Source organism: Pseudoalteromonas sp. HM-SA03, assembly GCF_002289345.1.
Taxonomy (GTDB): Bacteria; Pseudomonadota; Gammaproteobacteria; order Enterobacterales; family Alteromonadaceae; genus Pseudoalteromonas.
Window position 1 is genome coordinate 14,178 of sequence record NZ_NSDG01000048.1, and the last position, 57,671, is coordinate 71,848.

Consider the following 57,671-nt stretch of genomic DNA (forward strand, 5'->3'; position numbering starts at 1 on the left):
GTGTGTTGCATCCTGCTTTCGTGTAATCATTCGAGACGGCTTGCTGTGGCCTGTGCTATGCATGCTCTCTATGGCACTTAACGGCACATGTAGTGTTTTATCTACAGGCGTTCCCGTGGCTGCCAAAATGCCAGAAATAACCAGCGGATTGTCATCATGATGATGGAAGCTGGTATTGCCCATGCCATGAGAAATGACGATTTTTTGTCCCAGCTGATAACCCAGCTTTTTTGCGACCATAGCTCCAAGTACCACTTCTTGGCCATTGTGAAATGGTCGACCAGCGGCAAAGGTGAGGTGCTGCTTTTTAGCATATTGATAATGGCTGAAGTAACTTGCATCTGTGCCCAGCACAGCAAAGCCTTTGTGGCTATCGCCTAAACTAATGGGAATGCTCCAAGCAACGCCGCGTTGTGCCTTGATGTACTCGTAACTTTGCCATTGTACGGCATTATTGGCGTGACCAATTCTAAATACGCTTGAAAGCAAAAGCTGAATATCACCTGTACGTGCGCCGACAATTAGGTCTGTGCCAGAAATGGTGTTCGCAAAGCTGGATTTTGCGTCTTGGCGTACACGCTCAACCGACAGCAGTAACATGACACTAATTGCAATGGTCACTAGAGTTAGGGCAACGCTGGCTTTTCGGTTTAGCGTACTTTTCCACGCAAGTTTGATTAGCATAGCGGTGCTCCTTGTTGTAAATCAGGTAAGCTTATTTGCCTATCAAATAACGGCGCTAAGCTTTTGTCGTGACTGACAAAGAGAATAGATGCACTGTAAACTGCGGCTTGGCTAAAGAGTAATTTAATAAATCCATCACGGCTGTCGGCATCTAGGGCTGAGGTTGGCTCATCGGCAATAATGATTTCGGGCCTGCCAATAAATGCGCGAGCGGCGGCTACGCGCTGCTGTTGGCCAATACTTAACTCCGCAACACTACGGTGTTGTGTGTGCTCGTCTATACCAAGATCACAGAGCAGAAATTTGGCTTCTTGCTCAAGCGATTTATTCTGCGAGGAAATAGTTTGCCTGCGCTTTTTGGAAAATTCGCAGCCAAGGGTAACGTTTTCAATAGGCGATAAGTAAGGCAACAAATTAAAGTTCTGAAAAATAGTACCTATATGATCGGCTCTACACTTATCTCGTTGGCCACGGCTCAGTGCGCTCACGTTTGTGCCTGCAATTTCAATTTCTCCGTGCTGGCAATCTAAGGTGCCTGCAATCAATCCAAGCAAAGTCGATTTACCGCTGCCGCTTGGACCATGTAAAAACACGTGTTCACCTCGGGCGATATGTAGCTTAGGTATGGTTAGCACCGGGGTGCTCGACTTAGGCCATGTAAACTGTAATTGAGATATCGTAAGCATAACGCCTCAACGCTGGCAAATAATGTTGTGATGGTATAACAAGAATGACTAAAGCAAAACCAAGTTAAGCTCAACAACAAGCGTGTAAGTTAAATTGTGATTTTTGTTCAGCTCGACTATTATAGCGGCCCTAACCCCCTCATTATTTTGTGCCCTTTAGCAAGGCGCATCCTGTCATCGGAGTAACAATGAGTAGCTACAAAGTTTTAGACGTTAATGACGATCTTCCAATTCGCACTAAAGGTGCGGTTCACAGTGGTAAAGTACGTTCAGTTTATTGGTTAACCGACGCCGACAGTGCGCGTTTAATTGAAGAAAAAGGCTATCAAGTCCCAGTGGGTACAGAGCTGGCAATTATGGTCATTTCAGACCGTATTTCAGCGTTTGACTGTATCTGGCAAGGTGAAAATGGTCTTAACGGTGTACCGGGTAAGGGCATTGCGCTTAACAGCGTTGCTGCACATTGGTTTTCACTTTTTGATAAAGCTGGCCTTGCAGGTAATCACATTGTTGATATTCCACATCCTTATGTTTGGATTGTGCGTAAAGCCAGTACGGTAAGAGTTGAAGCAATTGCGCGTCAATATATTACTGGCAGCATGTGGCGCGATTACGCAAAGGGCGTAAGGGAGTTTTGTGGCTTGCAATTACCAGAAGGTTTAGAGGCCAATCAAAAACTAGATAATGTTTTGATCACACCTTCAACCAAAGGGATCATCAAAGGTTTAGCAGACGTACCAGCAGTGGATGACGTAAACATCTCTCGTAAAAACATCGAAGATAACCTTGCGGCGTTCAACTTTAAATCTGCGTCAGATGTGGATAAGTACGAGCAGTTGCTAACCGAGGGCTTTACCCTGATCAGTAAAGAGCTTGAGAAGCTTGATCAGATCTTTGTTGATACTAAATTTGAGTTTGGTTACGTTGAAGATACCGACGGCCAAGCGCGCCTAATTTATATTGATGAAGTGGGGACGCCTGACTCGTCACGTATTTGGGATGGCCCTGCTTATCGCGATGGTAAGATCGTTGAAAACTCAAAAGAAGGTTTCCGCCAGCTATTGATAAACAACGTACCAGATAGCGATGTGCTGCTGAATAAAGACCGCATGCCTGAGCGAGAAGCGCTTGCTCGCGATTATCTTTTGCCAGAAGCGGTGATGATGTCGGTAAGCGAAACGTACGTTGGGATCGCAAGTAAAATCGTTGGTCGTGAGCTAACGATCCCTGCGGATCCTCGCCAAGAAGTTATTGATATTCTTGATAAGCAGTACGGTTTAATAGATTAATTCTTTTTCAATTGCCCTGATAGACAAGTTTATTAGGGCAATTTCCTCAATTCACTTGCTTTTCATTGCAAGGTCTCTTTTACTTAACCTAATTGTTGCAAAAAATAGAGTTAGATATGCGAACGTCTGTTCTGCTCCTACTAAGTTTTTGCTTTTTATTTCTTTTAGACTCAAACTGTGCAAAGGCTGGGCAATTAACAGTGCTAGATGGCAACGGCAAGCCCTTACAGTATGCCGTTGTTGAATTGACGGATGAGCCTGCCGAGTCAACAGTAAAAGCAGTGGCTGTTATGGATCAAATCAATAAACAATTTGTTCCTTTCATCCTCACCATCCAAAAAGGACAATTGGTTAATTTTCCTAATAGCGATGATATCCGTCATCACGTTTACTCGTTTTCTGTGGTAAAACCTTTTGAGCTAAAGCTATACGCTGGCATGCCAAATCAACCGCTTAAGTTTGAAAACGCTGGTGTTGTGGTGTTAGGTTGTAACATTCACGACTCTATGGTGGGTTATATTTACATTGCAGATGACAAGCAAGTATTGGTATCTGATGCGGATGGAGTAGTCACTCTGCCAGACTCTGCGAAACAAGTAACGGTATGGCACCCTTATCAAGATATTGGCATAGATAGTCGGCAAACCGTGCAAATAGTAAGCACAACGGCGCCAATATCCGTCACAATAAAAACAACTTATCCAGCGCCGCGTAATACCTTTGGCGAGCGCTTTGGACAACATGAATGAATAACAGTTTTAAAAATAAAATAATTAGTCTCTGTATCTTACTTATCCTAGTCACGGCGGGGATGAGCTTGGCAAGCTTTTGGTGGTCCACAAGTAAATTCAATGAAGCGCAAGCGCAAAGAAAAATTCAAGTGGCGCAAAATGTTTATCAACAGTATTTAAAAGCGCGAGAGCAGTTATTGGTTACTGCTGCGACTGTACTGACCGCTGACTTTGGCTTTAAACAGGCGGTCGCGACGAGAGACGCACAAACCATCAGTAGTGTGTTGTTTAATCACTCCCGTCGTATTGATGCCGACTTAATGCTGTTGCTGGATGTGAAAGGCGACCTGATCTCCGCTAACAGAGAAGGACTCGACTTCCCGAGCGACACCAGAACTTGGATGCAAGCGTTGCAAAGCCACACCGACCACTCAGCTTTTGTGGTGCTTAGTGAGCAGTTGTATCAAGTGATTATTTTGCCTGTGCGAGCACCTAGGACGATTGCATACTCAATTATTGGCTTTGAAGTGGGGCCTGCGGTGGCGTTAGAGCTTAAAGAGCTGACGGGAATGGAGACGAGCTTTGTTGGTGCCGCTGATAACCTAAAAGCAAGCTCGTTGACTGCTCTTACACTCGGTGGTGATTTATTTACCTTCCTAGCGGCGCAAAAAACGACCCGTTGGCTTAGCCAGTATCCGGTATATGAAAGTGCAGAGGTGAACTTACCTTCTCTTGATAGTAACCCGGTGAGTTTGGTACTCAGTGCGGATTTAACTACTCAGTATCAAGAATTCGATAAAATGGTGTTGACCATTATTTTACTCTCTCTCGGTACTATCCTTATTGGCTTTATCACCAGTGGTATTGTTGCCAAAAACCTTACCGCACCGCTTAGTAAGCTTACTGAGTTGGCAAAACGCTTTGCCAAAGGGGATTACTCCGCCAAACTCGAAGAGGCTCGACCGACCCAAGAAATTTGCCAGCTTGTTGATGCTTTTAATGATATGGGTGAAGACATTCAAGAGCGTGAGGAGCAGATCCGCTTTCAAGCTAGTCATGACCATTTAACAGGGTTTTTTAATCGTAATGCGGCTTTGGATAAGTTGCATTACATGCTCAGTGGCGGCGCTGAATATTATTTTATTGCCATAGACATAAAGGGGTTACGCCATATCAACGACAAACTCGGCCCTCGGGTAGGAGATGATTGTATTAAAGCCGTAGCGAACCGGATAGCGGAGATTAATACAGCCGAAGGCAGATTGAATGTTAGGCTTGGCGGCGATGAGTTTTTAGTTGCACATCAAGCGAGTACGTGTGCCGATCCGCAAAGTGCTGTGCTCGGTATTGTTGAATGCGCTGAGATGCTAAATCAAGGTCTGAGCAAGCCCTACACTGTGCAGGGGTTAGATATTTCGCTTCACTTTAGTATCGGTGTAGTGCATTACCCCAAACAAGCGCATACTCCCGAGGATGTTGTTCGCCGGGCTTTGATAGCCGTTGATACTGCAGCGCACGATGGTCATGATGTTTACTACTACCAATCTGGTGAAGATGAAGCCCATCTAGAGCGCCTGCAAATTATTGATGAACTAAAACACGCTATTGCCAACGACGATGGTCAGCTTTTTATAACCTACCAACCAAAGCTAAATATGAAAACCAATCGTATTGATAAGGTTGAGTCTCTTATTCGTTGGCAACGTAAAAATGGCGAATGGGTGTCGCCCGAATTATTTATCGATCTTGCCGAGCAATCAGGTTTGATTGTTGAGTTAACTCAGTGGGTAGTAAAGACTGTGGTGTCTCAAGTTGCTAATTGGGTACGCCAAGGTGAACGCATCAAGGCGGCCATTAATGTATCGGCACAAGACATCGCAGATAAAAACTTCTTGTCTCATCTTAAGACGCTACTAGACACCTATAACGTCAAACCTGAGTTGATCACCATAGAGCTTACTGAGCGAGACATGATTGAGAATGAGGAAAAAGGCATTGCGGTTCTCCAAGCGCTCAAGCAGCTTGGCGTGCAGGTCTCGCTTGATGATTATGGTGTCGGTCAAACCTCCCTTGGTCGATTAAAAATGTTACCAATTGATGAGCTGAAACTCGACAAGGTATTTATTTTAAAGCTCGCTCAATCGGAAAAAGACCAGTTTATTGTGCGCTCTACTATCACGCTTGGTCACCAACTTGGGTTTAGCGTGGTTGCGGAAGGGGTTGAAGACGAAGCATCACTTGAGCTACTTGAGTCAATGCAGTGTGATTATGCACAAGGCTACTATCTAAGTAAGCCGCTCAAAGCCGCTGACTTTGACCAGTGGCTCGGGAGATATAATGAAGTGGGCTAGTGTTTTTGCCGTGTGCTTATTTGTATGCGGCTCAACTTATGCCGCAACAGGAAAGTTACTAGCGACGCCCGGGGTGTCACAGGTTGAAGGAAGTGCCGGTGGTGGTATTGTGCCGTGGGCGCAGCTTGCCGGATACGCTTCGGAAGATGAATGGTCGGCAAGCGGTTTTTGTAGCCGAGCTAGCCTGAAAGACTACCAGCTCGATGTGTGTGGTGTTCAAGCCAACTTATTCGATCGCGTAGAGTTAAGTTTCGCTCGACAAAACTTCGATGTGGATGCGCTTAATCTTGATATTGAGCAAGATATTGTTGGTGCTAAGGTGCGGCTATATGGCGATATCGTCTACAGTAAATATCCACAATTGAGCTTTGGTATTCAGCATAAGTCTTTGGATGATGCTACGGTTGCCAATTTACTTGGCGCTGAAGATGACTCAGGAACGGATTATTACTTAGCTGCAAGCAAACTGCATTTGGGCGCTGTAGGTGGTTATAACTGGTTCTGGAATATTACGATGAGACATTCTCGGGCTAATCAACTTGGCTTACTAGGTTATGGTGGGGCTAACGATAGTACGCCTTGGCAACTAGAAGCCAGTAGTGCTGTGTTTTTATCTCGGCATTGGGCTGTCGGTGCTGAATATCGCCAAAAATCCAACAACCTTGGACTTGGTGAATCAGATTGGAAAGATATATTTGTCGCTTGGATCCCGAATAAGTCAGTAAGTGTGACGGCGGCATGGCTAGACCTTGGAAAAATCGCAGGGCAAACTTCTCAAACGGGTTGGTATCTATCTGTTACGGGGTACTTTTAAATGAAATGGCTATCACTAACCGCAATTTTGCTTTTCCTCGTAGCGTGTAGTGCTTCAACTCCAAAAACCTCTCTGTATGTGCAAATAGGGGGCAACATCGGCGCTGAAAAGCTAGTAGACGCGTTTATTAAACAGATTGGCAACGATGACGTTATTTTACCGTATTTTAGAGAGTCCAACGTTAGGCACTTTCGTGAAGGGTTTATCACTCATCTGTGCGATACCTTAGATGGCCCTTGTGATTATGAAGGTGATAGCATGGTGCAGATCCACACTGGTATGGCTATTAGTGAGTCTGACTTTAATCGGGTGGTTGATCTTTTGATCAACGCAATGAGTGAGGTTGGGATTGCTCACTCTGTACAAAATCAAGTTCTGGCCCGCCTAGCACCGATGCGAAGTGAAGTGATCAAGTTGTAGGCGCAGTAGCAAAGTCTGGTAGAAAGATTTGTTTCTATGTTGTTAGTAAATCTGTCCTTACAGGTTTATTGTGTTGTTTTTTGTATTAAATATCTCAACTTAATTGAGTAAAGAAAAAGCTGAATTTTGATGTTTAACTCTGTAGTCTAGTAGCCAAATTGTCGTAAACTTCGTCACGGTTTTAGCAACAAATAAATGTCACTATGAGTTACAACTCAAACCGTGCTGATTAAAAAGAGAGCCAAGTTGAAAAAAGTTATCACATTTGGAACCTTTGATGTATTCCACGTTGGTCATGTCAATATTTTAGAGCGTGCGAAAGCGCTAGGTGATTATCTCATTGTGGGGATCTCATCGGATGAACTTAACTTTTCGAAAAAAGGTAGAAATCCAATATACTCAATAGCAGATCGTCTAAAAATCATTAGCTCATTGCGATTTGTAGATGAGGTGTTTGTGGAAGAATCTCTGGAGCTAAAAGCACAATATATCAAAGACTTTGATGCCGATGTTTTGGTGATGGGTGATGACTGGAAAGACAAGTTCGATATGTATAAAGATATCTGTGATGTGGTTTATTTAGAGCGTACCCCATCAATTTCAACAACAGAAATAATAGAGGTCGTGCGCAGACCCGAAGGAAAATAATAGCATGAAGCATGTGGTAGATAGGGAATGGCTCTTTGCAAACCTTGGCAAAGTGAAAGTATTGGATGCTGGCATTGTGAAACCGGGCCAGTCAGGGCCTTATAACGCGCCTGCAATCATTCAAGGCGCGCTGCGTTTTGACATTAGTGGCGCGCTGGCTAACCCCCATGCTAAATCACCCAATATGTGCTGCGGTCCAGCTCAGTTTCAAGCAGAAATGCGACAGCTTGGTATCAACCAACATGATGTGTTAGTCGCTTACGATGATAAGGGCATGTTTAGCGCTGCCAGAGCTTGGTATATGCTCAAAATGATGGGTCATAAACAAGTGTATGTACTGGATGGTGGATTACCTGCTTGGTGTGAAAAACAATTCCCTTTGAGTCAAGCATACGCGCAAGTCCAACAAGCTGGAAATTTTGTCGCGGTATATGATGAAACAGCATTTGTTGATAAAGCAGCAGTGCTTAGTAATATTGACGCCGAACTGAGTTGTTTATTCGATGCTAGAGGTGCAAAGCGCTTTACTGGTGAAGAACAAGAGCCTCGTGCAGAGATGCGCAGCGGCCATGTGCCTAAAAGTAAAAACCTACCATATACGAGTTTGCTAAACGCCGATGGTTGCTTTAAACCACTCACCGAGCTTGAAGTGTTGTATAGCGACTTATCAAAGGATAAAGCTCAGCCTTTGATATTCTCTTGTGGCTCAGGTGTTACAGCTTGTATTTTAGCGCTGGTAGCTGACGAGCTAGGTTATAAACAGTTGACGGTATATGACGGCTCGTGGAGTGAGTGGGGCGCTGATCCCGATGTGCCTGTTGAGACAAATTAATCCACTATTTAATGTGAAAAAGGTGCCAATGGCACCTTTTTCATTTGCGAAGCGAGCTATTTTCTCGCTTCAAAATAGATCACTTATGATAAGCAAGGCACGCTTCAACTTCGTGCTTTGAGCCTAAGATAACACCAACGCGTTGATGTATTTCCTCAGGTTGAATATCCAAAATGCGTTCACGACCAGTGTGGGCAATACCGCCAGCTTGCTCGACAAGCATCGCCATTGGGTTGGCTTCGTAAAGTAGGCGAAGTTTAAATGGCTTGTTTGGATCTTTGCGATCTTCTGGGTAAGTGAATAGTCCGCCACGGCATAATACGCGGTGAACATCGCCAACCATTGCCGCTATCCAGCGCATATTGAAGTTTTTACCACGCGGTCCGGTTTCACCTTCAAGTAGATCGGCAATGTAGTTTTGCATTGCTGGGGTCCAGTGGCGTTGGTTGGAAGCGTTAATAGCAAACTCTTTGGTGTCTTCTGGAATGGCTGCAAAGTCTTGTGTGAGTAGGAAGCTACCGTGTGTTTTGTCCAGCGTAAACAAGCGAGTTCCTTTGCCTGTTGATAGCGCTAACATGGTTGATGGGCCATATAACACATAGCCCGCTGCTACTTGTTTATGACCTGGCTGCATAAAGATCGCAGGATCGCTAGGATCTGAACCTTCAGGGGCTTCCATAATAGAGAAAATAGTACCAACTAGTGAATTAATGTCGGTATTGGATGAACCATCCAACGGATCGAACGCGACAATATAGTTCGCTTTTGGATTGCCGGCGACGGTGTAATCTTCTTCTTCAGAAGCGATGGCTTTGACATAGCCAGATTCAAGCAAAATATCTTTCAATAGTTGATTTGAAAGTACATCGAGCTTCTTTTGCGTTTCACCTTGAATGTTCTCATCTAAGGTTGAACCTAATACACCTGAAAGTGCACCTTGGCCAACACGGAACGATATTTCTTTACATGCCGCGAGAATGGTTCGGATTAGAGAAACCAACTCACGAGAACAACCATCTTCAATTAACACCGGAGGGAGTCTACGCATTTTTTAAATCCTGATCACCTTGTGTTTATGGCAATAAATAGTGTGAGAGGTGCCATAAACAGCGCTGTAATTCGTCTTGAAAGGCTGTAAATTGTATACGATTTCATATACAACTGGGGTTAAGCCTCAAAACCATAAATAACAAAGAGCAGCCATGAGAAAAATAACGTGCTTCACTCAAACTGTATCCGCTTTGCTACTGTGTATGATAACCCAAGCACACGCAGCAATTAAGTCTATTGATGAATTTACTGCCAGTTTTAATCATCATCCCGGTTTTTACGCCTTCTATAGCGATGATTCGAGCGGCAAACTGTACTTAGACATCGACAAACTAGACGCCCCTTTCTTGTTACAGCATAGTTTACCTTATGGTGTGGGTTCGAATGATATCGGTTTAGACCGCGGTCAGTTAGGCGGTACGCACTTAGTTCAGTTTGAACGTTTTGGTGATAAGGTAATGCTGCGTGCTATCAACACGTATTATCGCGCAAGTGCGAATAGTATGGCCGAAAAGCAAAGCGTTAAAGAGGCTTTTGCTTCAAGCATTTTACACGGGTTCAACGTGGTTGCAGAAGATAAAGACAGTGTGTTGATTGACTACACGCCTTATCTACTCAGCGATGTGCATGGTGTTGCTCGCACGTTGGCAAATCGTAATCAAGGTAGTTTTAGCTTAGATTCAAGCCGCAGCGCTGTGTTTATGGCGCGCTCAAAGGCATTTGTTAAAAACACAGAACTTGAAGCCGTGTTGACATTCAAAGGTACAGAGCCTGGTGAATATGTACGCCAAGTGAGTGCAGATCCTTATGCGCTTACGGTGCATCAGCATCATTCTTTAATTGAATTACCTGACGATAACTACCAGCCTCGTGCGTTTCATCCGCAATCGGGTTATTGGAGTATAGAGCATAAGGATTACTCTGCACCGCTTGGACAGTCAATGTTTGTGCGTTATATCCCGCGCCACCGCTTGCAGAAAAAAGACCCTACGGCACAAGTCTCAGAGGCCGTAGAGCCAATCATTTACTACCTTGACCCTGGCGTACCTGAGCCGGTCAAAACTGCATTACTTGATGGTGCTAAATGGTGGGATCAAGCATTTGAGGCTGCTGGCTACAAAAATGCGTTTCAAGTCAAAGTACTCCCTGAAAATGCCGATCCTATGGATATTCGCTATAACGTGATCCAGTGGGTGCATCGCGCTACGCGTGGGTGGTCATACGGCGCGTCGGTAATAGACCCGCGTACTGGTGAAATTTTAAAAGGTCACGTGACGCTAGGTTCGTTGCGTGTCCGTCAAGACATTCTTATTGCCGAAGCACTTTCTGCGCCGTTTGTTGAGGGTAATGAGGTGACTGAGCGACTTCATGCTATGGCGCTAGACCGTATTCGTCAGTTGAGTGCACATGAAATTGGCCACACCTTGGGCATTGCACACAACTTCTCAGCGTCGGTAAAGGATCGCGCGTCAGTCATGGACTATCCTCATCCGCTGGTGGGATTTGAAAATGGCCAACTGGATATCACTAAAGGCTACGCAAAAGGCATGGGCGCATGGGATACACAAGTGATTAAATATGGTTATAGTGATTTCGCTGGCGCTGATGAAGCCACTGAGCTTGCAGCTATTCTCGCTGAAAATAAGGCGCAAGGGCTTGAGTTTATCTCTGATTCAGACGCCAGAGCACAGGGCGGAGCGCATCCAACGGCGCACCTTTGGGATAACGGAGCGGATCCTGCTGCCGAATTACTGCGTGTGCTGGATGTTCGCAAGCAGGCGTTGAATAACTTTGGTATTCACAGTATTCAAAAAGGAGTTGCTCTGTCGCAGCTAGAGGAGAAGCTGGTCCCACTGTATCTTTTCCACCGTTACCAAGTTGAAGCCGCAGTAAAACTGATTGGTGGCGTGGACTACGACTATGAAGTTCGCGGTGACGAGGTGATAAAAGGCGCGAAAGTCGTGGCTAAAGAGGTACAGCAAAATGCAGCCAATGCGCTTTTGAGTACGCTCTCACCTGCGGCGTTGACTATTCCTGACTCTATTTTGGCGTTAATACCTCCCAAGGCTTACGGTGAGTACAAAACTCGCGAAAGTATTAAAGGGAGAACTGGGCTAACCCTAGATGCGATGGCATTACCAGAAGTCGCCGCACAGCATAGCCTTGACTTGCTGCTTAATCCACAGCGATTAAACCGTCTTGCACAGCAGCACGCACGTAATACTCAATACTTTGGTACACAGGCACTGTTAGCTGCTTTGTATCAGCAGGTATTTGCCCAATCAGGCAGTAAAGGCATGGCTCAAAAGCTACAGCAACGAGTGCAATACCTAAGTGCAACTCAGCTTGTAAAACTGAGTCACAACGATAAAGTCGCACCTGAAGTGCAGGCGCAGTTAAAGTTTTATTTAGCAAAAGTAGCGAAAGACTTTAATCAGTCGTCGGTATTTAGCGATGTTGCTTTTGAGCAAGCGTTTAAACATATGCTTGCACAGCAAATCAATCGCTACCTAGATTCAGGAAAGTGGCCTGAAAGTTTTAAGGCGCTTGAAATGCCGCCAGGCTCACCAATCTAGCCTTGAAAGCGAGACTAAAAAGGGCGCTCAAGTGAGCGCCCTTTTTAGTTATAATTAAGCAAAGCAACTTTCTCTTATTAGCTGTTTAATAATATCCTGACTTGGCTGGATTTTTTCCATTGCTAAAAACTCGTTGGGTTGGTGTGCTTGATTAATTGAACCTGGCCCCATAACGATAGTTTCGCAGCCTAGCTGCTGTAGAAAGGGGGCTTCGGTACAATAGTTTACCGCAATTGCTTGTTGTCCCGACAGGCGCTCAGCCATTTTCACTAAAGCAGAATCCGTCGAGCCAGTAAAAGCCGGAATAGGTTCGTGCATATCTATAACCGAGACACTATTTGGATAATGTGTATTGATGGGGGCCACCGCTGCTGTGAGCATGGCTTGTAGTTCTTTGATGCTCAGACCTGGCAAAGGGCGCATATCAATATGTAGTTCACAACAGCCACAAATACGGTTGGCATTGTCGCCGCCATGAATGTGTCCAAGGTTTAAAGTTGGGTAAGGAATAGCAAAGTGTGGAGTTGAATATTTATTCTTTAATTCTTCTCTTAACTTTAATAAATTTGCAATCACCTGATGCATGATTTCAATAGCATTTAAGCCACGCTCTGGATCTGAGCTATGGCCTGAACGACCAACGATGCGGATGGCGGTCGTCATATGGCCTTTGTGGGTAAATACCGGCACCATATCGGTGGGTTCACCAATAACGCAGCGCGCCGGCTTCAAGCTTGGATGTTTAGCAATTTCCTGAGCGCCAGCCATGGTGGTTTCTTCATCGGCGGTGGCTAAAATCATGATAGGAGCACTTTGCTGTAATTCATCAAGCTCTGAGATTGCATTCAATACGAAAGCAAAAAAACCTTTCATATCAATACTTCCAAGACCATATAATTTATTATCTTGCTCGCTTAATTTAAAAGGATCAAATTGCCAGCGGCTATCGTCGAATGGCACGGTATCCGTGTGGCCGGCCAACATTAATCCACCATCGCCATTACCTCGTCTTGCAATTAGATTATATTTTCCTTTTGCATGTTCAAGCTCTGTTACTTCGACAGTAAATCCTAACGTTTCGCACCACTGTGCGAGTAGGTGGATCACATTCTGATTACTCATGTTGAGACTTTCTTCTAATGCACTGATAGATGGCGCGGCGATCAGTTGCTGATACATTTCCATAAAAGCGGGCAATTTCATAAAAATTCCTAAAATACTTATTCAAAGTTCTTGCATAAAAATATAAAGATGTTTAGAGTGAATATCAATTCACTTTTTTAGCATAAATATATTTTGGAACAGCAATGCGACGATTTGACTTCAACAATTAGCAGAACCAACCCTAATCAAACTTTTTTAATCTTGAGAACACTATGTTGAAAGTATCTATAATCGGAGCGAGCGGCTACAGTGGCGCTGAGCTTGCTAAGCTGGTTGCCAAGCATCCTGCCTTCACACTTGCACATTGCTTTGTATCTGAGCAAAGCTTAGACAAACACAAATTCATCAGCGATTTATATCCAGAATATTCGGGCTTGCTAGATATTGAGCTGCAACCCTTAAATGAGCAAGCTTTTTCGTTGATAGAGCAATCATCGGATTATGTGTGTTTATGCACGGATCACAAGGTTAGCGTAGAGCTTGCACCGATATTTTTACAGATGGGGAAACGGGTTTTTGACCTATCTGGAGGTTACCGTTTATCTAGCAATGAAGACTACGAAAATTACTACGGCTTTTCTCACCCACATCAAGACTGGTTAGCGCAAGCGCAATACGGATTAGCTGAATGGTATGGCGATGCTATTAAAACGGCGAAGTTGGTGGCGGTCGCGGGCTGCTATCCGACTGCGGCACTCAATGCACTTAAGCCATTACAACAAGCTGATCTGATAATAGAGCAGCCAGTTATCATCAATGCTGTTTCAGGTGTTACTGGCGCAGGTAGAAAAGCGAATGTCGCCACACACTTTTGCGAAGTATCTCTTGCACCGTACGGTTTGTTTACGCACAGACATAGTCCAGAAATAGAAAAGTACCTTGAGCACCCAGTGTTGTTTACGCCGCATTTAGGGAATTTTAAGCGTGGTATCTTGGAAACGATCTACGTCACTCTGAAAGAAAATGTCACACCAAATCAAGTCGATGCCGCTTACCAAGTGCTTGCCGATGAGCCGCTGGTCCGATTAAAGGGGAGTCAACTCCCATCAATCAAAGCCGTTGAAAATCAGCCTTTTGTTGATATTGGTTGGCAGCAAAAGGGCAATCAACTGATCGTGGTTGTCGCGATTGATAACTTGCTTAAAGGGGCTGCAGGCCAAGCATTACAATGTATGAACTTGGCGGCGGGACTTGAGCATTATCAAGGTTTAGGAGTATCAGCATGAGCAAACAAACTTGGGTGATAAAACTAGGTGGCGCGGTGTTGAATCAAGAGGGTGCAGCGCAAGCATTGTTTTCAGCTATCAAGCAAATTCAACAGGATGCACCACACAAGCAGTTTGTGATTGTTCATGGTGGTGGGGCACTGGTTGATAAGTGGCTGACCGATGCTGGTTTTGCTACTGCAAAACATCAAGGACTGCGGATCAGTCCACAGGAGCAAATGCCCTATATTGTTGGTGCACTTGCAGGCTGTGCTAACAAGCAACTGATGGCGGACGCCATTACCGCCACGCTCAAGCCCGTTGGACTGTGCTTATATGATGCAGGGTTTACCACAACTCAAAAGCTTAAAGCGCTTGGCCGTGTAGGTAGCTGTGAAGCGAGTGAAGGCGGCATGCTTGAGGCTGTGTTGGAGTTTGACCGGTTGCCTGTTGTTAGTTCAGTTGGTATTGGCGCTGATGGTCATTTATACAACGTGAATGCGGATGAAGCAGCAGCAGCTATCGCCAGTAAGCTTGGTGCAGAACTTATTTTTATGACTGACGTTGAGGCGGTACTTGATGGCGATAAACAGCCATTAAATCAACTTAACGCGGAGCAGATTTCAACGTTAATTGCACAAAAGGTCATTGTGGGCGGGATGGAGGTCAAAGTTAAGACCAGTCTTCACGCTGCCCAACACTTACGACGAGGGGTGTACATCTCTAGCTGGCAAAAGCCAGAAAATTTAATTGCGTTGCTCAATGGTGAGCACGTAGGTACACAAATTCTGCCGTAGGAAAACACCATGACTAAGCATTTTTTAACTGGTTTGGAATTAGACCAAACCAAAGTTTTGAACTTATTAACGCTTGCAAAAAATATTAAAAATCAACCGCAAGAGTATAACCAGGCTTTAGCAGGCAAGTCGATTGTCACGTTATTCGAAAAGCCGAGCTTAAGAACGCGGCTGTCGTTCGATATTGGCATTCATAAATTAGGCGGCCATGCTGTGTATTTAGATCAGCAAAACGGTGCAATGGGGGCGCGTGAATCCGTAAAAGATTTTGCGCTTAATATTTCTACTTGGGCCGATGGCCTTGTGGCTCGCGTAAATCATCATAGTACGCTTGAAACGCTTGCTGAGTTTTCGTCGGTGCCAGTTGTGAATAGCCTATGTGATTTATACCACCCTTGCCAAGCGTTGGCTGATTTTCTCACCTTATTTGAAACTTACGACGATGTCAGTCAGATCAAAATCGCTTATCTCGGTGAAGGTAACAACGTAACACATTCATTAATGTTGCTTGCGGCAACGTTAGGTACTGACTTTGTGGCGGTTTGTCCTAAAGGTCATTCTCCAGATGCACAGATTGTAAAGCAAGCTGAACAAATTGCAGCGGTAAATGGCGCCTCAGTTCTGGTTAGTGATCGGGTAGAAGCGGCGGCTGGTGCCAATGTGCTCTACGCTGATACTTGGGTTTCGATGGGGAATAAAACGCCAATTGAACAGGTGAAAGACACATTTATGCCATATCAAATCAATCAACAATTAGTTGAAGCGTGTGGCGCACAAACCATTTTGCACTGCCAGCCAGCACATCGTGAGTTTGAAATTACTTCCGAAGTGATGGACGGGCCAAAGTCAAAAATTATTCAACAAGCTGAAAACCGCATGCATGCCCAAAACGCATTGCTGGTATCGCTGTTAAACAAAGATTACGTTTGAGGTTAAAAAACATGAGCAAGATTAAAAAAGTGGTACTGGCTTACTCTGGTGGATTAGACACATCAGCGATTGTGCCATGGTTAAAAGAGAACTACGGTTGTGAAGTTGTTGCCTTTGTTGCCGATGTAGGTCAGGGTGAAGAAGAACTGGTTGGGGTTGAAGAAAAGGCAATCGCATCAGGTGCCTCTGAGTGCTATGTCGTCGACTTAAAAGAAGAAATGGTTAGCGACTATATTTATCCAACTCTTAAAACTGGCGCTATCTATGAAGGGACATATTTATTGGGTACTTCGATGGCGCGTCCTATTATTGCTAAAGCACAAGTAGAAATCGCCCGTAAAGTCGGCGCGGATGCGCTTTCTCATGGTTGTACAGGCAAGGGGAATGATCAGGTGCGTTTTGAATCTTGCTTCTCTGCGCTTGCGCCTGATCTTAAAGTGATTGCACCATGGCGTGAATGGTCACTATCAAGTCGTGAATCGCTGCTTGATTATTTGGCCGAGCGTAATATCCCTTGTGCAGCCTCTGCTACTAAAATTTACAGTCGTGATGCTAATGCTTGGCATATTTCTCACGAAGGTGGAGAATTAGAAGATCCATGGAATGAGCCAAGCGATCAGGTTTGGACCATGACTAACTCTCCAGAAGCCGCACCGGATCAGCCTGAATATGTGTCGGTATTAATCGAAAAGGGTGAAATCACCGGTGTTAACGGTGAGCGTTACAGCCCGTATCAGTGTCTAGTTAAGTTAAACGAGATTGCAGCGCCGCACGGTGTTGGTCGTGTTGATATTGTTGAAAACCGCCTTGTCGGCATGAAATCTCGTGGCTGCTATGAAACGCCGGGAGGCACTGTGATGATGGCTGCGTTACAAGCGATTGATGAGCTGATCTTAGACAAGTCTTGTCGTAAATGGAAAACCGCGCTTAGCGAAGAGTTTGCACATTTAGTCTATGACGGTCGCTGGTTTACTCCACTGAAAGATTCAATTCTAGCTGCTGCAGAGTCTTTCGCACAGCAGGCAACTGGCGAGGTGGTACTTAAGCTTTACAAGGGCCATGTATACGCAGTGCAAAAGCAATCAATCAATAGCTTATACAGCGAAGATTTTGCCACATTTGGTGAAGATGACGTATATGACCAATCTCATGCGGAGGGATTCATTCGTCTATTCTCACTATCTAGCCGGATAGCGGCGTTAAACAAGCAAAAGCAGTCTTAAGGTAGGAGAGCGAAATGGCATTATGGGGCGGCCGTTTTTCATCAGGTCCTGATGAGGCATTTAAGCAATTTAATGATTCTCTGCCATTTGATTATCAATTGGCAGAGCAAGATATTGTTGGCTCTATCGCTTGGGCGGGTGCGCTAAAGCAAGTCGATGTATTAACTGAAAGCGAACATCAGCAGATTATCTCAGCGCTGAAACAGCTTTTGGATGAAGTGATTGCGGATCCGCGTAGTGTAGCAACCGCAGGACATGAGGATATTCATTCTTATGTTGAAGCTAAACTTATCGGCAAAGTGGGTGACTTAGGTAAAAAGCTGCACACAGGTCGAAGCCGTAACGACCAAGTAGCCACTGACTTTAGATTGTGGAGCCGGAAAACGGCGCAGCAACTGCTTGTGGCACTAGGGTCACTAAAGCAAGCCTTAGTGACACTTGCAGAGCAGGAGCTTGGTACTATTTTGCCAGGGTATACCCATTTACAGCGTGCTCAGCCAGTACTCTTTAGTCATTGGTGTATGGCTTACGTTGAGATGATTGAGCGTGATGAGTCGCGCTTGAATGATGCGCTTGAAAGGTTAAATGTATGTCCACTTGGCTCTGGTGCACTAGCGGGGACTGCTTATCCTATCGACCGTGAAGTGTTGGCCGTTAACCTTGGCTTTAGAGAAGCCTCTCGTAATAGTTTAGATGCGGTCTCTGATCGTGACTTTGTGGTTGAGCTGCTCAGTTGCGCGTCTATTTCTATGATGCATTTATCTCGTTTTGCTGAAGATTTGATCTTTTACAATTCTGGTGAGTCTGGCTTTATTGATCTGGCCGATAGCGTGACGTCCGGCTCATCCTTGATGCCACAGAAAAAAAATCCTGATGCCTTAGAGCTGATCCGCGGCAAAACAGGCCGAGTTTTTGGGGCCTTTAGCGGTATGATGATGACACTTAAAGCTTTGCCTTTGGCGTACAACAAAGACATGCAAGAAGACAAAGAAGGCCTGTTTGATGCTATGCCAACTTGGCTTGCTTGTATTCATATGGCTGAAGCATGCGTTAAAGGCATTAAGGTTAATGGTGATAAAACGCTAGCGGCTGCAAAAGGCGGTCACGCTAATGCGACTGAACTTGCTGATTATCTTGTTGCTAAGGGGATCCCGTTTAGGGAAGGCCACCACATCGTCGGTGAATTAGTGCAGTTGGCAATTAGTAAGGGGCAAAATCTTGAGGATCTGAGCTTAGAAGAATTCCAGCAGGTCAGCGAGGTAATTGCAGAAGATGTCTACCCTGTACTCGAAATTGACGCTTGTATTGCCGCCCGCAAAGCATTAGGCGGCACCTCATTGCCACAAGTAGCCAGTGCTATTAAAACGGCAAAAAAAAAGCAAAAAATCCTAGTGCGTGATGCCAATTTAGACGATGTTGAAGCTATTGCTGGGCTGATTCAATATTGGGCTAAAGTCGGTGAGAACCTACCACGAGCGAAGAGTGATATGATCCATAGTATCAATGAGTTTGCGGTGACAGAGGTCGATGGCAAAGTGACAGGGTGTGCATCTTTGTATATTTACGACACTGGGCTTGCTGAAATTCGCTCTTTGGGTGTAAATCCCGAGAGCGAAATAAAGGGGCAAGGGCAACTTTTAGTCGAGCATTTGCTGGTAAAAGCCAAAAAATTGGCTCTCAATCGTATTATTGTACTAACTAGAGTGCCTGGCTTCTTTATGAAACAAGGTTTTAATAACTGTACCAAAGATAGTTTGCCTGAAAAAGTGATGAAAGACTGCGAGCTGTGCTTGCGTAAAGATAACTGTGATGAAATTGCGATGGATTTCATTATAAAACAAACATCTAGCTTAAGTATTCCGTGTAAATTTGTGGCTTAACACCAAGCTTTTATAGAATCAGAAAGAGCGATTATTAGCGCTCTTTCTGTATATAAATCAACCTGTTGAATTTGTCAAAGTAAATGTTGGCATACCCTGTGCTTAATTTACCCCGATAATTTTTAGGTAGTTCATTTTTGGGAACCTGGTCCCAAGTGTAAATTTTGAGGGAAATTACATGATAAAAACAATTCTAGCGAGAAAAAATCAAGCTAAAACAACTGGTCAAACAAAGTCGCTTTCTGATAAGGTACTTCTAACTGAGTCTGTATTAGGTAAAGTATCAGGTGCTCGAGGTGGCGGTGGCATTCTTATTAAAGACCCGCAAATCAACTAGTAAATTCAAACTAGCGAGTTCCGATCAAGTCATCTATGTATTTTGATCTTACAAAAATTGGTATATTTTTTGACTCGATAGTGGTGGTCGGTCTGGTGACCGGCTTCCTTCTCAATCTCCTCTTCTATGTATTAAAAATAAAAAGCAACTTATCTCTCGTCGTGACCAGTGGTGTGGTTGCCTTGTCCTATTTGATTAGTAATGTATATCTAGATTTAGTCCAAGCGGATTACACCTTGTATCTGATGTGGTTTTTTTATGACTTACTGACGATTGCGCTATTGATAGGCATAAACTACAAACTCAAAGGACCTTGGTGTAATGCGTTACATTATGTGTTTTTATTCTTAACGATAAATTCTCTGCTTTATTTAGGGCTTTACATAGATTTAGCGATATTTGACACTCGTGAAGAGTGGTGGTTCTGGAGTGTATATTCTGCTGCGGTACTTATTTGCGATTCTATTATTGTGATAAGCCTGATCATTGATAAAGACTGGCTCAGTCTAATAAAGCTGTTGCGAAAAGCGGGTCTTAAAGTTGAGCGTGCCAATAACAATTGATAGTTGATGTGTGAACCAATTTGACTTGAGGAAACGTATAGCGATGGCTTTTGAGGTTTATCAACTCTTACATAATGAAAAGAGCGGCGATGGCCGCTCGTTAAAACTGATATTCCACACTCAACGTAAGTGCTGCGTGGCTTTCGTCTTCTTCCTGAGACTTATCTTGCCATGCTTTTACGCCTATTTTAGCAAGCGCGCCAAACACGCCTTGTTGATAACCGAGCTCGAGCTGGTTTCGCTCAACGTCTAGTGTGTTAAATTCAACTCGCTTTAGCTTGGCATAAGCACCAATGCCATCTGTGCTGAAGTAATCTAACGCGAAAGTGAGGTTTTTAGCGTCCAACCCCGAGCTTGCTCCAAGCCAGAGGTCGCGTTCACTGTAGTGCGCTGAATCCACTGTATTGTCTCTTGGGCAAAGTGCGAGTTTTAGCTCATCTTTACAATCAATGCTTGTATCTGAGTATTCAATAAAGCTTTTAAGACGATAGTCTTTCCCACCCCAGTAGCTTTCAATACCTAGGGTGTACATTGGATTGCTTGGTAATACACCACTGTCGTTATTGCCTGCAAACTCACCGTATAAAGCGAGCGGTTGATTAGCTATCCGAGTGGAGTATTTGAAGTCAACGCTGGTGAGGCGTTGCGTTTGCTTTTCGCTTTCAAGGTTTTGTTGTTGATAAACAAAGTCGCTGGATGTTGTACTAAAACCAAGCTCTAGGCCTTGGATTGGAAATGCTGCTGCTCTAAAGCCCCAAAAATCACCATTCTTTTTACTGGCTATATTCGGGCGTTGTTTTGCCATAATGGCCGTCACTTGCCAAGGACCAACGAAAGAGAAAAAGCTCGGTCCAATATAGTTATTATTGGCACGACTTAAACGAACTGCCTTCATTGGCGCTGCGTTGTTTGAAAGCATCAGCGCGTTTTCGTTGCTCGGTCCCCACCAGTAGCTTAGTCGCTCAGCGCTGAGAGACCAATTACCAAACAACACTGCAAGGTGACTGCCGTGGTGATTAACATATTTTCCATCTTGGCCTTCATCTGCGTAGTTAACCGCAACTTTAGCGCTAACAGCACTACCGGTAACAACGCCATAAGTACGCAAGCCTGAACGTTCATTTTGACGTTCACCAAAGCCTGTGGAGCGCGCTTCAGCACCGTTAAAGTGTGCTTTTACGCTACTGTATTTTGCTCTTTTTGCTTGTTTTAGCGCATGGCGTAAATGTGCCAATGCAAAGCTTGCGGTTTCAGAGAGGTTTTTGTCATCAATAGCGGCAAGATCATTAACAATGCCGCTCCACAGCAAAGGATATTGATTAACCGGGCGATTTATCACGCCTTCTGCAACCAGTAAATCTATGCTGTGTTTGAGCTCACTTTGCGACACCTCTATCCAAGGTGAAGCGTGCGCGTAAGTACCAACCAATACGGCTAGGGATAATAGGCACTTTTTCATCCGTGTAGTTTTTCCTCTAAAGCTTTGGCAACCAGCGGGTGAACAAATTCACTGACATTGCCTTTATGAAGTGCAACTTCTTTTACTAAAGTTGACGATATAAATGAATTCTTTTCAGATGGCGTTAAAAATACGCTTTCCAAATCGGGATGTAAACGGCGATTCATATTAGCCAGTTGGAACTCATAGTCAAAATCAGACACCGCGCGAATGCCGCGGATCAGTACGTTGGCTTTTTGCTCTTTCGCTAAATCAACTAACAATCCTGAAAACCCAATCACCTTTACATTTTTATGTGACTTTAAAATTTCTTCAGCCAAAGCAACACGTTGCTCTAGTGAGAAACAAGGCTGTTTATTTGGGTTATGGGCAATTGCCAAAATCACGGTATCAAACATTTTTGCTGCACGTTTGATTAAGTCTTCATGTCCATTAGTGAGGGGATCAAATGTGCCAGGGTAGAGGGCGATGACTTTCATAAGCGTAACTATGTTGAATTTTTTTGTATGGTAACAAGGTTTTTTTGAAAAAACACTGGTCAGCTTTGTCGGATCTAAGCTTATCTAGAGTTAAAATTAGTGCTATTTTTTCACATGGAGCGCGAAATAGCGTAATAACTCTAGCAATAGCGCGACCACATAATCAACAAAGATAGAGAATCGTAATGAATACCAAGGAAAAAATAATACGTACCAGCATCGCGTTATTTAATTTGCATGGAGAGCGCGCGATTACGACAAATCATATCGCGTCCAGTTTGGGGATTAGCCCTGGCAACTTGTACTATCATTTTAAAAATAAAGAAGACATCATTCGGCAAATATTCGCCCTTTATAGCGAGCATTTAAATACGCATTTTAAGCCACTGGGGCAGCACAACGAACCGCTTGAGCAGCTAACTCAATATTTAGACTCCTTGTTCGATCTGATGTGGCGTTATCACTTTTTCTACGACAACCTGACAGACATCTTGGCTCGTGATGATGAATTGAAGAAAAACTACATTACTTTTCAGTTACGCTTACTCGAGCAAGTAAAAGCTGTAGTAATTGGTCTAAGAGATACGGGCGTGATCACCATAGATGATGAAGATGCAAAAGAGCTCGCGCATATGTTGAAAATGACTGTTAGTTTCTGGACTCCCTACGTTAAAGCTAGAAGAATGACAGGCGTACTTGAGCAGCAGGATATATACAATGGCATTGTTAAAGTACTGATGATTTTTAAACCTTACGCGACGCCCATGAGCGCACCGAAAGTGGCACAACTTCAGCAGCATTATCAAGCACTAGCAGAGGCGAGCTTACCGAGTATTGCTTAGCCTTAAATAATTAAGCTGGCCTTTTGCCTTGGTGAGCACGGCAAAAGGCTTTGTAGAGCACAAAGGGAAAAGGTTTGTTTATTTCCTAATCGGCTCTGAGTTTGATATACTCGCGCGCCCGAACTGTCCTCGGTCAGTGTGCGCCACGATAAAGTCCGCTTAGGTCAAATCAGTGCGTCATCGCAACCGATAATCGATCTGTAGTAGAGTGACTTTTATGCTTAAATTTATCGTCAAATTACATCCCGAAATTGCTATTAAGAGCAAATCCGTCCGTAAGCGTTTTACCAAAGTATTAGAGAAAAACATCAAAATGCTGTTGGTTCGCGTTGACGAAAACGTAAAAGTTAAAAATAACTGGGACAATATTTCAGTGACGAGCGAGCTTAGTGACGAGAAAACCCGTCTTGGTCTAATCGACCACCTTAAGCGCACGCCAGGTATTGTGCAGTTTATTGAAGTACAAGAAACACAGTTCGACACGCTTGATGATATCTACCAACAAACGATTGCTTTGGTTGAGCCATTGATCAAGGGCAAAACATTTTGTGTACGCGTAAAGCGCCAAGGTAAGCATGAGTTTACCTCAAGTGACGTGGAGCGTTATGTTGGTGGCGGTTTAAACCAAAATGTCGAGGGTGCCAGCGTAAGACTGAAAAAACCTGATGTGACGGTTAAAATCGAAGTCAAAGACAATAAAGCCTACATCGTTCGTCACCAGCACTTTGGTCTAGGTGGCTTCCCACTACCAACGCAAGAAGACGTGCTGTCTTTGGTTTCTGGCGGATTCGACTCGGGTGTTGCGACTTATCAAATGATGCGAAAAGGCGCGCGTACGCACTTTTTGTTCTTTAACTTAGGTGGCGCAGCCCACGAAATTGGCGTTAAGCAAGTAAGCCACTACTTGTGGAAACAATTTAGCTCTACCCACAAAGTTAAATTTATTACGATTGACTTTGAGCCGGTTGTTGCAGAAATTCTTGAGAATATTGAAAGTGGACAAATGGGTGTGGTACTAAAGCGCATGATGATGCGTGCAGGTGCTGTGGTCGCAGAGCGTTTGGGGATCCCTGCACTGGTAACTGGTGAAAGTATTGGTCAGGTATCGAGCCAAACCTTGGCTAACCTTAACGTGATTGACCGTGTTACAGAGATGCTGATCTTACGACCGCTTATTCAACACGATAAAGAAGAGATTATTCGTATTGCCAGAGCGATTGGCACCAATGAAATGGCAGAAGCAATGCCTGAATATTGTGGTGTGATCTCTCAAAAACCAACGGTAAAAGCACAACTTCACAAGATATTAGCCGAAGAAGAAAAGTTTGACTTTGATGTTTTGAATACCGTTGTAGCTAACGCGACGGTAAAAGATATTCGCGACATTGAAGCTGAAGCAAAAGAAGAAGTGAAAGAAGCGGAGTCGGTAAGTGAATTACCTAACAACGCGGTGGTACTAGATATTCGTTCTCCAGAAGAGGAAGATGCCAACCCTCTAGAGCTAGATGGTGCACAAGTGATCCACTTACCTTTCTTTAGATTAGCCACTAAGTTTGGTGACTTACCACAGGACAAAGAATACTACTTGTACTGTTCAAAAGGTGTAATGAGCCAGTTACAAGCACTTATTCTGCATGAAAATGGCTATGCTAACGTCAAGGTGTACCGTCCTTAAAATAAAGCGTGTTAACAAGCGTTGGGTGAAACTTTAGGGTTTACCCAACGTGCGCTTTTTGTGAGGAGGTAAGAGGTTGCTTGCTATCGCTTATTTATACGACTAAATATAGTCGATATAAAGACCAGTTAAGAGACTGATTTTATGACCACTAGAATATTAGCAGATGTTGCTGCCAGTATTACCGAACTAAAAGCAAACCCTATGAAAGTTGCAACAAGTGCTGACGGAGAGCCTGTCGCTGTGCTTAATCGAAATGAACCTGCTTTTTATTGTGTGCCTGCAGAAGCATACGAGATAATGATGGACAGACTCGAGGATCTTGAGCTACTCGCTATAGCTAAAGAGCGTGAATCTGAAGAAAGTATCTCATTAAATATTAATGATTTATAAACTCGATTTATAAAGAGTGCACTCAAAAAATGGAGTAAATTAGGCTCTACCCTGCAATCGCAGTTCAAGAATAAGTTAATTGAACGCCTCAAGGATCCCCATCTGCCAGCGTCGAAGCTATCTGGTGCTGACAACATGTACAAAATAAAACTACGCCAATCAGGTTACCGCCTAGTCTACAAAGTTGAAGACGACATTATCGTTGTAATACCAGTTGTATTAAGTAAATGATCTATTTTGAAGCGGGGAAATAGCTTTAGTAGCACCGCTCTCGCGTCCTGCTACCGCTAAGGTACCTATATCCATATAGGCAAGGCAAAAATTTTGCTATTTAGTTGTTCTAAATGAGAAATTTTTAACGAAGCTAATATGCTATTTCACNNNTTTCAAATTGATTGGAGAATTAATTCAATTGGTATAACTGTGCTAGCAGTGGGAAAGCGTGAACGTAGTGATGTTTATCATAAGGCTATGAAGCGAATAAAAGATGATTGAGTTTCTAAAGGAATCGCTGTGTAAATAGTTTTGTGGGGGGGCGGTTTACCCGCCGAGAAGTTAAGCCTATTGTCGCGCTAGCTGCCAGCGCTTATTCACTTCCTCAAGTAACTGTTGATTAAACGGTACATCGATATTTTGTTTTGCTGCTAGCTTGCAAATATAGCCGCACATGGCGTCAATTTCTGTGCGCCTGTTATTCGCGATATCCTGATTCATTGAAGAGCGATTGTTTGCGGTTTGCGCCATTACAGTGTAAGCAAGCGTGACTAGCTCGCTAAGCGCTAAGGTTACGCCTGTACTTGCGGCCACAAGCTGTACTTCATTCATTAAATTAAGGATTTGGGCTGCGTATTTGGGCTGTCTTAACTGACCATTTGCGACTTGTTCCAATGCACTTAGCGGGTTAATGGCAATATTAACCGCCAGTTTTTTCCAAAGTGTTGGCATGATGTCAAACGTGGTTTGGGCATTGTCAAATGTGCTAAACAGTTGCGAGAATACACTCTGGTAGTGGCATTCGGCTGGTGAATTTAACGGTCCAAACCAAGTTGCACCTTGTCCTGTATGGTGCACAGTGTCTGCGACTTTATAACCTGCGATGGATGTGCTTAAAAAATAGGCTGGTTGTGTTTTTTCAAGCGCTGTTAACTCACAAGACCAATCTACCATGCCATTATGACTAAGGATTAGTGTTGCATTTTTTGAAAGTGCAGGGCGAAGCGCTTGGAGTGCTTCGATGACCTGATATGCTTTAACGGGAATGATTAGCGTATCTATACTGCTGGCTGGAAGTTCTGCAAGTGTTTTGATGCTGCATGGGATGGTTTGTTGCATACTTGCTGTTTGGTAGCGATAAGTCGCCGCGCGTTTGTTTCGAGTGATCAGCGTAATGTGATGAGATTGACTAAGGTGTTGGGCGAGCAGTAGTCCTATCGCCCCTTCGCCTAAAATATGTATATTAGCCATGTTTTCTGTTGCGCCAACTTGCCCAAATATAAAATAGAACGAAATAACTGACCGCACCGGCTAAATCAGCTAAGAAATCAGCGGTAGATGCTTGGCGATACGGCAGTGTATGTTGCATCCACTCAATTCCTGCACCATACAAGGACAGTAGCACTATGTGTGTCCATACTTTCACTTTAAAAGCATGGTGAGAGATAAACGCAAGCACAAAAAATACACCAAAATGCGCCACTTTATCGACATTTGGGAACAGCTTTGGAGATAAGCTAATTTCCTTTGCGAATAGCACCGTACATATAATTAAAGAGATAATCAAAAGAGCTTTATAAACGCGCCTTGTCACAATACATCCTACTTCTGTATGACTAAGCGAGCAGTATACCATCGAAAACTGTCCATTGGGTGAACATCCTAATCTGCTGTTTAAAAACTTAAAGTAACTCAAATTAGACATAAACTGCTATAATCGAGCCAAAATGACTTTAGGAGAGAAGCATGCCTTCATTTGATATTGTATCTGAAATTGATATGACAGAAGCAAAAAATACCGTAGACAACGCGGTTCGTGAGCTTGACACGCGTTTTGATTTTCGTGGCGTAGATGCGTCAATCGAGCTAAGCGGTGAAATGATCAACCTTAAAGCGGAAGCAGAACAACAAGTTATGCAATTGTTCGATATGCTAGTGGGTAAAGCGGCAAAGCGTGGCCTTGATGTGGCAAGCTTCGAGTTAAAAGACATTGAGCGTTCTGGTAAATATGTATCGCGTAAGGTTGCGTTAAAGCAGGGCATCGACAAAGAGATGGCGAAAAAGCTGGTTAAGCTTATTAAAGACTCAAAAGTTAAAGTTCAAGCATCAATTCAAGGCGATACGGTGCGTGTAACAGGTAAAAAGCGTGACGATTTGCAAGAAACGATGCAACTAGTTCGTACCGGTGAGCTTGGTCAGCCATTTCAATTCAAAAACTTCCGCGACTAATTACGCTTTACTTCATTCCAAAAGTGCATAGATTGCACTTTTGGATTTCTAGACGTCCATTGACAATCATTCCGAAACCCAAGACAATAGCCTCGCATTTTCAAGGTGCTGTACACAACCTAGTGTGGTTGCTAAGTGTATAGATAATCGGGAAACTGGTGCGAACACAAGGGAACATCTAATTGCGTTTATCAATGATAAATTGAGTAAGACAGTTTATTACACGTGATTAGTTTGGATCGGTTCTATGTCAGTGCTGCCCCCGCAACGGTAGAGTGAACTGTGAATCTGCAGATTTACTGAGCCCGGAGACCGGCCTTGAAACAGTCACTTTGTGTTCTTGTACGGTGGGTACAAGTTAGGGGAAACCATGTTAAATAAAACTGTTCTAAGCGCGGCGATAGCGACGGCGCTCTCTTTTTCTGCATTTGCTGATCAAAATGTTGAACATATCACTGTAACTGCCAATAAATTTGAACAACCTCTAGAAAGCGCGTTGTCTGCCATTACGGTTATAGATCGTACTGAAATTGAAAAAACCAATGTTCAAGATATCGTATCACTACTCGATAATATCGCTGGTATTCAAGCGGTTAGAAACGGTGGTTTTGGTCAAAGTGTGAGTTTATTCCTACGCGGTAATGACGCTAAGCATACGCTAGTGTTAATCGATGGGGTTCGAGTGACGGATGCAAATTCCGGTGATAATTCGCTCACTAATTTACCGCTTAATAGCATCGAAAGAATTGAGATCATTCGTGGTGCCAAAGCTGCGATTTATGGTTCAGATGCGATTGCTGGCGTGATTAATATTATTAGTCGCGAAGGGAATAACAATACTATCGCGCTTACGACAGGGAGTAACAATTACTCCAAGACCGAAGCGACGGTGAATTACAAAAAAGACAAGTTTAGTATTGCAGCTAATGCGGGTTACACTCATACCGATGGCTATGATGTGATTGAGAAAGACCCTGAGGCTGCTATCACAAAAAACCATGACCGTGATGGATATTATAACGGTAATGTCGGTTTAAATGTGCAGTATGGTGATGAAGAAAGCGGCATTTTTAGCTTGCGTTCACAGTACAGTGAAGGAGAGGGGGAGTATGACTCTTTTGGTAGTGATGCTTACCGTTTTCATAACTACACTAATAAGTTGGCGTGGAAAAGACGTACTGACAAGTTTAGCCAAAGTGCGTCATACAGCTTAGGCAAGGAACAAAATGTTCAAATCGGTAATAGTGCTGACGATAATGCTTATGTCACTAAACGCAGCCAATTTGAATATCAATCGCAATATAGTTTAACTGAAGCTTTGATCTTCACAGGTAACTTTACCTTTCTAAATGAAGATGTTGGTGATTCTACCGCCTCTTTTTCAGAGTCTGAGCGTGATAACTTATCTTTAGCGCTTGGTGGGTTTTACAACGATGAAAATTGGCTGGCAGAGGTCGTACTGAGAACGGATGATTATGATTTTCATGGTCGTGCAAACACCTACACGATTGCCGTAGGCAAGCAAATCATGGATGGCCTGAGTGTTAAGTTGAATCATGGTACTGCCTTTAGAGCACCTTCTTTATCACAGGCATTTGTGATTGATAGCCCTTACTATTTACCTAACCCAGATATTAAGCCGGAAGAAGCTACGAATAACGAAATTATTGTCACATGGAGCGGTGAGAACTTCCGCGTGGAAGCTGCGGTATATGATAACCGTATTACCGATAAAATCGTTTATCAGCAAAATGATAAATGGAAATACGTCCCTTACAATATTCAACGTGCTGACTTTGAAGGTGCTGACCTTTCAATTGAAATTGAAGATAACTTTGGTATCGAACATACGGTAAATGTGAGCTATGTGAGTGCTAAAGATGCTGAAACCGACAAGCAATTGCAGCGCAGAGCGAGACGTACCTTAACTTATTCAGTCAGCAAAGAGTGGGAAAATGTCGACGCAACACTGACCTTAGTCCATAGAGGTAATCGCGACGATAAAGTATGGGGAGCTGAAGGTGCATATACAGTGACTTTACCGTCATATACGCTGTTTAACTTAGCTGCTAACTATACGTTTTTCGACGGATTCAAGTTAAATGGCCGAATTGAAAACTTAACCGACAAGCGTTATTTCAATGCCACAGCGGGCGAAGCAAAAGACGGCTCTTTACTGGGCTATAAGCCACTAGGTAGACAAGCCTACGTTGGTGTGAGCTACAGCTTCTAATACGTTAAGTGCTTTTTAATACCCAGAGTGATCCATCTAGAGTAATGGATCACTTTTCTTCTTTATCATTTAGTTACATTACATTGTAATGGTGTTCTGTCTTATATGTGGTTGATAATAAAATTTATTTGTATTATTACTACTTTAAAGAAAAGAACATTAAGTCACTATTATTTGGGTTACGCACGCTAGAGATTGTCACGTCAGCGCAAGTCTCAATACCTGAAAACCAGCTTGAACCTCAATTTTCAACACAATCAATGGCGGGCGATTTCGCTTGGTTTAACGCGCCATCGTAAACCTGTAGTCGGCTTGAAGCATGATGTACGATCGTCACTCTGGCAACGAATACTAACGTCTATATCTGTGCCTGTGATAGATACCTTGACTTCGGGGATTTTTGACAAGCTTTATACTGAATTTAAGTAGTAAGCCGAATGCAATTTATTGCACTCGGTAAACAAGTTTAGTGTTTTAAATTTGCCGCAAAATAGCTTTCAAATTTTGCAATTTTAGGGGCAATCATCACGCTGCAATAGCCTTGATTTGGGTTTTCAGTGTAATAATCTTGGTGATAGTGCTCAGCAGGATAAAACTCAGGCGCAGGGCTAACCTCAGTCACTATTTTTTCACTCAACTGGCTTTGAAGCTGCACAATACAGTCTTGAGTTTGCTGCTGTTGCTGCTGGTCATGATAAAACACCACACTGCGATACTGAGTACCAATGTCGTTACCTTGGCGATTCAACTGCGTTGGGTCATGTAGGGTAAAAAACATATTAAGCAAAGTATCAAAACTGACAATATCGGCATCAAATTGCAGTTGGACTACCTCAGCATGGCCACTGTCTCCCCGACATATCATTTGATAGGTGGGATTATCTGTGTGGCCACCTGCGTAACCTGATTGCACTGACTCAACGCCATTGACGCGGCGAAATGCCGCATCAATACACCAAAAGCAACCACCACCAAAAGTTGCGGTTTGTAAATTTGCCATTATACCTCCTGCTCAGGATGTTGTTTCGACTGCTCCTCAAGACGTTTTGTTGTCTCTTCTGGAGATTGCGTCTTCTTAGCTAGTAAAGTATAGGCGGTTGGGATAACAAACAAGGTTAAAATGGTGGCAACACTGACACCGGCAAAAATCACGACACCGATCACCATGCGGCTTTCGAACCCAGGGCCTGTTGCAAACACAAGTGGGATAGAGCTCATCACGGTTGTTAGCGAGGTCATAATAATAGGTCTTAATCGCTGCGCAGCAGCATCAACAATGGCTTGTTCGAAGGCAATGCCTTTGTCACGCAATTGGTTAGCAAATTCCACGATTAAGATACCATTTTTGGCGCTAAGGCCAATCAACATGACAATACCAATTTGGCTATAAATGTTTAGCGTGCTGTCGGTGATAAATAATCCATACATCGCACCGACTAAGCCCAGCGGTACGGTGAGCATGATAACCAGTGGATGGACAAAGCTTTCAAACTGTGCGGCTAATACTAAGAAAGTAACGGTGAGCGCCAGAATAAACACATAGGTCATCGCTGATGCGCCTTCATAAAACAGCTGTGACTCGCCTTTGTAGTCGATGGCACCGTCGATATCATTCTCTTCGGCGGCAACTTTATTTAAAAAGTCGAGCGCTTGTTCTAGTGTGTAGTCGCCTGCGAGGTTTGCCGTGATAGTGATTGCGCGCATACGGTTGTAGCGGTTTAATCGAGAAGCTGTGGCTTCTTCTTTTATGGTGATTAAACTGTCTAACGGCACGAGCTCATTGCTACGAGACTTCACATAAATATCAGAAATATTATCTGGAGCAGAAAAGTCGGCTTTGGTGCCTTTTAAGATCACATCGTATTCTTCACCGCGGTCAATAAAGGTGGTAACACGGCGTTGTCCGAGCATGGTTTCTAGCGTTTGGCCAATAGCACTCACCGACACGCCTAGGTCTGCGGCTTTGGTTTTATCAATGCTTATCAAAAACTGCGGGAAGGTTTCTTTGTAATCGTGATCAAGACGAACCAGCCCTTTATTTTCACGTGCGCGTTCTAGAATGCGATCGCGCCATGCAGCCAACTCGTCATAGTCGTTGCCTTGCAGTACAAACTCAATGGGGCGTGAGTTACCGCCGCTGCCAATACCACGGCGCATAATAGCAAAAGCGCGAATATCTGTAACATCTTGCATTTTACCGCTGATCTCATCCATGACTTCCCAAGTAGAGCGTTTACGTTCATCCCAGTCTGGCATGCCGATAATAGCAACACCACCTTGACCACCCCAGCCAGGCACGCGAATAAGCACGCGACTAAGTTCCTCTGAGTCTACATAAGGAAGCAGTCGCTCTTCAATTTTTGCCATATTTTGCGAGTTGTTTTCGTAGCTTGCCCCTTCAGGGCCATTCATCATAACGAAGAAAGTACCACGGTCTTCTTTTGGCGTCAGTTCTGACGGGATCTGTTTAAACAGACTGTAACTGGTGAAACCGGCCAGTGCCAACATCACAATCAAGCTGTATTTACGCGATAAGTTGTCTTGTAAAACACGGCGATAGCCTTGTTCTAGTCGAGTAAATTGACGGTCCATCCACTGACTAAAGCGGTTTTCTTTATTGCTAGGCTTTAATACTTTTGAGCAAAGGGCAGGAGACAAGGTCAACGCGGTAATGCTGGAGAACAGCACCGCGGCACTTACTGCAAAGGCAAACTCGGTAAATAGGGCACCAATACGACCATCCATAAAGACTAAGGGAATAAATACGGCAACCAAAACCAGCGTTGTTGCAATGATGGCAAAGCCTACTTCACGCGCGCCACGGTACGCTGCCAATAACTTGGGTTCGCCAAGTTCGATGCGGCGGTAGATATTTTCTAGCATCACAATGGCGTCATCGACCACAAGGCCGATGGCAAGCACGAGCGCAAGCAGCGTCAGCAAGTTGATGGAATATCCCATAGCCAGTAAGAACATAAAGGTTGCAACTAAGGCAACTGGCACGGTAACAGCGGGGATCAGGGTAGCGCGGATATTACCAAGGAAGATGTAGATAACGAGTACCACCAACGCCATGGCAATCGCAAGTGTGCTGTATACTTCAACGATGGACTCACGGATAAAAATAGAAGAATCGTAGCTGTCTTCTATGGTAGTGCCCTGAGGCAGGTTGCGTTTTATTTTTTCAAGTTCTTTACGGGCGTTGTCGACCACTTCTAGCGTATTGGCTTTAGCTTGCTTTACAACACCAAGGCCAATCATATTTTTACCATTACCACGGAAGGTACTTTCGTCGTCAGCGGCTTCAAGTACCACCTGCGCGACTTCACCAAGTCGTACCAAATAGCCTTGTTCGCCACGCTTAATCACTAGGTTGTCAAAGTCTTCTTGGGTCTTATAGCTTCTGGCAATACGCACAGAAAAATCACGGTCAACAGATTCTATTTCGCCAGCGGGTAACTCGACGTTTTCTCTGCGTAGCACTTGTTCAATATCACTGCTTGTGATTCCACGAGCGGCCATCGCCTTTCGGTCTAGCCAAATCTTCATGGCGTATTGACGTTCACCGCCAATACGTACATTCGATACGCCATCAACAACCGCCAGACGGTCAACGATAAAGCGCTGGGCGTAGTCTGAAAGCTGCAAGGTATCCATGGTTTCGCTGTTGAGTACAAACCAAGCGATAGGGCTTTCGTCGCTGTTTGATTTTGATACTTCAGGCGGCCTGACTTGCTCTGGTAATCTATCTAGTGCACGAGAAACACGCTCTCGTACATCATTTGCAGCAGCGTCGATATCACGATCGATATTAAATTCGATAGTGATATTGGAGCTACCGTTGCGGCTACTAGAATTGATACTTTTAATACCTTCGATCCCCGAAATTCGGTTTTCTAGTACTTGGGTGATCTTGGTTTCTACCACCTCAGCTGATGCGCCTGTGTAGTTAGTACTTACGCTCACTATCGGGGTTTCAATATGCGGATATTCGCGCAGCGGTAGCATAGTAAATGCCACTAAGCCAAAGGTCAGCAGCAGTAAGTTAATTACGATCGCGAAGATCGGGCGCTTTACCGCCGTATCAGTGATTCTCACGTCGCCTTACCCCTTTACTTCAACTTTTGAACCTGAACGGATCTTCAGGGTGCCTTCCGTGATCACTTGTTGTCCTTCTGTAAGCCCTTCGTCGATAGCCACCCAGCCGCTAAAGCGAGTTTGCAGGTGTACTTCACGTTGCTGTGCTTTACCTTGGTCGTCAATGACAAATACAAAATGCTTATCTTGTCTTGGAATGATGCTTTTTTCTGGCACCACAAGGGCTTGCAAATGAGCCAGTTCAAGCCCTATATGTAGCAGCATACCGGGGCGGAGTTTATGGTCTAGATTGGTGAAACTTGCAGTCACTCGTACCGAGCGCGTTTGTTCATTAATACGCGGGTCAATATGGGAGACCTTACCGGTAAAGAGTTGCTCTGGGTAAGCTTCGCTTTGTGCATTCACTTGCATACCAAGTTGTAGTTGCGCTAGGTATTTTTCTGGTACCTGAAAATCTACTTTAATGATGCTAATGTCATCGAGTGTGGTGATCACAGTGTTATTATTTACGAAGCTGCCAATGGAGACATTTCGAGTACCCAGTAATCCATTGAATGGCGCATAAATGGTCATCTCAGCGAGTTTTGTTTTGGTGGCTTCTAATTGTGCTGTTAAAGTATCTACCTTTGCTGATTGCGCTTCTAGTTGGGAGCGAGCTGCTGATTGAGTTTTTGCAAGGTCTTTAAGGCGGTTTAGCTGTCTAATTTCTTCTTTTAGCGTCACTTTCAGCGCTTCGATATCGAGCTTCTCTTCAGCATCACGCAACTGGACTAGCTTATCGCCTTTTTTTACTACGTCTCCGTCATCGAAATATAGGGCTGACACATAGTCGCTTTGGGCGCTACTCACGTTGATTGCTTGATTTGCTCTGGCGGAACCAATAGAGTGAACTGCAATAATACGTTCCTCTTTGGTTACGGTATGAGCTTGAACGGAGGTTACAGGGGCCGAGTTGCCACTCATTTTGCCTTCCGAGGCAGGTAAATATAAATAGCCGCTAATGACGACTAGCACTACAATGATAAAAGGAAACAGTGCTTTTCCTGATTGATGACGCATAAAAGTGACCCAGATTATAATTTGTCTCTAGTTTACAAAATTAAAGGCTAACAAAGTCGACGGCATATCCTGTAAATTTGTGCATTAAACGAAAATGTAATTCAATTTAAGTGTTTGTACCTAAATTAAATATTATGAAACACAGTCATTCATGTAAACGATGCATCACAATACGTAAATTAGTCGCATGGACGATCATCATGTACATCTTCTATGTCTGGTATACCCATGCTTGAAGCAAAACTACGTGCAACCGCAGACCGCAATGGCGTTGAATTGATGTTGGTTGGTGCAATTGGATTGATTATTATCATGCTTTTTGTCAACTTGCGTGGTACAGCTATTACTATTGTAGAAATATTTCTTGCCAGCGCCATGTTAGTGGCTATTTTTGTTGGCTTCCTCAAAAGTCAGCAACCATACTTTAGTTTATACTTTACAGAACAAGAATTTAGGTATGTGCATAAATATGGAGCTTGGCCGCTATCCATTGTAAACTTCCACTCCAGCGGCATTCCCAAAGTTCAACAAGGTGTTGAAACACTTGAGTTAAATGCAGTTGGTATTAAACTTAATGATATTGATGCGTTTTTATTAAATTTAACGCCTCGACTTGCGGGTAAATTATTGATCGAGCAGCGGCATATTTTTTTACAAGCTGTTAAAATGCATTGCGAAAATGGCAACTGCCCATCGGAATGGTTGATAGAAGAAACCGTTTTTCGCTCCAAGGCGGGAAAAGAATATACTGGTTTAATGGCAATGTTTGCAAACCGGATGGATAATTTAAAGACAGTGACGGGATATGATTTATTGATCCCCGCGACTGCCTTAGACAGGGATATTTGGCAATTTTCAGTCATGTTAAACCGCTGGAAACTTAACCCTAAAGAGGTGGTAAAAGCATTGTTAGAAGAACAAACCACCTACTGAAGATGTAACAGGATACACCAATATGAGCTTAGAAACGGCCTATATTAAAAGTGGGCGTAATACCATTATTCACAAAGAGAAGAAGTTAGATCTTGTGATTGTAAATGGTGAAGCACACCCAAAAATCAAGGTGACTGCAAACGGCTTGGTGCCTTTTAAGGAAGAGCTGCCGAGAAATCGAAGAGAGGCTAAAGAGCGTTATTTAGAAGTCGTCCACGTTTCGAGTATTGATGTATTTGGTGAAGTAAAGCGGTTGTTGTTTATTCAGGCATTAGACGGCCGAGAATACAAAATAGATTACAGTAAAGTTGGCACTAAGTTGTTCGTGCGAATACACCAAGAGAGTTATCTATAATTCATAAGGAATAATATGAATGCATTCAAGGGAAGTTGGGTTGTACTTGCGCTATTATTAACGGGTTGTGGCGGAGGCTCTGGGAGTGATGAACCGAGTCAAGTCAGTGCGTCGGTTAATGCGGGTGCTGATATCCAAGTAACTGAAAAAACAGAAGTCACCTTGAATGCTCAAGCATCACCTGCAGGTGGTACTTTTAACTGGCAAGTAATCTCTGGTGCAAACGTCAGTGAATTTCCAATCACTGAGCAACAAGCCGCTTTTGTTGCGCCGGATATCAAAGCCGATGTCAATTTACTTATTCAGGTTGACTATGTTGCGCCAGATGGCAGTCTTGCAAGCGACCAAGTGACGGTTGCTATCAAATCTAACAATCAATTACCTATACCTAGTATCAGCCAAAGTGCACCAGAAACACTGCCTGCTAAATATAAAGATACTATTGTCCTCAGTGGCGCAGGCTCTTCCGATCCAGACGAAAATGGCCAAGTGGTTGCTTATCAATGGCAGCAAATAAGTGGTCCCACAACAATACAGCCAACGGGCTTGAATACTGCTACTTTATCTTTTGTCCATCCGTTATTGGCTGGTGCTCAGGCGTCAATTTGGCAGTTGACGGTTACTGATGATGAAGGCGGACAAGCCAGTACCCAGTTTACCCTCGGACTACTTGCGAATTCGGATGTGGTAGTGGCAGATGCTGGGGGCGATCAGCAAGTGCAAGAGTTTGATAAGGTCACGCTTGATGGTTCAAACAGTGATACTGTATCTGGTCAGAAACAATGTGTATGGTGGCAGGTGACGTCAGGCTCTCAGATAGCGTTAAGTTCTACTACTGGGTGTTCAACAACCTTTAACGCACCAGATCAAAATATTTTGTCGCAAGTGGAATTTGAGCTGACCGTTACTGACTCGCAAAACCGCTCTGCTGCTGATACCGTGCGCATTGATATCGAGAAAAAGCCATTGGGTAAACTAAACGACAGTGGCCAAACCGCGTGTTTTAACAATACGGATGTGATCACCTGTAGCATGACGCAGTTTACGGCTCAAGATGCGCAGCGTGGGCGTGATTATTTTGCCACTCAGGTGGCGAAGGAAGGCAGTGGTCGAGCTGGATTTGACTTTACCAAACTAAATCGCTTTGCGGATGAGCTGCCTGATGACGCTACGGACTTTGCTTGCGTTCGTGATAACGTCACGGGACTTATTTGGGAAGTGAAAGAAGCAAGTTCGGGCACATTGCCAAATACTTCTTCTCGCAACGCACAAAATAGTTATACCTGGTATGTTGAGGTAGATGGAGCGATTGCCGAGGGGAGTGTGCAGGCCGCAGCAAATACAACCTGCCCGCAGGATAGTCACTGTGGTATTCAAGCTTTGATTGATGAAGTGAATAACCCCGCAGTTGGAGAGCAAAGTTACTGTGGTGGTAACAATTGGCGTTTACCAACATATATGGAACTACTTGGGCTACTAGATTACGGCAGTGCAAGCGCTGCGGTGATAGATGAGGCGCTTTTCCTTAACTTACCTAGCACAACAACACTTGGTCATCGCTATTACTGGACCTTGCAGTCGAGTTTAGATGGGACTGGTGGCACGCTGAGAAGGGCTTATGTTATCGACATGGATACGGGCAATGATTTTGCAGTAGAAAAGTCTAGCAGCGCATTTGTTAGGTTGGTTAGGAATCCTTAGGGAGCGTGGTATGAAAATTATTGCAACTATACTATTTACTCTGTCATTCACGGCTGTTTGCCAAGCGCAAACTTGCGTTGGTACCGGCTCCAATACCAGCCGCTATACGATAAACAACGACGGTACAGTGCAGGATAGCCAAACCGGATTAATGTGGCAGCGCTGCAACTTTGGGCAAAGTTATAACGCGACTTCTCAAAGCTGTGAAGACAATGCTCAGCAACTTACTTGGCAGCAGGCATTGGCGGTTGCCAACGAAGACCAATTTGCAGGGTTTACAGACTGGCAAGTGCCTAACGTTAAAGAACTTGCCAGTATTGTGTATCACGAGTGTGTGACTCCAGCGATAAACATAACGGTATTTCCAACGACCAAAAGTAATAATTATTGGTCGGCAACGACCCAAACTAACCAACCCCAGTTTGCTTGGGTGTATCAGTTTGCTGATGGTAAAAATAATCCAACCATTAAAACTGCGGATGCCTTTGTCAGGTTAGTGAGATACTATCAATAGCCCTTATTAGTGATATTGCTACTGCCTTTGATGCTAACGCCTATGGCTCTCTAGCATTGCCAAGTCAGACATAGCTTGTTACTTTCATCCGTCTAAAATGGCTTTGGGATTGTTTGATCTTTTGGTACTCTCCTGAAACACCCCTTTCCCGTCTTATATTCTGCACACAGGAGGCCATATGAATCGATTACTCAGCGCGATAGCCTTGTCTTGTGCCGTATTGACGTCTTCCGTACATGCAAAAAATAAGTGTGATGTTGAACTTGGACATGGCCTTATCATCACAGACAACGAAATTCGTATCGTTGATGATGGTCAGACTCGAATCCAAATCAACAATGATAGTCAGCTTTTTATTTTAGGCCGCTGGATTGAGTTAGATCAGGAAGGGGAGAAAGTTGTGCGCGAGTATTCTATAGGAATACGGGATACCGTTCCTGAGCTGGTTAATCTGGCGACCGATGGCGTAAACCTTGGGTTGAGTGCGATTGAGCAAGTGGTTGAGGGGATGTCTGACAAAGAACCTGAAGTGCTCAAAACGCAGTTGCAATACGTTGAACGCGCGCTGATGGATAAGTTTAAGCGTGGAGATGATTTCTTTTTTATCGCACCACAATCACTTTCTAAAATTGATGATTTTTTTACTAAAGAGATCAGCCAAAAAATTCACTCAGCTGTTCATGGTTCGTTGGGCTCTATTTTAGTCTCTTTGGGGGATGCGTTTAAATCTCGTGAAGGGAATATCGAAGATCGCATTAACGATATGGGGCAACGCATGGAGATTATTTCGAAAGAGATAGATAAATCGTTGCAGAAAAAAGCCCATCAATTAGAAGAAAAAGCGGCAGAATATTGCGAGTGCTTAAACACCTTAGATCAAACGGAAGAAAAACTACAGCGCATTGTACCTGAGCTAGTTGCTTACGATCTTGTTCAGATCCGCTCATAATCCATAGCAACGTTTGGCATTGTCTCGGCTGAGTTTATGCCAAGTTGATGATATGCCTACTATTTCTAAGTAATCCTGCCATATTTGCCAATAGCTTTTTTGCATAAGAGAAACCGGATAATTCGAACCTAGCATTAGGCTCTCTTCTCCCACATGTGTGATTAAGTGTGTAAGCCACTCAGTGAGTGTCAGTGGGCTTGCTAACATCTCGTGGCCAGAGCACTTGATCATGACATTGTTAAGCGCTCCAATGCGCCTTAATATATCTGTACAAGGGCTGGTGGCGTCAATAAACCCTGCATGGTTAAATACGATTTTAAGGTCAGCTTCTTGTTCTGCAAGTTGTAATAAAAGGTCGACTTTTTCGCTTTGTGTAAATTCTAATTGCGCCTCAAAATGTAGTCCATGCTCGGCAAGACAGGTGAGATTTTCGAGCACAAAAGGCGCGGATAAACGTTGGCTGTCACTGCCCTCGGTGATGTCTCTTATCGCCACGAGATGAGGGTGTGCTAAATGCGCTATGGCTGCGCTAAATTGCTCAGGCGTCGCGTTAATAGGGGCGTAGCCGACGGCTTTAAAAGGAAAGCTGCCTAGTTCCTGAGTTAACCAATGTAATTCGTTGATGGGATTTTGATTATCAAAACCGGCTTCCACATGCACTAAGGCTTCGAGTGTAAATTGTGAATGGTGGGGAAGACTAGCAAGGGTATGGGTCTGTCTTATTTTTTCCAGATTAGGCCAAGCGGGTGGGTTGTGCTTGAGCCAAGAATATTGTCCTAACGTTAAATCGAAAAAGTGTAGGTGGCTATCAATAATTCTCAGACTCATCACGCATTCCTTTTTTACTGTGCGGTATAACCGCCATCAATGCTTTGTAGGCTACCTGTGATAAAACTCGCATCCTCACTTAGCAAGAAAGCGACCAGCGCAGCAACCTCTTGCGGTTGCCCTAATCTACCCAATGGTTGCAACTGGGCTTCTTCTGCAACGATTTCAGCTTTATCAGCGCCGCTGCGCGCGCAGTAACTATCAATGGCATGATGGAATAACGGAGTTTCAATTGTGCCAGGGCACACTGCATTCGCGCGAATGTTAAATTTGGCGTAATCCAATGCTGTGGTTTTCGCCATCGAAGCAAGCGCACATTTAGACAAGTTATAAGCGAAGGAGTTAGGTTTACCAATAACTGCCTGATCCGAAGACATCAATACGATGCTACCGCTACCTTGTGATTTCATGCTTGGTAATACGGCTTGAATGGCAGCGTAAGCGCCTTTCACATTCAATGCAAAAAGGGCGTCAAGTGTGGCTTCGTCGGTATCTTCGATTGTTGCACTCAGATGTTTCCCCGCGTTTGAAACGAGTGCATCTATTTGCCCTGTTTCTGCAACTATATCTGCAATTGTTGCTTTTACATCGGCGACTTTACTGACGTCACAATGGCGAAAAATCCCTTGTTCACTGGGCTGAATATCGAGGTTATAAACGCTGTATTGTTGCGATAGCAGCTTGTTGACAATGGCGGCGCCAATGCCAAAGCTGCCACCGGTAACGATGGCAACTTGGTTCATCATTAGTGTCCGCAGCCGCCAGCAGCGTGTACGTGACCATGTGAAATTTCTTCTGCGGTTGCTTCGCGTACAGAAAGGATCTCAACATCAAACGTTAGCGTTTTGCCTGCGAATGGGTGGTTTAAGTCACAATCCGCATTGAAGCGTCCTACTTTTACTACCTTAACCTGATGACGACCTTGGTTTGAATCGACAATAGCAGTCATGCCTGGCTTCCAAACTTTGCTGTCACCAAGACCTTGAAGGTGCTTAATAGGAATGCGCTGTACTAGACCTTCTTGATATTCGCCATAAGCTTGCTCTGGCGTTAGGGTTACCGTAAAGCTATCGCCACCGGTTTTACCTTCAAGTTCACTTTCAAGACCTGGTAGCATGCCTTCAGTACCGTGTAGGTAGTTTAGTGGCTCGCCTTCTTTGCTTGATTCGATTTGGCTGTCACCTTCGTGAAGTGTGTAGTGAAACTCTACCACTGTGTTCTTTGCAATTTGCATAAGTAAACCTTAAATAAATAGTGTTCGGTGACGCCATTTAGCATCCACCTGTAAAGCGTGTAGTTTACGTGAGTGCGCTTCTTGGACGCAAGTCTATCCCTTTAATTTGGGCTCTCACTTTGCTTTGGCTTGCCATGGCGCAGTATTGATTGGAGCGCTTCAATGCTAGAGATTGAGGAGCTTGCTGGTTGAGTCTTATTGCTTTTTGGTGCAGCAGGAGCTGGTAAAAACACCATTAACACTTTGCCAGGTTTTAATAGACTCTGTGCCGTGAGTGAATTCCAATTTAATAAATCTTTTACCGCGACCTTGTAGTGACGGCTGATGGTCCACAATGACTCGCCTTGTTTTATGGTGTGGTGATGTTCCACTTGAGGCATGGGCTTGGCTTTTATTTCTTTAATATAAGGGCTTACGTCATAGTCGATGAGTAAGTCTAACTGCTCATTACTCTCGGAAACTAATAGCTTTTCGCCAACTCGGATCAAATCAGAGCGCTTATTGTTCAGCGCTTTTAGTGCACTAACACTCATCCCTGCATTTAATGCGATGCGGTAGAGTGTGTCGTTAGCTTTGACTGTGTAGCCTTGGCTGAAGTTTTCCCTGAAAAATGCACTTTTCAATAATGCTTGCTCGGATAATGGTAATAACACTTTGTGCGGACCGTTTGGAGAGCTTCTATGTTTTAAGATCCCTTGATTGAGTGCGTATAGTTGACGCTTTTTGATACCACTGAGTTTAGCCAGTTGGTTGACGTCAAATTGCTGGCCAATATCAAGTATCGAGGTAGTGGCCTTGTTGGGCAAACTTGGTATCTTAAAACCCTTGGGTGAGGTTTTTAGTAAGTGACTGAGCGCTAAGAGTTTGGGCACGTAGTCTGCGGTTTCTTTTGGTAATGTTAAGTGCCAAAAGTGGGTCGACTTTCCTGCTTTTCTATTTTTTGCGATGGCCTTTTTGACGCGCCCTTCACCACTATTGTAGGCTGCAAGCGCGTGAAGCCAGTCGCCATCAAAGCGTTCATGCAAATACAGCAAATAATCAAGCGCGGCGTCAGTCGATGCTAACACATCCTGTCGACCGTCATACCATTCGTCTTTCTTGATGCCGAAATGGTAGGCAGTGGCATCCACTAGTTGCCAAACTCCAACAGCATTTTGTTGCGATTTGGCCTTTGGTCTAAAGTCACTTTCGACAAAAGGAAGTAATGCGATTTCAATAGGAAGACCTTTGCGCTCTACCTTTTTTACTACGTGATAAAAGTAGGGGGCGGCGCGCTTATTTACCACATTGAGATAATTAGGCTGTGATAAATACCATTTTATGCGCTTATCAAGCCTTGGGTGAGATGCAGTATTAAAACTGAGCTTTTGGCGTATGTGTTGCCATAAATCATCGTCTCTGAGGGGGGCTTTAACGGTAGTGATTTTGGGAGGTTCTACCTCAACGATAGCAGGAGACGTGACTGGCTTTTCTACGGGCACTTGAGTGAGAGCCGACAAAATGGCTTGCCTGCTCACCTGTGGACTGCTACTGCTTTTACACCCAGAGAGCATGGTTAATAATATTAACCCGCTTAGCTGTATTAATACTCTGTTCATCCTTTAACTATACCGAGAGGTTAAGTTTTATTCAAAATTTCTTTGCTGCTGAAAGTGTTGCCACTGTAATAACGCGCGTTGCTGCATGTGTTTATTTGGATATAGAATGCTTATCTTTTCAACCACTTGCTGAGTATCTTGTAACGCTAATAAAGCCAAAAATTGTGCTGGAGTGGCCAGCATTTCAGGACGGTAGGGTTTTCCTGTTGCTGGTAATATCCAATCGAGTGCATAGCGATTAAAGTGAATAATCGCTTGTTGCCACTGTGTAGTATGCGGTAAATGCGCAAGTGGGATCTGATCCACGCTATAACCTGCTATCAAGCCTTGATATTTTGGCAGATAAACACTGATGTCATGACCGCTAAAGCCCGTGACTTGAGTAAGCTCAACCACTACACCTCCTAGCTCCACGGTTTTAGGCGCGTTATCAATGGCTTTACTTGATGGCGCTTGTGTGGCGAGCTTGGACCACGTTGCAATTCTACTTTTTGCCAGTGCAAGTTTGGCTTGCCATTTCGGCCGTTCACTCGGTTCTAGAGACGCGATACGATTTTCACTAAGCATGACGCTTTGGTTAAAAAGCTCAAGCTGTGAGTGAAAGGCCCTCGTCAATGCGTTGGCTGATGTTGCCGTTGGGCTTAGCCATTGTAAATTTGGATAAGCATGCTTGAGTAGCACTATGCTGGTGTCTTGTTTGATATCGGCATGCAAAGAGATTACGTAACAAAGCGGAACGGTGAGGCGCTTTTCTAATTCGTGGATCAAGGCCTCTGTGGTGACAAGGTCGCCATGTATGGATGCCAGTAGCGCGCACTGCTTGCCGATAACTAAAGCTTGGTTGGGCTGTAAAGCGCTATCTTTTCCTTTGATAAAATAAACCGCGTCATTGATTTTATGGAACTGATTAGCATTGGCGGCAGTACTTTGAAAACTCGCCGCCANGACCCCAAACTAGAGAGATACTACGTAAGATAGGTTTGCTCCAGTATGTCGGCATTATTCGCCTGCAGGCAGCACTAACTTGTCGATGAGCGTGGAAACGAACTCTGCATCTTGCTGTTGCTTTGCTTCCAATGCTTGTAAATCATGACAAAGGTGTAAGGCTGCGAGTAGTAACGCATTGTGATCATTGCGAACGGTTGAGCGTTTACGCATTTCTTCTACACGTCGGTCTAAAAGCGCTACGGCGTTATGCAGCGCTTCTTCTTGATCTGGCGCACATGCAAATTGATGTGACTTGCCAAGTAACGTCACTGTTACTTGGTTATTCTGCTCAGACATTAGCTAGCCTGTTGAGTTTGCAACTTATCAAGTAGGCCAGATAAAGATGAACTAAATTCTTTTTGCTTTTCTTCGCTTTCTAGCATTTCAAGCTGTAGGGTTTCATTTTCATCGATGAGTTTTTGATTTTGTTCTTTCAGTGCTGAAACTTCCGTTTTTAACTGGTTATTTTGGCTCAAAAGTTGGTCAATCAACTGGTCGAGTTTTTGGAGATCTTGGTTATTCATTAATGCGCTCATATGACTGTGATTTGTCATGCAAATGTAAAACAAAGCGGCTAAGGATGCTAGTGTTTACGCGACTTTCTGCTGATTTTTCTCAACTTTTAAGAGATAATGCCGATATTGGAATATTTTGTTCAGAAGTGATTCAGTCTAAAGTTAAAAATTGATGAATCATTGCTCAAATTTAGCTCAGGTTTATTTACCTGTGTTGTTATTATTTTTATCAAGGCGGGGTTATGCTCAGTTACCGACATTCTTTTCATGCAGGAAACCCTGCCGATGTGATCAAACATTTAGTATTAGCAGAAGCTTTGTCATACATGGCTAAAAAAGATAAGCCATACGATTACGTGGATACGCACTCTGGCGCTGGTTTTTTCGAGCTAGCGAGCAGTGATGCACAAAAAACTCAGGAATATCTGCAAGGCATCGCTAAGCTTTGGAATTATTCAGGACCCGTGTCGGCAATTAGCGATTATGTGGCACTAATCAAGTCTTTTAACGAAGGCGATAAACTAAGCCATTATCCCGGTTCCCCTAAGGTGGCAGAGCACTTCTTGCGTCGTCAGGATAACGGCTGGTTTTTTGAGCTACATCCAAAAGATCTTGAGCTGTTAAAGCAAAATACGGCACATAAAAAGTCACTACGCGTCACTGGGAGTGATGGTTTTAAAGGGCTATTAGGATTGGTGCCTCCGGCTTCACGTAGAGCCTGTGTGCTAATGGATCCTCCTTATGAAATCAAATCCGATTATGATGTTGCGGTCAAAAGCATTATAAAAGCGCACAAAAAGTTTGATTCCGGCGTCTATATGATCTGGTATCCCGTTGTTGACCGTGAACGCATTGATGCAATGGAGTCGAGCCTGATTGAATCTGGAGTGCGTAATATTCAAGTGTTTGAACTTGCCACCCGCGCAGATACCCAAGAACGAGGCATGACGGCTTCAGGAATGATGGTGATCAATCCGCCTTGGACCTTAAAGAAAACTATGGATAAAGTGTTGCCTGAGCTGGTTTCGTTATTGGCTGAGGGTGATGGTGCGTTTTATCGCAGCATTCAATTAGTAGAAGAATAGTAAAAATAAACTGCTAAGCTATCTAGGGCCTGTTTACCTTTCAAGTTTGTTCTTGCAGCAGTTTGATTGGTATTTGTACAAGGCAGAGCCTGCGTAGCATAGTTATTCTATGTGAGTCAGGCGATAACACAGTAGAAATGCTAATCAAGCGCTGCCCTTTGGGTTCACCTGAGTGCGCTTTGTTCATTGTTGCTCAACTTTTGCCTAGATTACTAGGCGGCAAGTCGAGCGTCGCGACCAAAACACACTCAGGAGAACAAAAATCAAACAGCAAAGATCAACAGGCCCTAGTCGATAAAGTATTGAAGAGACTTAGCAGTTTATCTTAGGGCGTCGTTATTTCTTAACAAACTTTGTTAAAATAACGATGTTTTGACCTTCTACACGGCCTTCAATATGCTCTGGGTTTGAAGGCGAGAGGCGAATGTTACGTACCGCAGTGCCGCGTTTTGCAACTAGGCTACTACCTTTAACATCCAAGTCTTTAATCAAGGTCACTGTGTCACCAGCGCTCAGCTTCACCCCGTTACTGTCTAGGTGAACAAGGTCGTCATCCTCTGCAAGTGCTTGATCAGCCCATGCTCGAGTCTCATCTTCTAGATACAACATGTCCAATGCATCTTGAGCCCAGCCATTATCCGGCGCAAGGCGCTTAAGCATACGGTAGGCAACAACCTGAACAGCAGGAACTTGGCTCCACATACTATCGTTTAAACAGTGCCAATGGTTGGCTTCGATATCCTGTTGACCTTCAACCTGTGGTTTGCACTGGCTACAAAGATAAACACATTTGTCAGAATGCGCCTCGGCGACTGGTGGTACTTCGTATACTTCGAGACCATTCGTTGAGGTACATAGCTCACATTGATTGTTACTGCGCTCAGCAAGCGCGGCAGCGATAGTCATAATGATTTCCCAAGCTGTAAAAGCGCCATTATACCAAATGCGTCAATTGATGCTCAATTTATGGGAGGAATTTATGCGTATAACTTGATCTATCTTCAGAGCAGAGGTTATCTGCCACCTTTTGCGTGTATAGGTAATTGTGAAATATACTGTTGTTCTATTTTTTCGATTTCACCAGAGAGTTTAAGTTGTGCGATAGCTTGATTTATCCGCTTAAGCAATCCTTGATGCTTAGCTAACAGGCGTAGCTGCAACATCCCTTCTGAATGTAGTTGGTTGAAGCTAAATGCAATGCCAAGTTGTTCTGACCAATATAATGCGGGTAAATCGCCAATAATAATATGTTCAATCCGGCGCAAATTTAAGGCCAGCAGTAATTCTTTTTCGGATGCGAAATCAACCCGCTCGAATAGTTGGTCATCATGGTAGTAGTAGCCTCTCACTGTGCCAACTTCGATACCCGCTAGAGTTAATACAGGTGGTTGAGACTGGCGAGTAACGACGTACTCTTTAATAGGAAGGATAGGGTCTGAGTAGATAAATCTATCGTCTTGCTTTTGCTGCTCGTTCAGCCAATCTGGACTGATGATATCAAAATCAATTTGTTGCTTCTCTAAATAAAAATTGGTGCGCTTTGCTGGGAGAAGCAGGTTTTCGCCTTTAATCTTTGCTTTTACTAAAATGGCTTCCACCATTTCGGGCAGGATCCCAGGCGCATCTTCGCTGTGAGTAAAATAAGGGTAAAAGCTTCCCGAGCCACTTAAACTGTACTTTAAGTAGGGGACTTGCTCTGCCTTAGTCAAACCGGCAAAGGCAAATAACCAGACTATCAAAACTTGCTTCATGCACTCATCTTAGCTTAACTTTTCTTAGACAGGCAAGCCACTGGCATTCTGTGAATTAAAAGCCTACTCTTTATAAGGACTTAGTTTAATAAGTTGGTAACTTTTAGTTATAAGTGTTGTAAAATAGCGAAAATTTTTTATTGCTCGGCGCGTTACCATATTATACGCTCCGTGATACGTGGTTTCCTTTTACTTAGTAAAGGATACGAATGTTAATGAGTGGTCCGGTGACTGAAGTACGTAAATCAGCAGTGCAGTATATTGCACGACAGGCCATTTTACGGCCAGATCAAGAAGTCTTTGCCTATGAGTTGCTCTACAGAGACTCAGATAACAATGCTTTCCCAGTTGGGGTGAGCGATGGGCAAGCGACTGGGCGAATGTTTTTTAACTCCTTAATGTTTATCGGTGTAGACCGTTTGGCTGCGGGGCGGCTTGCCTTTATAAACCTATCCGACGAATCGTTACTGCAGGAGTTACCAAGCTTATTAGCGCCACAGAAAATAGTGGTGGAAATCGTTGAGCGTTCTAAAAATATTCCTTCACTGGTAAATACGGTGACTAAGTTAACAGAGAAAGGCTACCGATTTGCGCTAGATGACTACGACGGCACGTCAAAATGGGAGCCGTTGTTACCACTCATGGAATTCGTCAAAATTGAGGTTGATCAGCCAATTATAAAAACCAATATGGCGGTAAAAAAGCTCAAGCGTCAGTATCCAGATATTAAGGTTATTGTTGAGCGTATTGAAACAAAAGAAGAGTTCGAGATCATCAAATCATCTGGAGCAGACTTTTTTCAAGGTTTCTTTTTCGCCAAGCCTGAAATGCTCAACCATGGCAACGTAGAACCGTCGAAAATGGTGGTGTTTCAGCTGCTACAAGCAACAGCCAGAAAGTCTTTATGCTTCAAAGAAATACAAACTAGAGTAAGCAAAGATCTGAGTTTAACCACGCGATTGCTTAAACTTGCGAACGCGAAAGCAGGTGAAGACAGATTAGAAATTAAGTCTATCTCTCAGGCGGTTGTGTATTTAGGTGAAGATGCAATTAGGCAGTTTGTTAAAGTACTCGCGTTGAGCGAATTGGGTTCAGATAAACCCAGTGAGCTGACAAGAATGGGGTTAACTCGTGCTAAGTTTGTGGAAACATTTTTGCAGCCTGGGGGTGAAGAAATGGCAGAAACCGGCTATTTGCTTGGTCTTATATCCATCCTTGATGTGATCCTTGATGTGGATTTATCTGTGATTGCGGCTGAGTTTTCTCTCGATGATTCGCTTTCCAGCGCGTTACTGAGTTATCAAGGGTTGCTTGGTGGAGCGCTACGTTTAGCATTTGAAATTGAGCTCAACGACTGGCGAGAGGCAGAGCTTATTTTACAAGCCATTCGACCTGCAACACCGACCAATTACCTTTATGATATGGCACTTTCTAGCCGAGCCTACGCAGATGAAATCCTCTCTATTGTGGCAGGTGATGAACTGTAGTTCTCACCTGACAGTGTGAGAAGGTAAGTAACCTGAGTTGTGGATAATTAGCGTTTTTCTAGCAATCTACTTTAGCCCTAACTGCATTGAATTCTCTTCCAATAGCCAACGATTACTTATCCAAAGCTCAGGTTAAACTGAATACCTATTGTTTTTAAATAGTTTTGTTCTTGCTCTAAATCAGCTTGAAACAACGAATGTGACTCGAGCCACTCAGTTGCAATGTGAAGTATCAAAGCATTATCAACGGCTGTAATACTTAATTCGGGAAGTTGGTCTTGTTGGCGTTTTTGGTTTACTAAAACGCTGAGACGAAACACAGCCAAAACACGGTTAAAGTGTGTTAGTTCTTCGTCGATTAACTCTGTTAACTCTGGCATTTTTATCTTTTTTCGATAAAAGCGTAAAAGTGCACTTAGCCTTAATTGCTGGGCTTGAGTAAAGCCCGGAAGTTGACTGTGCCTGACAATATAAGCGCCGTGTTTATGCATGCCGGAAGAGTTAATGGCAAGCCCAACTTCGTGGAGTTTTGCTGCCCAACATAACATTTCGACATCATAAGGGGATAGTTGCCAGTGCTCTTTTAGTTGCGTGGTAAACAGCTTGATGGTTTCACAAATATTTTCGGCATGCTGCTTATCAATATTATAGTGATCGCTGAACGTGTTAATTGTGCGGGTACGAATATCAAACTCGTCGGTTTGATGCATTTCAAACAATAAACCTTCTCGCAATGCATATTCACTAAGGCGCATGCGCTCGAGCCCTAACTGTCTAAACAGTGCTATCAATACAGCAAGGCCGCCAGCAATACTGGTTTTTCGCTCTTCAGGTAGTGCTTTTAAGGAGACGTTATCTATGTGCCCTGCATCAATAAATAACTGCTTAATTTGCTCCAAAATAGGCAGGGTAATTTCATCGGTTTGAGTGAGTTCGTGAACCATGGCCGCAATCGCCTTAATAGTACCTGAAGTACCGATAACGGTATTCCAGCCTAGTCTTAAGTAGCCCGCGGTAATACTCTCAATTTGTTGCTCTGCTTTTATTTCTGCTTTTTTGAATCGCTTTGCAGATAGCTTACCGTCGGCAAAGTAGGCTTTTTGCATGGTCACGCAGCCCACATTGCGGCTACTTAACAGTTTGTGTGTAAGGTGCTGACCAATAACTAATTCTGTGCTGCCTCCACCAATGTCGATAACCAAGCGGTTATGACTGTCATGTTCATGATTGGCAACCCCTTGGTAAATAAGACGAGCTTCTTCTTGGCCTGAAATCACATTGATTGGATATGGAAAAACTTGTTTTGCCTTAGCGAGAAAATAATTAAGGTTTTTGCAGTTTCGCAGCGTATAGGTTGCTACTACTTGCACGGACTCTCTCGGAAAATCATGTAGTGTCGTCGCAAATTGCGAGAGGGTATCTAATGCTCGGGCGATCGCGTCGTCACTTAAATTAAAATCATCATCAAGGCCCGCGGCCAAGTACACACGCTGCTTTTCTTTATGGAGGAGTTGAAGGCGACCATCTACTTCTCTTGCTACAACAAGGTGAAAACTATTCGAACCTAAGTCCACTGCGGCAATAGAAGGGTAGTCGCGCATATATTCTTCCTCAACGGTTATTCTTTCGCTTCATTTAATTGGTGTAACTCCCATTTTTTTAAATGGTCATAAATCGCGATCTGAGAGCGAATTTTTTTACGGTTACCTCGGCGAACGTACAGATTCTTCTGTTCGGCGTCAATAATTCTGGCTTTGGTGCGATCTTTAAACTGCAGTTCAATAATATCGATAATTAGTTTCTTCAAATGCTCGGCATAAATAGGCGTGCCTACTTCAACACGGTGGTCGAGGTTACGGGTCATCCAGTCTGCTGACGAAATATACACCTTGGGGTCGCCGTTATTATCGAAAATCATCACTCGCGGGTGCTCTAAGAAACGATCGACGATACTAATGATCTTTATATTATCGCTAAACTGTGTAAGGCCTGGTACAAGGGCACACATACCTCGCACAATGAGGCGGATCTTGACGCCTTTACGTGATGCTTCGTAAAGCTTATCAACGAGCTGCTTATCAACTAAATTATTGATCTTAATTGTTACTTTTCCTATTCTTCCTTGCTCTGCATGAGTTATCTCTTCATCGATCAACTCTACAATTCGACTACGCGCATTGATGGGTGAAATCATCAGGTGTTCGAATTTAAACGGCAGATAACTACTCTCAATAAAGCGAAACACGCTATCACATTCTTCCGTAATATCTGGGTGTTTGGTAAACAGACTGAAATCAGTATAAATCCGAGCAGTTTTTTCGTGGAAGTTACCCGTACCTATGTGTGCATATTTGACAATTTTGCCTTTTTCCCGACGGTGAACCACACAAAGCTTACTATGGACCTTAAGCGCCGGTATGCCAATCATGACCTTAATACCGTATTCACTCATGAGTTTTGCCCATTCAATATTGTTTTGCTCATCAAAGCGGGCTTTCAATTCAACCATCACGGTGACTTTTTTGCCATTCTTTGCCGCATTGATCAATGAAGCGATCAACCGAGATTGCTTTGCCACGCGATAAATGTTGACCTTGATTTGTGTCACTCTAGGATCAAACGCTGCTTGACGGATATATTCCAACATGTGATTAAAGGTGTGGTAGGGGTAATACAGCAAGATATCTTGAACTGAAATCGCGCGAAAGACGCTGCTATATTTTGAAAAGGCTGCACTTTTAAGCGGCGGCAATGGTTTGTTTTCTAGATAGCCGCGCCCAACATTTGGAAAAGAAATAAAATCTCTGAAATTGCGATATCTACCGCCAGGGATCATGGCATCTTGACCTGTCACCCCTAAACGCTTTTTCATCAACTTAAGCATTTCTTCAGGCATTGATTCTTCGTAAACTAAACGTACCGGCTCGGCATATAAACGCTGTTTGAGGCCTTTAGACATGGTATCTAACACACCTTCTTCTAGCTCATCATCTAAGTTGTACTCAGCGTCACGAGTGAGCTTCATCGAATAGGCTTCAATGCGCTCAAATTTGAAAAAGCTTTTAAACACATCGGCAATAAAAAATCGAATAACGTCATCGAGCAATACGATAGTTTTATGTCTTCGGGTTTTTTCTGGTGGCAGCTGGACAAAACGGTTCAGACGGTCAGTCGGGACTTCCAAAAAGGCATGATGTTGCTTTTCGCCATTTAACTCCACAAATAGGTGGGTCATAGTGTCGTTGATGTTGTCAGAATAGTCCTTACTTTCGTTAATCATCATTGGCAATAGATGAGGCAGTACTTGGTCTTTAAAGTAGTTGGCCAACCAATTTTTGTGGAAATCCGATAGCGCATCTGGTTGCTTAATATGGATATGATGCTCAGTTAAATCGATGAGGATCTGGTCATAAATAACACTAAACTTTTTACCTAGTTCCAATACTTTCTTTTGAATATCGGCGAGTAGTACTTCATCTTCATCGAAATTGGTATCAGGTAGATTATTTAATAGGATACGGCGCTTTACATCCGCAACACGAACTTGGAAAAATTCGTCTAAGTTATTGGAAAATATACCAAGAAAGCGGATCCGCTCGATGATTGGATTGCTTGGGTCTTTGGCTTCTTGTAAAACGCGTTCGTTAAAAGAGAGCCAGCTTAATTCTTTGGCAAAGTACGTGATAGTTTTATGCTCTGGAGATACGGCCTGCATGGTTCTTTCCATAGGTACAGCTTATTTTTACAGCTTAAGCAGGGGGTGTGACATAATTATGACAAACACAACGCGCCTGTCGTGTTTGTCATTCAACCATCATGAGTGTAGTGTAGGTTTCAGCTTTCTTCTATGTCCACGATCAAATCACTGGTGATTGACTCGAGAGCTTCGATTACGTTTTCTTTGACCGTACCAGCAGGTAAAGTCACGGTTGCGAAAGCGCTGAAAATAGGTAGTCCCCAATTTGGCGCACTCCGTTGTTTTGAAGTGAGGTGCGTGATGTTTGCACCTTTGTGGCGAATAACCGTAGCAAGTTCTTGCACAATTCCCGGTCTATCGTTGCCTGTAATGATTAAATTCAATGTGTCTGGCTCTTCTTGCGCTTGCAAGTTTTCGCCTGATTCAACTCTCACATCTAAACCTGGCAATTTATGCAATGCATCTTGTATTTCTTGCAAATGTTCTTCAGCGACTTCAACCTGTACGATGCCTGCGAATTGTCCCGCAAGGTGGCTTAAGTTACTGGTTAACCAGTTGCCATTGTTAGAAAGAATGGTGGAAGAGATTTCCTCAACGAGACCCGGTCGGTCCTTACCTATAAGTGTTAATATTAACTGCTTCATATCATGTCTCTTTTTTTGTGGCGCCCGTGGGCGAAAAAACGAATTCGGCGCATGATTTAGACTAGTCTAAAAACTTACTTTGTCCAGTGTCCAGAAACACTTAATGTAAAGAAATGCAACGGTATTTTGTATTTACTCTAGGCTAACAATCAGAGCGCTTTTTAAGCCAATTAGTTCCATTATTTTTATAATGAATTTGAAGGCCAAGACCGATTGAAGAAAGTTCAATTGTGTCTCAGGTGTAACACAACTGTCATCTTGATGAAATATAATGCCCCCAATTTTTAAACCAAAGGGTATATTGATGACTTCAAATCCGCAAAAGCCATCCTTTAAAACGGATAGAAGCCGTCTCTTTAAAGACAGGTTTGCACAATTTGGCATTACTTCTGGTGGAGTAATGGTCTTAGTCGCACTTTTACTTATCTTCTTCTACTTACTTTACGTCGTTCAACCAATCTTTGAATCAGCAAAGGTTGAAAAACGTATGGATATTCAACTTACACAAGACAAAACATATTTAGGTGTAGGGGTAGAAGAACAAACTGAAATTGCGTACTTGCTCGGCAGCAGAGGGTCGGTAGATTATTACCAGATCAAAGGTGAAAGCGCTGGTAAATTACTAGATACATTGGATGTTGAACTTGACGGTAATGTTACAGCATTTGCAGAAAGTGCGCCTTTCTTAGGGCAATATGCATTTGGTCTGGATAACGGTCAGGTACAACTTGTGAAGCCGATGTTCACGGTAAGCTTTCCAGGAAATCAACGTGTTTTAACCCCTCGCCTAAGCTATCCACTTAATGCGAAGCAACTGATTGTTGATGAACAAGGCCAAGCAATTCGTAAATTCGCTTTTAGTCACTTCGAAGACAAAACTGCTGTTGTTGCACAAACTGCAGATAAACGTGTGATTTTTGCCGCGTTTGTTGCAGAAGAAAACATGTTTACTGGAGAGGTTGAATGGGCGGTTGAGCGTACCGAGCTAGATATTGATGGTCGCGTTGATGAGTTACTTATCTCTCCAGACACATCGCGCACATTTGTTCGCTCAGCAAATCAAGTTTACGTCTTTGATTCTCGCTATGCTTCTGAAGTTGAGTTATTCCAATTGCTTGCAGCAAACGAGGAAAATGCCAACTTAGTCGATATGAACCTGCTGGCGGGCGCCAACTCATTAATGCTGGCTAACGACAACGGTGAGGTTTCACAGTGGTTTGAAGTCAATACCGATGATGGACGCCAGTTTGCTAAAATCCGCTCTTTTGAGACGCCAAAGAGCAAACAGGTCAAACTATTCAGTGAATATTATCGTCGTACTTTCTTCACGACCAACGAAAATGGTCAATTCGGCCTATACTACACCACCAGTGAAGCGCACTTATGGCAAGGTAAAGTCACTGATAAAGCAGTACAGAAGTTTGCAGTAGCGCCACGTGCTAATGCAGCTTTGTTACTTGCCGATGATACGTTAACGGTAGTAGAGCTACACAATGAGCACCCTGAAGTAACTTGGTCTGCTCTGTGGCAAGAAGTGTGGTATGAAGGGTATCCTGAACCTGCTTACACTTGGCAGTCAACCTCTGCGAGTGATGACTTTGAATCGAAATTCTCATTAGTGCCTATTTCATTCGGTACCATTAAAGCGGCACTTTACGCTATGTTGTTTGCTGTTCCTATTGCATTAGCGTCAGCAATCTACACCGCCTATTTCATGTCGAGTGAATTACGCCGCGTGGTGAAACCAACAGTCGAGATAATGGAAGCACTACCAACGGTTATCTTGGGTTTCTTGGCGGGCCTTTGGCTTGCTCCTTTAATTGAAACGCATCTACCTGCCGTGGTTGCTTTATTGGTGCTATTGCCAATCGCGATGATAGCAACGGCATTTGGCTGGACTAAGTTACCTGCAAAAGTAAGACACGTTGTGCCAGAGGGTTGGCATTCAATTTTGCTTATCCCCGTGGTGCTCATCGTAGGTTGGATTTCATTTGCCATGAGCGGTGGAATTGAATCTTGGGTGTTTGGCGGTAATGTGCGTCAGTATCTAACCAATGAGTTAGGTCTAACATTCGACCAGCGTAACTCGCTAGTCGTGGGTATCGCGATGGGCTTTGCTGTTATTCCTACAATCTTCTCTATTGCAGAAGACGCGGTATTTAGCGTACCAAAGCATCTTTCAAATGGCTCACTGGCACTCGGTGCCACGCAATGGCAGACTTTAGTTCGTGTCGTATTACTGACTGCAAGTCCTGGTATTTTCTCTGCGGTAATGATGGGTCTTGGCCGCGCCGTAGGGGAAACCATGATTGTATTGATGGCAACCGGTAACACGCCAATCATGGACTGGAGTATCTTCCAAGGTATGCGTACGCTTGCTGCAAACATTGCGGTGGAAATGCCGGAGTCTGAAGTTGGCAGCTCTCACTATCGCATCCTATTCCTAGCTGCCTTTGTATTGTTTATTTTTACTTTCGTATTTAACACCGTTGCTGAGTTTGTTCGCCAGCAGCTGCGTGAAAAGTACAGCTCAATGTAATTGGAGTGACATGACATGGTAAAACAGTGGTTTAAGTCAGGTTCTCCGTGGATCTGGATGACAGGTGGCGCGGTCAGTATTAGTTTGATTTCAGTAATTGGACTACTTGCGATGATAGCGTGGAAAGGACTGAGCTTCTTTTGGCCATCAGAAGTTGTAGAAATGCATCTCGACGGTTCAGTTGCTAAGCAGACTGTGATTGGTGAAATATACGATCGCGAGATGGTACCAAAGTCTCGTCTTGAAGCTGCCGGATTCGACCTTTCAGGCTACAACAGCGAGCAAATCGAGCGTTTACTCATTAAAACGGGTAACCGTGAATATGTAGAGCTTGATTTTCGTTGGGTATTATCAACAGATATCAAAAGCCAGTCGAAACCAGCGGAATTAGCAGTATTTGAGCGTAGTAAAAATGGTAATTTCTATGGCTATGTTGCCCGCGTTTTAGAAGACGGTAAAGTAGTAACTGACCAGCCGATTGAAAGGCTACATGAGCTTGTTGAACGCGCCGTTGACCTTAATGACGAAGCGCTTGATCTACAAAATAGCGAAATCGGGCACATTAACTATGAGCTTGAACGTCTACGTTTAAAAGAAAAGTCGTATCAACTTGATAATGACCTGACAGAGGAAAAGTTAGCAGAGTTAAATGCGCGCCGTGCTGAGCTACGTGAAGATTACAAAGTCTTCGAAAAACGTTTATTTGAGCTAAGGAAGCAAGCAAAGCGTGACCAAGTTGTAGTGCGTGATATGCGTGGTGAAGAAGTGACTTTACCGCTGTACCAAGTGTTGGACGTTTGGTTTCCAAATGACATGGGCTTTTTTGCCAAAGTGGGTCACTACTTAGTGCAAATCAGCAAGTTTGTGAGTGATGACCCGCGTGAAGCAAACACCGAGGGTGGGGTATTCCCTGCAATCTTTGGTACGGTATTTATGGTTATGCTGATGGCGGTGATCGTGACCCCATTCGGTGTTATTGCCGCGATTTATCTTCATGAATATGCAGCAAAGAACGCTGTGACTAAGATGATCCGCATCGCGGTGATCAACCTTGCAGGTGTTCCATCCATTGTATATGGGGTGTTTGGCTTAGGATTCTTCGTCTATATGCTAGGTGGGTCAATTGACGAACTTTTCTACCCTGAGGCTGCGCCAAGTCCTGTATTTGGTACACCGGGTGTGATTTGGTCTGCACTTACACTTGCTATCCTTACTTTGCCAGTGGTTATTGTATCCACGGAAGAAGGTCTGTCTCGGATCCCAAGCTCAGTGCGTCATGGTTCACTTGCGCTTGGTGCGACTCAAGCTGAAACCTTATGGCGGATCATTGTACCAATGGCAAGTCCGGCAATTATGACGGGTCTTATTCTTGCTGTTGCGCGTGCCGCGGGTGAGGTAGCTCCTCTGATGCTGGTGGGTGTAGTAAAAATGGCACCAACCCTACCGCTAGACGGAAACTTCCCCTATATTCACTTGGATCGTAAGTTTATGCACTTAGGATTCCATATTTATGATGTTGGCTTCCAAAGCCCGAATGTAGAAGCTGCTAGACCTTTGGTTTATGCAACCGCGTTTCTACTGGTTACGGTGATTATTGCACTGAATATCACAGCGATTGGTATTCGTAACCACTTACGCGAAAAATTCAGATCGTTAGAGCATTAATAGTAAAGATTTTTAATAGGTAAAAACATGATTACAGTAGCGCCAGAAGTCAATCAAGCAAACGGCAATAACAAGCTTGATTTAGCAAACTTAAGTCCAGAACTCACCGCACTAGAGATCAAAAACCTAGATCTTTACTATGGTGATAAACAAGCCCTTAGTAACGTCAATATGTTGATCCCAAAAGGGCAGGTAACCGCGTTTATCGGTCCATCAGGTTGTGGTAAGTCAACGTTACTGCGTTGTATTAACCGCATGAACGACCTGGTTGATAGCTGTCGTATTGAAGGGGAAATCAACCTTCAAGGGCAGAACATTTATGACAAGAG

55 protein-coding genes, 1 pseudogene and 1 riboswitch (1 of these 57 only partly in view) are annotated in these 57,671 nt (G+C 43.8%); of the genes and pseudogenes, 33 read left to right on the forward strand and 23 right to left on the reverse strand.

All coding sequences use genetic code 11. The annotated features are described in order from the left end of the window. On the reverse strand, positions 1-684 hold a 684-nt coding region (locus CKO50_RS24585; RefSeq protein WP_255229513.1), incomplete at its 3' end, for an ABC transporter permease. Then, positions 678-1,370, reverse strand: coding sequence for an ABC transporter ATP-binding protein (locus CKO50_RS09860; RefSeq protein ID WP_095728014.1), 693 nt, complete (start codon positions 1,368-1,370; stop codon positions 678-680). The genes CKO50_RS09860 and CKO50_RS24585, both read right to left, overlap by 7 nt. A 188-nt stretch (positions 1,371-1,558) precedes the next feature. On the opposite strand from CKO50_RS09860, the gene CKO50_RS09865 reads away from it, so the two are divergent. From CKO50_RS09865 to CKO50_RS09895, 7 genes are all read left to right on the forward strand, one after another. Continuing rightward, positions 1,559-2,659, forward strand: coding sequence for a phosphoribosylaminoimidazolesuccinocarboxamide synthase (locus tag CKO50_RS09865; protein WP_095728015.1), 1,101 nt, complete (start codon positions 1,559-1,561; stop codon positions 2,657-2,659). A 116-nt stretch (positions 2,660-2,775) separates the two neighbouring features. Next, complete coding sequence (locus CKO50_RS09870; RefSeq protein ID WP_095728016.1) at positions 2,776-3,408, forward strand: methylamine utilization protein; 633 nt, start codon at positions 2,776-2,778, stop codon at positions 3,406-3,408. Beyond that, complete coding sequence (locus CKO50_RS09875) at positions 3,405-5,741, forward strand: bifunctional diguanylate cyclase/phosphodiesterase (protein ID WP_095728017.1); 2,337 nt, start codon at positions 3,405-3,407, stop codon at positions 5,739-5,741. The genes CKO50_RS09870 and CKO50_RS09875 overlap by 4 nt, the downstream gene beginning before the upstream one ends. Then, complete coding sequence (locus CKO50_RS09880) at positions 5,728-6,555, forward strand: DUF3034 family protein (RefSeq protein WP_095728018.1); 828 nt, start codon at positions 5,728-5,730, stop codon at positions 6,553-6,555. Before CKO50_RS09875 ends, CKO50_RS09880 begins: the two co-directional genes overlap by 14 nt. Next, positions 6,556-6,975 carry a group 1 truncated hemoglobin gene (locus tag CKO50_RS09885; protein WP_095728019.1) on the forward strand — a complete coding sequence of 140 codons (420 nt, stop codon included), beginning with the start codon at positions 6,556-6,558 and terminating at the stop codon, positions 6,973-6,975. A gap of 246 nt (positions 6,976-7,221) precedes the next feature. Beyond that, a complete protein-coding gene (locus CKO50_RS09890) occupies positions 7,222-7,623 on the forward strand; it encodes an adenylyltransferase/cytidyltransferase family protein (RefSeq protein WP_095728020.1) in 402 nt (133 codons plus the stop codon). Between the two features lie 4 nt (positions 7,624-7,627). Then, the gene (locus CKO50_RS09895; RefSeq protein ID WP_095728021.1) at positions 7,628-8,455 is read left to right on the forward strand and encodes a sulfurtransferase; all 828 of its coding nucleotides are present in this window, start codon (positions 7,628-7,630) and stop codon (positions 8,453-8,455) included. Positions 8,456-8,534: 79 nt separating this feature from the next. Here CKO50_RS09895 and CKO50_RS09900 read toward each other — a convergent pair whose 3' ends face one another. Then, entirely contained in the window at positions 8,535-9,503 is a 969-nt protein-coding gene (locus CKO50_RS09900) for a class 1 fructose-bisphosphatase (RefSeq protein ID WP_095728022.1), read from the reverse strand. Positions 9,504-9,657: 154 nt separating this feature from the next. Here CKO50_RS09900 and CKO50_RS09905 point away from each other — a divergent pair, with 154 nt between their 5' ends. Further along, on the forward strand, positions 9,658-12,081 hold the full coding sequence (locus CKO50_RS09905) for a zinc-dependent metalloprotease (protein ID WP_095728023.1): 2,424 nt from the start codon (positions 9,658-9,660) through the stop codon (positions 12,079-12,081). Between the two features lie 54 nt (positions 12,082-12,135). On the opposite strand, the gene argE is transcribed toward CKO50_RS09905, so the two are convergent. Next, positions 12,136-13,284: an acetylornithine deacetylase gene (gene argE, locus CKO50_RS09910; RefSeq protein WP_095728024.1), complete on the reverse strand. Its 1,149-nt coding sequence runs from the start codon at positions 13,282-13,284 to the stop codon at positions 12,136-12,138. Between the two features lie 176 nt (positions 13,285-13,460). Between argE and argC the strand changes: the two genes are divergently transcribed. From argC to CKO50_RS09940, 7 genes are all read left to right on the forward strand, one after another. Beyond that, a complete protein-coding gene (argC, locus tag CKO50_RS09915) occupies positions 13,461-14,471 on the forward strand; it encodes an N-acetyl-gamma-glutamyl-phosphate reductase (RefSeq protein WP_176474644.1) in 1,011 nt (336 codons plus the stop codon). Then, positions 14,468-15,247, forward strand: coding sequence for an acetylglutamate kinase (argB, locus tag CKO50_RS09920; RefSeq protein WP_010607124.1), 780 nt, complete (start codon positions 14,468-14,470; stop codon positions 15,245-15,247). The genes argC and argB overlap by 4 nt, the downstream gene beginning before the upstream one ends. A 9-nt stretch (positions 15,248-15,256) precedes the next feature. Next, positions 15,257-16,177 carry an ornithine carbamoyltransferase gene (locus tag CKO50_RS09925; RefSeq protein WP_095728026.1) on the forward strand — a complete coding sequence of 307 codons (921 nt, stop codon included), beginning with the start codon at positions 15,257-15,259 and terminating at the stop codon, positions 16,175-16,177. An 11-nt stretch (positions 16,178-16,188) separates the two neighbouring features. Next, positions 16,189-17,400 carry an argininosuccinate synthase gene (locus CKO50_RS09930; RefSeq protein WP_095728027.1) on the forward strand — a complete coding sequence of 404 codons (1,212 nt, stop codon included), beginning with the start codon at positions 16,189-16,191 and terminating at the stop codon, positions 17,398-17,400. A gap of 14 nt (positions 17,401-17,414) precedes the next feature. Then, positions 17,415-19,280 carry an argininosuccinate lyase gene (gene argH / locus CKO50_RS09935; RefSeq protein ID WP_095728028.1) on the forward strand — a complete coding sequence of 622 codons (1,866 nt, stop codon included), beginning with the start codon at positions 17,415-17,417 and terminating at the stop codon, positions 19,278-19,280. Positions 19,281-19,458: 178 nt separating this feature from the next. Next, on the forward strand, positions 19,459-19,617 hold the full coding sequence (locus CKO50_RS23965) for a hypothetical protein (RefSeq protein ID WP_176474640.1): 159 nt from the start codon (positions 19,459-19,461) through the stop codon (positions 19,615-19,617). Between the two features lie 35 nt (positions 19,618-19,652). Further along, positions 19,653-20,180, forward strand: a complete 528-nt coding sequence (locus tag CKO50_RS09940; protein WP_095728029.1) for a hypothetical protein — start codon at positions 19,653-19,655, stop codon at positions 20,178-20,180. A 100-nt stretch (positions 20,181-20,280) separates the two neighbouring features. Here the strand turns inward: CKO50_RS09940 and CKO50_RS09945 are convergent, their stop codons facing one another. Beyond that, entirely contained in the window at positions 20,281-21,639 is a 1,359-nt protein-coding gene (locus CKO50_RS09945; protein ID WP_095728030.1) for a capsule assembly Wzi family protein, read from the reverse strand. Next, entirely contained in the window at positions 21,636-22,118 is a 483-nt protein-coding gene (coaD, locus tag CKO50_RS09950) for a pantetheine-phosphate adenylyltransferase (protein ID WP_010374242.1), read from the reverse strand. The genes CKO50_RS09945 and coaD overlap by 4 nt, the downstream gene beginning before the upstream one ends. A 185-nt stretch (positions 22,119-22,303) precedes the next feature. On the opposite strand from coaD, the gene CKO50_RS09955 reads away from it, so the two are divergent. From CKO50_RS09955 to CKO50_RS23690, 5 genes and pseudogenes are all read left to right on the forward strand, one after another. After that, entirely contained in the window at positions 22,304-22,960 is a 657-nt protein-coding gene (locus CKO50_RS09955) for a TetR/AcrR family transcriptional regulator (protein ID WP_095728031.1), read from the forward strand. A gap of 217 nt (positions 22,961-23,177) precedes the next feature. Continuing rightward, positions 23,178-24,635: a tRNA uracil 4-sulfurtransferase ThiI gene (thiI, locus tag CKO50_RS09960; RefSeq protein ID WP_095728032.1), complete on the forward strand. Its 1,458-nt coding sequence runs from the start codon at positions 23,178-23,180 to the stop codon at positions 24,633-24,635. A gap of 144 nt (positions 24,636-24,779) precedes the next feature. Beyond that, positions 24,780-25,028 carry a type II toxin-antitoxin system Phd/YefM family antitoxin gene (locus tag CKO50_RS09965; RefSeq protein WP_095728033.1) on the forward strand — a complete coding sequence of 83 codons (249 nt, stop codon included), beginning with the start codon at positions 24,780-24,782 and terminating at the stop codon, positions 25,026-25,028. 9 nt (positions 25,029-25,037) lie between these two features. Then, on the forward strand, positions 25,038-25,259 hold the full coding sequence (locus CKO50_RS09970) for a type II toxin-antitoxin system RelE/ParE family toxin (protein ID WP_095728034.1): 222 nt from the start codon (positions 25,038-25,040) through the stop codon (positions 25,257-25,259). A gap of 180 nt (positions 25,260-25,439) precedes the next feature. Continuing rightward, a pseudogene (locus CKO50_RS23690) lies at positions 25,440-25,523 on the forward strand (type II toxin-antitoxin system mRNA interferase toxin, RelE/StbE family); the annotation flags it as partial. 66 nt (positions 25,524-25,589) lie between these two features. On the opposite strand, the gene CKO50_RS09975 reads toward CKO50_RS23690, so the two are convergent. Both CKO50_RS09975 and CKO50_RS09980 read right to left on the reverse strand, forming a co-directional pair. Beyond that, positions 25,590-26,492, reverse strand: a complete 903-nt coding sequence (locus tag CKO50_RS09975) for a ketopantoate reductase family protein (protein ID WP_095728035.1) — start codon at positions 26,490-26,492, stop codon at positions 25,590-25,592. Next, complete coding sequence (locus tag CKO50_RS09980) at positions 26,485-26,835, reverse strand: VanZ family protein (RefSeq protein ID WP_176474641.1); 351 nt, start codon at positions 26,833-26,835, stop codon at positions 26,485-26,487. The genes CKO50_RS09975 and CKO50_RS09980 overlap by 8 nt, the downstream gene beginning before the upstream one ends. 152 nt (positions 26,836-26,987) lie before the next feature. On the opposite strand from CKO50_RS09980, the gene CKO50_RS09985 reads away from it, so the two are divergent. Further along, positions 26,988-27,470, forward strand: a complete 483-nt coding sequence (locus CKO50_RS09985) for a YajQ family cyclic di-GMP-binding protein (RefSeq protein WP_010374237.1) — start codon at positions 26,988-26,990, stop codon at positions 27,468-27,470. Between the two features lie 89 nt (positions 27,471-27,559). After that, a riboswitch (cobalamin riboswitch) is annotated at positions 27,560-27,806 on the forward strand. A 34-nt stretch (positions 27,807-27,840) separates the two neighbouring features. After that, complete coding sequence (locus tag CKO50_RS09990) at positions 27,841-29,703, forward strand: TonB-dependent receptor (protein ID WP_095728036.1); 1,863 nt, start codon at positions 27,841-27,843, stop codon at positions 29,701-29,703. 466 nt (positions 29,704-30,169) lie between these two features. On the opposite strand, the gene msrA is transcribed toward CKO50_RS09990, so the two are convergent. From msrA to CKO50_RS10010, 3 genes are read right to left on the reverse strand one after another with little or no spacing between them, the layout of a single operon-like run. Beyond that, a complete protein-coding gene (msrA, locus tag CKO50_RS10000) occupies positions 30,170-30,706 on the reverse strand; it encodes a peptide-methionine (S)-S-oxide reductase MsrA (protein ID WP_176474645.1) in 537 nt (178 codons plus the stop codon). Then, positions 30,703-33,801 carry an efflux RND transporter permease subunit gene (locus CKO50_RS10005; protein ID WP_095728038.1) on the reverse strand — a complete coding sequence of 1,033 codons (3,099 nt, stop codon included), beginning with the start codon at positions 33,799-33,801 and terminating at the stop codon, positions 30,703-30,705. Before CKO50_RS10005 ends, msrA begins: the two co-directional genes overlap by 4 nt. A gap of 6 nt (positions 33,802-33,807) precedes the next feature. Continuing rightward, positions 33,808-34,860: an efflux RND transporter periplasmic adaptor subunit gene (locus tag CKO50_RS10010; RefSeq protein WP_095728039.1), complete on the reverse strand. Its 1,053-nt coding sequence runs from the start codon at positions 34,858-34,860 to the stop codon at positions 33,808-33,810. Positions 34,861-35,088: 228 nt separating this feature from the next. On the opposite strand from CKO50_RS10010, the gene CKO50_RS10015 reads away from it, so the two are divergent. The 5 genes from CKO50_RS10015 to CKO50_RS10035 all read left to right on the forward strand — a co-directional run bounded on the left by CKO50_RS10015 (position 35,089) and on the right by CKO50_RS10035 (position 39,312). Then, positions 35,089-35,793: a DUF2982 domain-containing protein gene (locus tag CKO50_RS10015; protein WP_095728040.1), complete on the forward strand. Its 705-nt coding sequence runs from the start codon at positions 35,089-35,091 to the stop codon at positions 35,791-35,793. 22 nt (positions 35,794-35,815) lie between these two features. Next, positions 35,816-36,148, forward strand: a complete 333-nt coding sequence (locus CKO50_RS10020; RefSeq protein ID WP_095728041.1) for a hypothetical protein — start codon at positions 35,816-35,818, stop codon at positions 36,146-36,148. Between the two features lie 15 nt (positions 36,149-36,163). Continuing rightward, positions 36,164-37,849, forward strand: coding sequence for a DUF1566 domain-containing protein (locus tag CKO50_RS10025; protein ID WP_095728042.1), 1,686 nt, complete (start codon positions 36,164-36,166; stop codon positions 37,847-37,849). Between the two features lie 10 nt (positions 37,850-37,859). Beyond that, the gene (locus CKO50_RS10030; RefSeq protein ID WP_095728043.1) at positions 37,860-38,363 is read left to right on the forward strand and encodes a DUF1566 domain-containing protein; all 504 of its coding nucleotides are present in this window, start codon (positions 37,860-37,862) and stop codon (positions 38,361-38,363) included. Positions 38,364-38,541: 178 nt separating this feature from the next. After that, complete coding sequence (locus tag CKO50_RS10035) at positions 38,542-39,312, forward strand: YggN family protein (RefSeq protein ID WP_095728044.1); 771 nt, start codon at positions 38,542-38,544, stop codon at positions 39,310-39,312. On the opposite strand, the gene CKO50_RS10040 is transcribed toward CKO50_RS10035, so the two are convergent. From CKO50_RS10040 to CKO50_RS10070, 7 genes are all read right to left on the reverse strand, one after another. Next, complete coding sequence (locus CKO50_RS10040; RefSeq protein WP_095728045.1) at positions 39,307-40,140, reverse strand: amidohydrolase; 834 nt, start codon at positions 40,138-40,140, stop codon at positions 39,307-39,309. The two genes, CKO50_RS10035 and CKO50_RS10040, sit on opposite strands and share 6 nt — an antisense overlap. A gap of 14 nt (positions 40,141-40,154) precedes the next feature. Beyond that, positions 40,155-40,883, reverse strand: coding sequence for an SDR family NAD(P)-dependent oxidoreductase (locus CKO50_RS10045; RefSeq protein ID WP_095728091.1), 729 nt, complete (start codon positions 40,881-40,883; stop codon positions 40,155-40,157). Between the two features lie 2 nt (positions 40,884-40,885). Continuing rightward, positions 40,886-41,374: a peptidylprolyl isomerase gene (locus CKO50_RS10050; protein WP_010607145.1), complete on the reverse strand. Its 489-nt coding sequence runs from the start codon at positions 41,372-41,374 to the stop codon at positions 40,886-40,888. Between the two features lie 101 nt (positions 41,375-41,475). Then, positions 41,476-42,891 carry a LysM peptidoglycan-binding domain-containing protein gene (locus CKO50_RS10055; RefSeq protein WP_095728046.1) on the reverse strand — a complete coding sequence of 472 codons (1,416 nt, stop codon included), beginning with the start codon at positions 42,889-42,891 and terminating at the stop codon, positions 41,476-41,478. 108 nt (positions 42,892-42,999) lie between these two features. Then, positions 43,000-43,740, reverse strand: coding sequence for a hypothetical protein (locus CKO50_RS10060; RefSeq protein WP_255229514.1), 741 nt, complete (start codon positions 43,738-43,740; stop codon positions 43,000-43,002). 231 nt (positions 43,741-43,971) lie between these two features. After that, positions 43,972-44,256, reverse strand: a complete 285-nt coding sequence (locus CKO50_RS10065) for a cell division protein ZapA (RefSeq protein WP_010607148.1) — start codon at positions 44,254-44,256, stop codon at positions 43,972-43,974. Beyond that, complete coding sequence (locus tag CKO50_RS10070) at positions 44,256-44,483, reverse strand: hypothetical protein (RefSeq protein WP_045964864.1); 228 nt, start codon at positions 44,481-44,483, stop codon at positions 44,256-44,258. The genes CKO50_RS10065 and CKO50_RS10070 overlap by 1 nt, the downstream gene beginning before the upstream one ends. Positions 44,484-44,716: 233 nt before the next feature. Between CKO50_RS10070 and CKO50_RS10075 the strand changes: the two genes are divergently transcribed. Together CKO50_RS10075 and CKO50_RS25110 are read left to right on the forward strand one after the other, a co-directional pair. After that, a complete protein-coding gene (locus CKO50_RS10075; protein ID WP_095728047.1) occupies positions 44,717-45,559 on the forward strand; it encodes a 23S rRNA (adenine(2030)-N(6))-methyltransferase RlmJ in 843 nt (280 codons plus the stop codon). A 137-nt stretch (positions 45,560-45,696) separates the two neighbouring features. Then, the gene (locus CKO50_RS25110; RefSeq protein WP_095728048.1) at positions 45,697-45,888 is read left to right on the forward strand and encodes a hypothetical protein; all 192 of its coding nucleotides are present in this window, start codon (positions 45,697-45,699) and stop codon (positions 45,886-45,888) included. A gap of 7 nt (positions 45,889-45,895) precedes the next feature. On the opposite strand, the gene CKO50_RS10085 is transcribed toward CKO50_RS25110, so the two are convergent. Both CKO50_RS10085 and CKO50_RS10090 read right to left on the reverse strand, forming a co-directional pair. After that, positions 45,896-46,465: an alkylphosphonate utilization protein gene (locus tag CKO50_RS10085; protein ID WP_095728049.1), complete on the reverse strand. Its 570-nt coding sequence runs from the start codon at positions 46,463-46,465 to the stop codon at positions 45,896-45,898. 107 nt (positions 46,466-46,572) lie between these two features. After that, a complete protein-coding gene (locus CKO50_RS10090) occupies positions 46,573-47,310 on the reverse strand; it encodes an ABC transporter substrate-binding protein (RefSeq protein ID WP_095728050.1) in 738 nt (245 codons plus the stop codon). A 209-nt stretch (positions 47,311-47,519) separates the two neighbouring features. On the opposite strand from CKO50_RS10090, the gene CKO50_RS10095 reads away from it, so the two are divergent. After that, complete coding sequence (locus CKO50_RS10095) at positions 47,520-48,797, forward strand: EAL and HDOD domain-containing protein (RefSeq protein ID WP_095728051.1); 1,278 nt, start codon at positions 47,520-47,522, stop codon at positions 48,795-48,797. 116 nt (positions 48,798-48,913) lie between these two features. Here the strand turns inward: CKO50_RS10095 and CKO50_RS10100 are convergent, their stop codons facing one another. The 3 genes from CKO50_RS10100 to CKO50_RS10110 form a co-directional block, all read right to left on the reverse strand. Further along, the gene (locus tag CKO50_RS10100) at positions 48,914-50,398 is read right to left on the reverse strand and encodes an exopolyphosphatase (RefSeq protein ID WP_095728052.1); all 1,485 of its coding nucleotides are present in this window, start codon (positions 50,396-50,398) and stop codon (positions 48,914-48,916) included. Between the two features lie 17 nt (positions 50,399-50,415). Then, positions 50,416-52,512 (reverse strand): polyphosphate kinase 1, encoded by a 2,097-nt coding sequence (gene ppk1, locus CKO50_RS10105; RefSeq protein WP_095728053.1) that lies wholly within the window; start codon positions 52,510-52,512, stop codon positions 50,416-50,418. A gap of 119 nt (positions 52,513-52,631) precedes the next feature. Further along, entirely contained in the window at positions 52,632-53,138 is a 507-nt protein-coding gene (locus CKO50_RS10110; protein ID WP_095728054.1) for a glycine cleavage system protein R, read from the reverse strand. A 304-nt stretch (positions 53,139-53,442) separates the two neighbouring features. Between CKO50_RS10110 and CKO50_RS10115 the strand changes: the two genes are divergently transcribed. The 3 genes in view from CKO50_RS10115 to pstB are tightly spaced (at most 27 nt apart) and all read left to right on the forward strand, a layout consistent with a single transcriptional unit that may run on beyond the window. Next, the gene (locus tag CKO50_RS10115; RefSeq protein ID WP_095728055.1) at positions 53,443-55,677 is read left to right on the forward strand and encodes an ABC transporter permease subunit; all 2,235 of its coding nucleotides are present in this window, start codon (positions 53,443-53,445) and stop codon (positions 55,675-55,677) included. A gap of 15 nt (positions 55,678-55,692) precedes the next feature. Then, positions 55,693-57,342, forward strand: coding sequence for a phosphate ABC transporter permease PstA (pstA, locus tag CKO50_RS10120; RefSeq protein WP_095728056.1), 1,650 nt, complete (start codon positions 55,693-55,695; stop codon positions 57,340-57,342). Positions 57,343-57,369: 27 nt separating this feature from the next. Further along, positions 57,370-57,671, forward strand: partial view of a phosphate ABC transporter ATP-binding protein PstB gene (gene pstB / locus CKO50_RS10125; RefSeq protein ID WP_010607157.1) — the start only. The gene runs 526 nt beyond the window's last position; 302 of the gene's 828 nt are visible here — the first part of the coding sequence; the start codon lies at positions 57,370-57,372; its stop codon lies beyond the right edge, outside the window.

Coding starts and splice junctions, on each gene's coding strand:
- CKO50_RS09860 (WP_095728014.1), bottom strand. CDS start 1,370: ATGCTTACGATATCTCAATTACAGTTTACATGGCCTAAGTCGAGCACC.
- CKO50_RS09865 (WP_095728015.1), top strand. CDS start 1,559: ATGAGTAGCTACAAAGTTTTAGACGTTAATGACGATCTTCCAATTCGC.
- CKO50_RS09870 (WP_095728016.1), top strand. CDS start 2,776: ATGCGAACGTCTGTTCTGCTCCTACTAAGTTTTTGCTTTTTATTTCTT.
- CKO50_RS09875 (WP_095728017.1), top strand. CDS start 3,405: ATGAATAACAGTTTTAAAAATAAAATAATTAGTCTCTGTATCTTACTT.
- CKO50_RS09880 (WP_095728018.1), top strand. CDS start 5,728: ATGAAGTGGGCTAGTGTTTTTGCCGTGTGCTTATTTGTATGCGGCTCA.
- CKO50_RS09885 (WP_095728019.1), top strand. CDS start 6,556: ATGAAATGGCTATCACTAACCGCAATTTTGCTTTTCCTCGTAGCGTGT.
- CKO50_RS09895 (WP_095728021.1), top strand. CDS start 7,628: ATGAAGCATGTGGTAGATAGGGAATGGCTCTTTGCAAACCTTGGCAAA.
- CKO50_RS09900 (WP_095728022.1), bottom strand. CDS start 9,503: ATGCGTAGACTCCCTCCGGTGTTAATTGAAGATGGTTGTTCTCGTGAG.
- CKO50_RS09905 (WP_095728023.1), top strand. CDS start 9,658: ATGAGAAAAATAACGTGCTTCACTCAAACTGTATCCGCTTTGCTACTG.
- argE (WP_095728024.1), bottom strand. CDS start 13,284: ATGAAATTGCCCGCTTTTATGGAAATGTATCAGCAACTGATCGCCGCG.
- argB (WP_010607124.1), top strand. CDS start 14,468: ATGAGCAAACAAACTTGGGTGATAAAACTAGGTGGCGCGGTGTTGAAT.
- CKO50_RS09925 (WP_095728026.1), top strand. CDS start 15,257: ATGACTAAGCATTTTTTAACTGGTTTGGAATTAGACCAAACCAAAGTT.
- CKO50_RS09930 (WP_095728027.1), top strand. CDS start 16,189: ATGAGCAAGATTAAAAAAGTGGTACTGGCTTACTCTGGTGGATTAGAC.
- argH (WP_095728028.1), top strand. CDS start 17,415: ATGGCATTATGGGGCGGCCGTTTTTCATCAGGTCCTGATGAGGCATTT.
- CKO50_RS23965 (WP_176474640.1), top strand. CDS start 19,459: ATGATAAAAACAATTCTAGCGAGAAAAAATCAAGCTAAAACAACTGGT.
- CKO50_RS09940 (WP_095728029.1), top strand. CDS start 19,653: ATGTATTTTGATCTTACAAAAATTGGTATATTTTTTGACTCGATAGTG.
- CKO50_RS09945 (WP_095728030.1), bottom strand. CDS start 21,639: ATGAAAAAGTGCCTATTATCCCTAGCCGTATTGGTTGGTACTTACGCG.
- coaD (WP_010374242.1), bottom strand. CDS start 22,118: ATGAAAGTCATCGCCCTCTACCCTGGCACATTTGATCCCCTCACTAAT.
- CKO50_RS09955 (WP_095728031.1), top strand. CDS start 22,304: ATGAATACCAAGGAAAAAATAATACGTACCAGCATCGCGTTATTTAAT.
- thiI (WP_095728032.1), top strand. CDS start 23,178: ATGCTTAAATTTATCGTCAAATTACATCCCGAAATTGCTATTAAGAGC.
- CKO50_RS09965 (WP_095728033.1), top strand. CDS start 24,780: ATGACCACTAGAATATTAGCAGATGTTGCTGCCAGTATTACCGAACTA.
- CKO50_RS09975 (WP_095728035.1), bottom strand. CDS start 26,492: ATGGCTAATATACATATTTTAGGCGAAGGGGCGATAGGACTACTGCTC.
- CKO50_RS09985 (WP_010374237.1), top strand. CDS start 26,988: ATGCCTTCATTTGATATTGTATCTGAAATTGATATGACAGAAGCAAAA.
- CKO50_RS09990 (WP_095728036.1), top strand. CDS start 27,841: ATGTTAAATAAAACTGTTCTAAGCGCGGCGATAGCGACGGCGCTCTCT.
- CKO50_RS10010 (WP_095728039.1), bottom strand. CDS start 34,860: ATGCGTCATCAATCAGGAAAAGCACTGTTTCCTTTTATCATTGTAGTG.
- CKO50_RS10015 (WP_095728040.1), top strand. CDS start 35,089: ATGCTTGAAGCAAAACTACGTGCAACCGCAGACCGCAATGGCGTTGAA.
- CKO50_RS10020 (WP_095728041.1), top strand. CDS start 35,816: ATGAGCTTAGAAACGGCCTATATTAAAAGTGGGCGTAATACCATTATT.
- CKO50_RS10025 (WP_095728042.1), top strand. CDS start 36,164: ATGAATGCATTCAAGGGAAGTTGGGTTGTACTTGCGCTATTATTAACG.
- CKO50_RS10030 (WP_095728043.1), top strand. CDS start 37,860: ATGAAAATTATTGCAACTATACTATTTACTCTGTCATTCACGGCTGTT.
- CKO50_RS10035 (WP_095728044.1), top strand. CDS start 38,542: ATGAATCGATTACTCAGCGCGATAGCCTTGTCTTGTGCCGTATTGACG.
- CKO50_RS10040 (WP_095728045.1), bottom strand. CDS start 40,140: ATGAGTCTGAGAATTATTGATAGCCACCTACACTTTTTCGATTTAACG.
- CKO50_RS10045 (WP_095728091.1), bottom strand. CDS start 40,883: ATGAACCAAGTTGCCATCGTTACCGGTGGCAGCTTTGGCATTGGCGCC.
- CKO50_RS10050 (WP_010607145.1), bottom strand. CDS start 41,374: ATGCAAATTGCAAAGAACACAGTGGTAGAGTTTCACTACACACTTCAC.
- CKO50_RS10065 (WP_010607148.1), bottom strand. CDS start 44,256: ATGTCTGAGCAGAATAACCAAGTAACAGTGACGTTACTTGGCAAGTCA.
- CKO50_RS10070 (WP_045964864.1), bottom strand. CDS start 44,483: ATGAATAACCAAGATCTCCAAAAACTCGACCAGTTGATTGACCAACTT.
- CKO50_RS10075 (WP_095728047.1), top strand. CDS start 44,717: ATGCTCAGTTACCGACATTCTTTTCATGCAGGAAACCCTGCCGATGTG.
- CKO50_RS25110 (WP_095728048.1), top strand. CDS start 45,697: ATGCTAATCAAGCGCTGCCCTTTGGGTTCACCTGAGTGCGCTTTGTTC.
- CKO50_RS10085 (WP_095728049.1), bottom strand. CDS start 46,465: ATGACTATCGCTGCCGCGCTTGCTGAGCGCAGTAACAATCAATGTGAG.
- CKO50_RS10090 (WP_095728050.1), bottom strand. CDS start 47,310: ATGAAGCAAGTTTTGATAGTCTGGTTATTTGCCTTTGCCGGTTTGACT.
- CKO50_RS10095 (WP_095728051.1), top strand. CDS start 47,520: ATGTTAATGAGTGGTCCGGTGACTGAAGTACGTAAATCAGCAGTGCAG.
- CKO50_RS10100 (WP_095728052.1), bottom strand. CDS start 50,398: ATGCGCGACTACCCTTCTATTGCCGCAGTGGACTTAGGTTCGAATAGT.
- ppk1 (WP_095728053.1), bottom strand. CDS start 52,512: ATGCAGGCCGTATCTCCAGAGCATAAAACTATCACGTACTTTGCCAAA.
- CKO50_RS10110 (WP_095728054.1), bottom strand. CDS start 53,138: ATGAAGCAGTTAATATTAACACTTATAGGTAAGGACCGACCGGGTCTC.
- CKO50_RS10115 (WP_095728055.1), top strand. CDS start 53,443: ATGACTTCAAATCCGCAAAAGCCATCCTTTAAAACGGATAGAAGCCGT.
- pstA (WP_095728056.1), top strand. CDS start 55,693: ATGGTAAAACAGTGGTTTAAGTCAGGTTCTCCGTGGATCTGGATGACA.